The following is a 54773-nucleotide window of genomic DNA, read 5'->3' as shown; positions in this document are numbered from 1 at the left end:
TGAATATATTGCAGAAATCACTCAACGTTTGAATCATCGCCCAAGAAAAAGACTCGGCTTTAAAAGTCCGAGTCAGGTATTATGGCAACAACATGGTGTTGCACTTCAAATGCTAATCTAAGAAATATAAAAAATGTCGAATTTTTAAAGTGATTTATTTATGATCAAGTCAAAATATCAAGAAAATCATCTGGGAAATAACATAAACCTGACCTTTGGGGTTTCAGCATTTATGATGAGGTATCTCGATAAAATAAGTAAGCATTGATTATTTTTATTTGCCTATCAAAAAAGCCCCTAAATTAGAGTAATGCTGATCAGTTAAGGAGTTTAGAAATAAACTCCTTAATTTTTAGTAATTCATGGCGGAGTCTTACCTTTTTAAATCAAACTCTTGCAGCTCATTTGTTACTTTGGTTTCGCCCTGAGAAGCACTGCTTCGTAAGAGCAAAGGCATCTTGCGGAGCAATGCTCCTCACCGCAAAACTCGTCAGCCACTATCAACTAACAAATTTATCGCAGAAACAATCATTTTTTAATGTAGTCCTGCCTCAAACAGTTGCGGATGACTTTCCCACATATCAAATACAGTAATGAATTTAAAAAAGAAAATGCCAGTCAATTTCTTAACTGACTGGCATTACTAAATTAGAGGCTATTTATTTAAAAATTAGAGATAATTGCCTTCACGTTCTGGCTGATACAACACTTTTTCAATTTTCACTTTCATTAAATGACCATCTGGCTGTGGCCATTCAATTTCGTGACCTTCAGCCAATCCTAAAATTGCTGCACCGACGGGCGCAAGTACATTCACCTGCCCTTTCTCGCCCAAAAAATCATGCGGGTAAACCAGGGTAATCGTGGTCGGTTCATTCGCAGGGGCAATAGTAATCGATACCCGTGCATTCATTGTCACCACGTTTGCCGGCATATCCTGCGGAGCTACCACTTGGGCACGTGCCAGCTCATCTTCAAGATGCTGCATGGTTGGCGTCAATTTAGATTGATGCTCAAGCATCGTTTCCAAACGATCAAGATCTTGTTGCGAAATCACAATGATAGGTCTTTGCATATTCAACATCCTCTTTTTTTAAACTTTTCTTTCATTCAGCAACAATAAGTCTATTTACACAGTTGATTTAAAATTTATTTCAAGTATACATGTGTATATAAATAATTACTTTACAAGAATAATACGATGTCTCTTACTGAACTCCATTCAGCAGCTGAACTCGGCTCTCACAATTTTATGCAGCATATTCGCAGCCACTTTGAAATGCCGGAACACCAACATGAATTTTATATTGCTTCCGCACTTAAAACCGTTAATTTTGATGGCACATTTGCCAGTTTTGAACGACTGGATCAACTGTTTACCGCATTTAAAAAACAGATAGGTACACAAGCCACAGATTTTATTGAAGATCCCCTAAAATTAAATACCGTCTACCTGATTTGCAGTTATATCGGGCAATTTATCAGTCAAAAATTGGGTATCAATGAAAAATGGCAAAGCTTTGCAGAGCTGCAAGCCCATTTCATAAAATTCCTTGATCGTCCCAATAACTTTGTACATAGCTATGCGCTCAATTGCAATGATCAAATTATTCTGCCCCTGCATTATGTGGCAAAGCATTTCTGTGAAAATGATTTACCACTGAGCATCAGCCAGGAAATTGAAGCCATTATTCTGAATTATCAAATTACCTTTGCAGATAAATGTCATAAATTTACTGAACAAATGCACGATTTACAAAGCATGTATTTCAAGGGTTATCCGCTGTTTTGTGGTTCTGCTTTTCAGAATCTGGTGCAGATTTCCGATTTGGATCATAGCCTGTCCAGCCTGGATCGCCTAGATGATCTCATGCGTGAAATTCGCCAGAACTATATGGTTTCAATCGATAAATTTTTAGAAGATGACGCCCATTTTTTCTTTATTCTGTTTTTATCCGCTTATGTTGGGCAAGTCATTGCCGAGCAAGCTGGAACTTCGCTACGCTGGTTCGCGCCGGAACAAGTCAGCCAGATGCTCGGGCAACACATCCCGAATGCGTTAACCACCTGCCGGATTGCGCAGATTAATGCTTCCATTTTTTGTGTGACCCAGCATATTTGCCAGTTTCTATTTGAACCTGTCCTTCCCGAATCCAGCAAACAATACGTTTTGAATGCCTTGCAAAGCATTAAAGCCAGCAGCAATCCTATTTATTTGGCTGAAGATACGCAAAAGACCAATAGCAATTTACAGCAATCCCCATTTTATGAGGCTTTATATCATGCCGGTCAGCTGACCCAATTTTTATTGCTGCATATTCATGGGGTGGTTCCACGCACTTCTTCCGAGCAGAGCCTGACACCCACCAGTTATCCACCGGGCAATACCTTTTTTAGCCATATGGAGGGACCGGATGGCCCCTTAAGACAACTGGATATCAATGCTGAACAACACCCCTATAATGTGTTGGGTTATGAGATGTATGCCTGTCTCCCGCATGTGCGAACCGATGCCATTTCCCTGCATGTCCGTAACTATGGCGAACAGCATATGAACATCCATTTGGTCATCCCTTTTTTCCAGGTGTTTGACTATCGTGGTTTTTGCATTTTGCAGCCCTATTTTCTCAGTAGCGATGCCATCACCAGTAAAAATTTACCCGAGATTTATCATGCCATGGGGGCATTTTTTAAAGGCATTCAAGACAGCGAACGAAACCGCCCGGCAGCGTCACAAACCTGGGCGCAATATTACAAGCCGAGCAAGCTCCCTTATCCAAAGGCGATGCAACAAAATATTCCCCAACGGGTGTCATAAAAATATAAAAAAAGCCTCCATTCAGGAGGCTTTTTTTAAGTTAGAAACTTATTTTGCGTAAACAGGGAATTTCGCGCAAACAGCAGCAACTTTTTCTTTAACAGTAGCGATCACAGCTTCATCACCTTTGCTGTCCAGGATGTCAGCGATCCAGCCAGCAAGTTCACGTACTTCTGCTTCGCCGAAACCACGCGTTGTAACTGCTGGAGTACCAATACGGATACCAGAAGTCACGAATGGAGAACGCGGGTCGTTAGGTACAGAGTTTTTGTTCACAGTGATGTGAGCAGCACCTAACCAAGCGTCAGCATCTTTACCTGTAATGTCTTGTTTGATTAAAGACAACAAGAACAGGTGGTTTTTCGTACCGCCAGAAACAACGTCATAACCACGAGCGATTAATACTTCAGCCATGGCTTGAGCATTTTTAACTACTTGTTGTTGGTAAGTTTTGTATTCAGGTGCCATTGCTTCTTTAAAGCAGATTGCTTTAGCAGCTACAGCGTGAACCAATGGACCACCTTGGTTACCCGGGAATACAGCTGACTGTAATTTTTTCTCGATTTCTTCGTTTGCTTTTGCAAGGATTAAACCTGAACGCGGGCCACGAAGTGTTTTGTGAGTTGTCGTTGTTGTTACGTCAGCAATTTGAACTGGGCTTGGGTAAACGCCAGCAGCAACCAGACCTGCTACGTGAGCCATATCGACAAACAGATAAGCGCCAACTTTGTCCGCGATGTCACGGAAACGTTGCCAATCAACAACTTGGCTGTAAGCAGAGAAGCCAGCAACGATCATGCGTGGCTTGTGCTCGATTGCTAAACGCTCAACTTCTTCGTAGTCAATTTCGCCAGTTTCAGGGTTTAGACCGTATTGAACTGCGTTATAAGTCTTACCAGAGAAGCTTACTTTTGCACCGTGAGTCAAGTGACCACCGTGAGCCAGGCTCATACCCAAAACGGTGTCGCCCGGGTTAAGAAGCGCTAAGTAAACTGCAGAGTTTGCTTGAGAACCAGCATGCGGTTGAACGTTAGCGTAATCTGCACCAAAAAGTTCTTTAGCACGGTCAATTGCCAATTGTTCAATAACATCTACATATTCACAACCGCCATAATAGCGTTTGCCTGGGTAGCCTTCTGCATATTTGTTAGTGAGTTTTGATCCTTGCGCTTCCATCACTGCTGGTGAGCAATAGTTTTCAGAAGCAATCAACTCGATGTGCGCTTCTTGGCGAGCATCTTCGTTAGCGATTGCTTGAGCAATTTCCGGGTCAAATTCAGCAATAGAGATATTGGCAAACATTAGCGAGGTCCTATTAAATTAGGGCTTTTAAGCCGTGCTAAGATTGGCGCGTATTGTAGCATGAAGTTTATAAATGTTGAGAATGAACTTTACTCAGTTTGAAATAAAAATGCTCATGATTTAAAAAACATGAGCATAGATAATCAAAACAAGTTACTGAATTGGCATTAAAGATTTTACATCTGCAATAATATTAGGAATATTCGAAGTATAGGCAGTTGAATGATTCCAGGCTAAGTCATATTCCAGAACGATATTAGTCGTTCCAAGTTTCGTTGCATTGGTAATAAGGTCAGCTGTCGCATTTGCTGGAACAGTCGTATCCGATCCACCCTGATAGATTTTCACTGGTGTCGTAACTTTTACAGATAAGGGCTGAGAAGTGCTATTCAAAAAGGTTGAAATTGCAGGTACTTGCATAAAATTACTTTGGGTTAAATAACCAGACAATGAAGTATTGGCGGCAGTTGCCATTTTAGTATTAAAATCTATTCCTAAGGGTTCTGAACAGATTGTCTCAGCTTGAGCGGCTATTGTTGCTGCATTGGTTTCAAAGACTTGAGCATAGGTCGGTGATGCGGATTGACCCTGCATTCCCGCAGTAATCAGCGCGGCATAGGTATTTAAAGATGCCAGGGTAGGGACTTGATCTTTGAGGGGTAAATTCGCTACAAGCTGTTTTCCCGTATTAAAAATTGTTTGTAAATTAGATGCAGGTGCAACGGCAACAGCTCCTTTATAGTCAAGATTTGCACGCGAAGCATATTGAGCGGCGCCTAGTGCTGCATGTCCGCCTTGTGAGTGCCCTACTGCCATCCATTGATTCGATACTTTTACCCCCAAATAATGACGTGCAGCGACAACTGCATCAGTAATTGAATAAGCCTCGCTTTTTAAATTCAGGAAAGGATGAAACTCATTGCCACTTGGCTCGCCCAGGCCTTCATAATCGGGAGCCACCACCACATACCCTGCACTTAAAAGTTGAGTAATCATCCCTTCAATCTCTACCTTCAGTTTACTTCGACTCGGTGCACATTGATCTGCCACACCAGTCGTACCATGCGCCCAAACCACAATTGGCCAGCCTTCTACAGGTGCCGCTGTTTTCGGTGTAATGACCAGTGACGTCGCTTGAACTTCCTGACCATTAACCCCCAGCATTTTATAAGTCATCACCAGGCTTTCACCTGCTACGCTGGTCATATTTGTTTCGGTATAGGCTTCGGTTCTTACCACAGGATCAGCAATGTTATTCAGCGGAATAGAAGGTTCAGGCTGAACAATGACGCCGCCATTATCCTCACCCCCAGTTCCATTGCCCGCTCCATTGTCAACTCCAGTTCCATTACCAGAACCAGATGCGCTCTCATCTCCACTTCCCCCCCCACCGCAGGCGGTAAGCAAAAAGGCACTGCTGATTAACACCGTTAATAATGTTTTTTTCATTTTTGCATTTCCTTATATATTGTTATTTTGATGATTGAGGTAATCATGAATACAAACTATTACCTTTATTTAATATTTGAACAATGTGATTTAACATCAAATAAAAAATATAAAAAAAGACTGAATTGCTATTAATATAAATAAATGATTTTTATAAATTTTATTTTTATGGGTTTACAAATATCAAACACTATTAATTTAACAAAATATGTCTGCTGTTATTTGTCCAATTCCAGGCTTGCATGAGATCAGGCTGTAAATGTTTAAAAAGAAAAATAGTGAACAAAATGGTCCCTTCTTATGCAGCCTCGATGACCGATCAACAAAAAATGACCGCTCAGAAGTTGTTATCTCAGTTGCAGCGTTCAGATTATTGAAGTCATTAAAGATCACTCAAAGGCCATGTTGACCATTTCTGAAATCAACCCTGATCCAGAACAGGGATTACTCAGATATCCCTATAGCACTTACATTTCGCGTGATATTTTCAAAGCAGTGCATTTAACCAGCATTTCGCTACAGAAATCATCATGAATGGGCAAAAGACTGTATTTTCAGTTTGTACCGGTATCTTTGAAAATGCTAAATTTACCCAAACGATCGCAACGGTTATGGACCTGTCATGCAAGCAATTATTCTCGATACCGAAACCCATACTTTAAATGGACAGCCGATTGAGATTGCTTATGCGCCGATCCAAATCCATGACAGCAAACTTTCCTTAGATAAGAGCGAAATTTTCGACCAGCTTTATAGTGTCGATGAACCGATTTCTTATGCCGCCATGGCGGTGCACCATATTCTGGAATCCGAGCTGGTTGGTCAGCCTCACTACACGACTTTCAGCCTTCCACAGGAAACCACGTATATTATTGGCCACAATATTGATTATGATATTCGTGCCATTGAGAAATGCGGTGTAGATACCAGCAAGATCAAAGCCATTTGTACCCTTGCCCTTGCGCGTTTAGTCTGGCCAGATGCCGAAGCTCATAATATTTCTGCCCTTATTTATATGATCAGCAAAGGCAGTGAAAAAGCCCGTGAAATGATTAAAAAAGCGCATCGTGCCGATATGGATATTATTTTAACCGCCAATATTTTGATGCATGAAATCCATCATTTAAACATTCAAAACATTGAAGAGCTTTATCTGGCATCGGAAGACGCACGTATCCCTCGTACGATTAATTTCGGCAAACACAGGGGTACAGCGATAGCAGATTTACCGGCAGATTATATGCAGTGGCTGCTTCGTCAGGATGATCTGGACCCTTATTTGCGCAAGGCTCTCGAGAAAGCCAATATTTTAACGCTGTAATATTATGATTTGTAATATGATTTAAATAATACTGTCATTATTAATACTTACAATCGGCCTTAGTTTACCGTAGGGATAAATTAAGGCATGAATCAATATCATAAAACTGATTTAGGCATTGAAAGTTTAAAACAACGTTCTCTCAATCTGAATGCACGTCAACGCCGGTTGTTACTGCTGATCGGCACCGATGATTTTGACCTGCTTGCTGAACAATTCAAGCGTCGTATCGCGCCACCCGAATTACTTGAACAATTACTGGAAATGGGATTAATCGCCCAGCAAGCGAGCCCATCCATTGAAACTCCACTTACATCAAGTACCCTGAATACCGAAATTGAAGCCAGCCTTGCGCTGCAAAACACTCAACTTAAGGATCACTCTGCCGAAGAGATCTTGGTTCCCGGCGTTTCCCCATCTTCAATCACGGATGAAAAAGCTGAGCCGGCCTCCTATGAAAATGAAATAAAGACAACGCTAGAAGTCATGGACTTTGAACAAGTCAAACAATTCATGGCTCAACTGCTGCAACGGCATTGCGGCTTAATGGCCAAACAGCTGATTAATCGTATTCTGTCTGCCGATGATTTACGCAGTTTAAAACTGTGTCAAATGCAATGGATTACCACCTTACAGGAAAGTCGCATGACACCCCAGGAATTAAATAAATACCTTAACCAGATCAATTTTTCGCTCCAGAAACATCTGAGCTGATCAGGCTTAAGAGCTTTTTTATGTTTCATTATTTATTTAAGGTCTTAACCATTAAGAGGATATTTATTTTTATAATTATAAAACAATAAGATTGGATTTATTCAACCACAGTCAGATTAAACCAGAACCCATGGCCTGATTCTAAATACGACCTAAGCTGAATGGCAAATAATTGCTAAAAGCCCAATATAGTCAATATTTCAGGGGAATTCATGATGACGTCCTTACATTATTTAGAATTTCATCCAGCAGACAATCCTATGCACTTAAAAAAAGTAGGTAACTGGGTACTGACATTTTTAAGTCCGAAAGAGAATCTGAATCATATTCAACTTGCCATTACCAGTGTATTGCCCCGTCAGGTCAGCGAAAACCTGCAACCCCTTCGGGTCATTATTGATCAAACAGACGTTGAAAATCGCTGGTCAATCCAGCAAATCATCTGTTACAACAGTACGCAAGGCAAGGATGAAATATTCAGTTGTGATGATGGCATTGGAATCAAAGTCATAGAAAACATCATACAGGAATTTAATAAATATGATGTCGAGCTCAGTTTAATTTAAGCCTTCATCTTTTATTCCATTCACTAATATTTTCCAATCGTATTGTTACTATTTTATAAAAACTCACCTTTAACGGTCAGTTTTTATCTTTTATCCATAATTTAGAATAAGTTTTATCAGACTTCTTTCATAAATTCCCTTTATTTCTCTCTCTTGGAAAAAAATAAAGAGGGTATGAACAATGATGAAAGAAGTCTATTATATATACATTATTCAATTATACGATAAATACTTGCGGAAATCCGGCTTTCAAAAAGCAGTTCAATACTGGGGCGAATAATTTCCCCATTTACAATGATATGTTCAATCTTTTGAAATAATGATAGTTTATGCAATACTGAATTTTCCGGAATTGCCCGTAATAATGCCTGTACTGCATGAATATTGCTAAATTGGTCTTTAACCTTCACCTCTATTAATTGGCTCATATTATTCTCTGCTCTCTTTATTTAACTAAACTTTTTATAACATATATTTGATTTATCCATAATTTAGAGATGTTAGATTTTTTGGCAATGTAATTTTTTATAACTCAATAAATGATATCTACTTTAAATATTCCAGTTAAGCTTTCTAAACTTCAATAATAAACTCTGTAGACCACCTTCAGTAATCTAAAATAAGTTCTGCAATTGGGGCCATCCGCAAAACATTTTTTTAACATAAAAAATAAGAAAGCCCGCATTGCTGCGGGCTTTTATGTTGGAAGGCTAGTGCTGATTTTTTGCTTCAACCCGAAGGTTGCAAGCTCAACAAGCTGTCATTGATCCGTCCAACCACTTTGTAGCGTCTCTCGACCTACTGTATTTTTAATATAAAACTCGAAAATGAAATAGGCAACCCTGACCAACATTTATACACAACAATCTAAAGAAACTATTATTGTATATTTTATAAATACTTGAATAATGGATGTCGTCTCAATATCAGCGCTTAAATTTCCATAAAACCTTAAAATAAGGCTCATATTTAATAGTTTGTCTCTGCTATTTTTAACCCACCGACAGTAAATATTTTTTATAATTAAAATCAATAATATAAAATTATTTTTACTTCTTTTTAATCCTACTTTCAACATTTTGCTGTTCGGTTGAGAGAGCTTTTATTGCAGATCACATATGGGGCTTTTATCCATTTTAGTTCTTATTTTAAAGAACAGGACAATAAACTATTTCCGATTCTCATCAACTTTTTAATTAAAAATACGGATCAATTGATCCGTATTTGTTTCATGACTCAAGCTTAAATGCCCATACACATATATTTAATGTCCAGATAGTCTTCAATACCGTATTTGGAACCTTCTCGTCCTGTACCCGATTCTTTAACGCCACCAAAAGGCGCAACTTCTGTAGAAATCAAGCCTTCGTTAATGCCCACCATCCCATATTCTAGCGCTTCACCGACTTTCCAGGCACGGCTTAAGCTTTCGGTATAAATATAGGATGCCAAACCAAACTCAGTGTCGTTGGCCATCTGGACGGCTTCTTCATCTGTACTGAATTGAAAAACCGGTGCAAGCGGTGCGAAAGTTTCATTCCTGGCTACAAGCATGTCTGGTGTGACATGTGACAATACAGTCGGTTCAAAGAAGGTTTGACCTAATTCATGACGTTTACCGCCCACCAGGACTTTCGCCCCTTTCCCGACAGCATCGGCAATGTGCTCTTCGATTTTCTCCACGGCTTTTTCATTAATCAACGGACCCTGTTCCGCGCCTTCTTCAAAGGCAGGTGCAACTTTTAATTCTCGTACGGCAGCCGTTAATTTTTCCAGGAACTGATCATAAATATTGGCGTGTACCAAAATACGGTTACTACATACGCAAGTCTGACCGCTGTTACGGAATTTCGATGCCATGGCCCCTTTCACCGCCCTGTCTAAATCGGCATCTTCAAACACGATAAAGGGTGCATTCCCCCCTAGTTCCATACTGATTTTTTTCATGGTAGACGAACACTGTTTCATCAACAGCTTGCCCACTTGAGTGGAACCGGTGAAGGATACTTTTTTCACGACTGGGTGCGTAGTAAGAACCTCACCAATTTCACGCGAACTGCCTGTCACCACATTCAGCACACCTTTAGGAATACCCGCCTGTTCGGCAAGTACCATCAAGGCAAGCGCAGATAAAGGCGTTTCTGAAGCTGGCTTGATCACCACCGTACAGCCTGCTGCAAGTGCTGGCCCCACTTTACGGGCAATCATGGCATTCGGGAAGTTCCATGGCGTAATTGCGGCAACAACACCCACCGGCTGTTTGATTACCACTAAACGGCGACCCTGTTTATCATGTGGAATGACATCACCATAAGTACGTTTTGCTTCTTCGGCAAACCATTCAATAAAACTGGCACCATACAGGATTTCACCACGACTTTCTGTTAAGGGTTTTCCCTGTTCAGTACTTAAAATCACTGCAAGATCTTCCTGATTGGCCACCATCAGATCAAACCATTTACGCAATAATACTGAACGCTCTTTGGCGGTCATATTTTTCCAGGCATTCAGTGCAGCCTCGGCAGCCTGTACAGCTTGCTCCACTTGTGCAGTGGAAACACTTGGCACCTGTGCAATGGTTTCGCCTGTTGCCGGATTGGTTACAGCAAAGCTTTTGCCATCTGCTGCATCCATCCAAAGCCCATCAATAAAAACTTGTTGTTTCAGCAAATCAGGATTTTTAAGTTGCATCTATATTCTCCTTCATAGACGCCTGGCACGGTACGTTGAGCAGGTGCTACGCCATCTTTAATTTAGCCAGCAATATGTCATCGATTTCATCAGCCGAGGGGATCTACCCTCCCGGAAACGAATTCTATGCCCAAAGCTCAATATTGCCTGGCAAGCTTTTCCAGCTGTTGAAAGAATGCTTGCTGTTTAATCTGCAATATGAATTTTTTAGGATAGCGATGACGTCTTGTCCTTCAGGATATCCCGAATGACCCGGATGTCCAAGCGCGACAGTAAAGTCTGTAGAATCAAACAATATAAAACCCATAATCTGCAACTTTTAAAATTTCGTCTAAATTTCTCCCATCTTTTTTTAGATTTGATTGGTCTGATGGCACAGATTTGCTTATCAGATTCATATAAAAATGGACTAAATTATTCTGCAATAAGGTACATACCAATACAGTCTGCTATTTTGTGAAATTATTTTTTGTTTACAGCCAGGTCTTTCTTAATTCAGCCCACAGAAGTTTCAGCATAGGTACCAATTAAGCCGCTATTCCATTGTTATTTATATGATGTACACAATCACAGCACCCAAAGGTGGATTTCTATCGATGCAAAAAATCTTCCTTGCTATCAGCTAATTTAATAAATAGTTTAATTTTTGATTTTTCTTGTTTATCAATATTAGGTTTGCTCTGCTGATCCCTTGGATTTATTACAGATTTTGACATTTTTTACAGTAACGTAGGATTCGTTAGTTGAATTTGATGGTGATTTTACCGTAAGCAAGTATTGGAATAATGAGAAACCGGCAGACAGAATATAGCCGTATAAAACTATTTCTTTATTATCAATATGTTTAGAGCAAATAAAAAGGCTTGAAGAAAGGAAAATGGTGCGCTCAGCGGGACTCGAACCCACGCCACAGGCTTCGGAGACCTGTACTCTATCCAGTTGAGCTATGAGCGCGCGATGCACATCATAACAAAAAAAACCGTAAGGTAAAGCAACTATCTATAAGTCATCAATTTTTGTGCTTATAGTTTAAGCAATGTTCCAAAATTGCAACAGACAATTCCTGCTTATTTACTTGGTTTATTTAGCAAGATCACTCACAATACTCCTACTATTGACCAGGTGAGAATTTCATGACTGATGCATTGACCTTGAGGGACGTATCCAAAACCTATCGTAACGGTTTTCAAGCACTAAAAGGGATCAACCTAACGGTACCTGAAGGTGAGTTTTATGCCCTCCTTGGTCCAAATGGTGCAGGCAAGTCAACCACCATCAGCATCATTAGCTCACTGACAAAAAAAACCTCCGGTACGGTGGAGATTTTTGGCCATAACCTCGATACCCATCCTTCGGCAGCCAAACAATGCCTGGGGGTCGTGCCACAAGAATTTAACTTTGGTCAGTTTGAAAAAACCTTTGATATTTTGGTGACTCAAGCCGGATATTACGGTATTTCTAAAAAAATTGCAGAAAGCCGGGCTGAAGAATATCTAGAAAAATTAGGCTTATGGGAAAAGCGTGGCATACAGGCACGCATGCTTTCTGGCGGGATGAAACGCCGTTTGATGATTGCCCGTGCCATGATGCATCAACCCCGGCTGCTCATTTTAGATGAACCGACTGCCGGTGTGGATATTGAATTACGTCGTTCCATGTGGGACTTCCTCACTGAAATGAATGAAAAAGGCACATCTATCATTTTAACTACGCATTATTTGGAAGAAGCGGAAATGCTGTGTCGTCGCATCGCGATTATTGACCGCGGCGTGATTAAAGAAGATACCAGCATGAAATCTTTCTTGAATCAGCTGAATGAAGAATCGTTTATCTTCGATTTGGTCGAACCGATTCAACCCATCCATCTGGATATTATTGGCGTGCGTTTTAATTTAATCGACCCCGTGACCTTAGAAGTCACCATGGACAAGGCACATACCTTAAATGAACTGTTCCAGCTTCTGGAAGCGCAAGGCATTCAGGTGCGTAGCATGCGTAACAAGTCGAACCGCCTGGAAGAAATCTTTGTGAAAATGGTGGAAAAAAACCTTGAAGGAGCTGCGCAATGAACTTTAATCAACTCAGTGTTGCGCTCTACACTCTGGTACATAAAGAAGTGCGTCGCTTCATGCGCATCTGGCCACAAACCTTATTACCACCAGCCATTACCATGAGTCTGTATTTCGTGATTTTTGGGAATCTGGTCGGTTCGCGGATTGGCACAATGGGCGGCTTTAGCTACATGCAGTTTATTGTGCCCGGCCTGATTATGATGGCAGTCATCACCAACAGTTATGCCAACGTCTCGTCCAGTTTCTTTAGTGCCAAATTTCAAAAAAGCATTGAAGAACTGATTATGAGTCCCGTTCCTTTACACATGATTCTTTGGGGCTATGTAATTGGTGGGGTCTGTCGCGGCGCCCTGGTCGGCATTATTGTCACAGCCATGAGCCTGTTCTTTACCGACTTATATATCACCAACTGGTTCGTGACTATATATACCGTACTGATTACTTCATTTTTATTTTCACTCGGCGGTTTTATCAATGCCGTGTATGCCAAATCATTTGACGATATTTCAATTATCCCGACTTTTGTACTGACTCCACTGACCTATTTAGGTGGTGTATTCTATGCCATTAGTGCTTTAAGTCCGTTTTGGCAAAATCTCTCTTTAATTAACCCGATCGTATATATGGTCAATGCCTTCCGTTTCGGCATTTTAGGTCATAGCGACGTCAATGTGTCCATTTCATTGACTGTTATTACCTTATGTTGTGCCGTACTGTACGGTATAGCGTACTATTTACTTTCTCGTGGTTCAGGAATGCGTGAATAATGAGTGTAGAACATTCTCTATTAGGTAAAGACACCAATTATCCAACAGAATATCAACCTGATATTCTGTTTCCCATTTCACGTGCCACTGCACGCGAAAAATACGCCCATGTTGAAGGTATTCAGCAAGGCAAAGACTGGTGGCATGTTTTTGAAATTTCCTGGCTCAATGTCGCCGGTATTCCTCAAGTTGCGATTGGCCGTATGACCTTGCCGGCATCTTCACCCAACCTGATCGAATCAAAGTCGCTCAAGCTCTACTTTAATAGTATGAACTTTACCCAGTTCGATTCAAAAGAAGCGTTTATTGCAACCGTTGAAAAAGACTTGTCTGCTGCGGCAGGTGCACCGGTCACGCTGACTTTATTCCAGGCAGATGATCTGGACATTTCCCAGCCTGAAGGCATCTGTATTGATGATTTAAGCCCTGAACGCTTAGAGAACCATCCAGATGCAAGTTTATTAAAATTAGATGCAGAAAATAGTGAAGCCGTTGAAGTACAACTTTATTCACATTTATTACGCAGTAACTGCCCAGTCACCGGTCAGCCCGACTGGGGTACAGTTTTTATACGTTATCAGGGTAAAAAACCTTGTTATCGCAGCATTTTAGCTTATATTATTTCCTACCGTCAGCATAATGGTTTCCATGAACAATGTGTGGAACAGATGTTTGCCGATATCTGGCAAAATCTTGAGCCTGAAAAACTGATGGTATATGCAACGTATACCCGTCGTGGTGGATTAGACATCAACCCTTGCCGTGTATCCGATGCGACATGGATGCCTCGCCCCATTCGTTTGGCGCGACAATAAAATGAAGAATATTGAGGTTTTTTGACATGCCATTTTTTGGTTTTATTCCTTCTGCAGAACTATTAACAAGTATTCAAACCGCTCAGGAAAAGAAAAATTCCAGCGAACCGCTTTACCCTTTACGCGACAAGACCGCATTGCTGATTAATGAAGAAATCATTGATGCCATTTTGACCGAGCTTGTGCGTCGCTTCCCAGCCAGCGATAAACGTGATACTGCTGAAAAACTGGCCGGCTATGTCAAATCAACCGTTGCTGTTTTATTGAAACAGTTACTAGGCAAGGCTTCAAATGATGTGGTCAAGCAATCCATTGAGTTTTCGCAAAAAAGCCTGTTTAAAGATGCAGCGGGTAACTTCCGTGTAGGTGAGCCATTAGATGCAAGCCTGGTCACCAACCTGAAGCATAGTTATGCAGAAATTAAGGCGGGAAATGAAGTCAATAAGGCGGCTTTAACCGAATCATATAAGCAATTTGCAGAAGCGACCGTGCGTCATTTCATGAATGACTTTAATAAGACCCTCGATTTGGGCATGATCAAGCGTAAAGCTGCCGATCTGGGTTCTGCTGCAGTGATTAAAGCCGTTCATATTGCTGTAGAGAAAATCATTCCACATCTCAATAAGGATGAGCTGTTGGTGCTGGCTGAATACCATGACACCCTATTTCATGCTTGAGCACGTTTAAAATTCTCTAAAACCTGGCAATAGCCAGGTTTTTTTATTGCAAAATTTTATTCTCAAATGATGAACAAGCATTACTGTCTTTATCATTATCTATCTGAATCAAATTTACAGATTTACTATGTATATCCGTCATTTCAGAAACAGGACATTCATTACTCTTTGCCCTTCCTCCATTTTTTGCGCATATTTTCTCTCTAAGGAATAATTTCTATATAAACTGATGAAAAAATTAAACCCTGCTGAATTGACTTTTTAGGCTATTTTTTACTGTTTAAATTTTGCTCTCTGTCATCTTTTTTATCGTTTGCAGCGACAATCATCAAGAAAAAAGATCCAGTTGATAAACTTGCATAATGGTTATTGAGCAGAGAGAGTTTCGAATTTTTAAGGAATGAATAGAACATCCGATATTCTTAGCAGATTTCGCTTGCAACTTGGCTTTTTTTCTCGATCTAAGGCAAAACACGATAAGAAAACATTTTTAGTTCACGGGTAAATATTAGATGATTTATTTGCAATCAAGACTCCATTCAACCGGACAAAATGTTCCGATGGTTTTTTAGGCAAACACCCCTTGGCAAAGCAAAATTGCTGCTAAATGTCATATTCTAAGCCTCGATAGAACGTATCATTAAAAACGAAGTAAAAGACCGGCTTTGACTTAACTAAAGCAGACGGATCTTGAATTTGCAGCCTTTCTGTCGAGAACGCAAAGTACAGCTCAGAGAACCGGCCTCAAATACACAGATTTATGCAAAAAATCACGTTCTTTGTCTTTTTTTGTATATGGACTTGTTGATACAGCCTTAGTCAATGCTATCTTAACCGCTTGAAAAATTCCGTTATCTTTCATGAGATGGATTTTCGGTCACTCTATTTGCAATGCCGTCTTTTAACGTCGTGATGTCAATTTGCACACACTGATTATGTTTTTGGAACTTTGAGTAATATGTTAAGTATCAACTTTTATAACAGAATTAAACGTCTTCCTTTACTTCTCGGTGCACTTTCCATCACCAGTTTCTGTCAAGCCAACGATTTTTATAACCACCCAAGCTATAACAGCTTTAAGCAAAAAACCATGCAAACTTATGGCTTGAGTGCAGAACAGGTCGATTGGGCCATGAATGGCTCGAAAAACCTGCCTAATATTATCAATATCATGAACCGCCCTGGCGAAAGTAAGCCCTGGTACGAATATAAAACCAATTTTATGGCGGAAAGCACCATTCAGCGTGGCGTACGCTTCAAAACCCAATATGCCGACACCTTAAACCGTGCTGAACAACAGTTTGGGGTACCGCAATCGATCATTTTAGGGATTTTAGGGGTAGAAACCGGTTTTGGTGCCAACAAAGGAAATTTCATCACCCGTGATGCCTTGGCAACCTTAGGCTTCGGCTATGAGCGACGTGCCCAGTATTTCCAGGATGAACTCGCTGCACTGATTGCATGGACTTACAAAGACGGGGTGCCTGCCAGCTCGGTAGTAGGCTCCTATGCTGGAGCGATTGGTTATCCTCAATTCATGCCAAGCAACATTAGCAAATTGGGTGTGGACTATGATGGCAATGGACACATTGACTTAAGAAATTCTGCCGTAGATGCCATTGGCTCTATTGCCAACTATTTAGCCCAACACGGATGGCAACGCAATCAGCCTGTCGGCTTTGCTGCCCGCTATACCGGTAACACTCCCGCCTCTATTATTGCCAAAGATCTGGAACAGCCGACTCCGTATGGCGCGTTAAAAAATCAAGGCATCACACCAATCAATCCGATTGTGCAAATTGATGACCTGGATATGGTAAATATTATTCAACTTCAAGATAGTTATGGGCCTATTTACTATATTACCTATCCCAATTTTCAGGTCATTACAACCTATAACAAGAGTCGTATGTATGCCACCGCGGTATGGCAATTAGGGATTGAAATCGCCAGCCGTTAAGGCTGGTTTTTTACCAAAAAACAATAAAGTCAAGATTTTTTTTTACAAAATTGTTCATCAAATGGACCTTTTTAATATATTGTTACAATATTGGTTATATTTTGATCGAAAAACGATTTATTTCTGTTCTTTTTGTAATTATTTTAATTAAAAAGTAGACAGCTTTAGCTTGGCATGAATATTATCCATCTCGTCAAATGTAGTTGCAAAAGAGAATTAACAGACTTGATAGCTTGCATTTCAATGACTTAATTGAAATAAAAGCAGCGGTCTTTAGGAGTTTAATAATGCATTCATCGATAAAGTATATTTTAGCCTTAACCACCACCTTTGCCCTGAGCCAGTCTCAAGCAGAGCTGGTACAGTCATCCTTCAATACAGACAGTGACAACTCTCGCTTGGCCACGCGTGTATTAAACAAAGATGCTCAAAATTTTAATTCCCACTTTTCAAATTTAAATAGTCTTTCAATCACTGAACGTTCTGGTGATAAAATTCGTCGTCAAACCATTGCCGCCAAAATTGAAATCCCTGCAGATGAGCCTTCAGTGATTGAAAAGCTAAATACTGTTGCATCGAATACAGTACGTAAATTCAGCCAAACTGGCGCAGCTTCTTGGTATGGTCGTCAATTCCATGGCCGTAAAACTGCAAGTGGTGAAACATTCGATATGAATGGCTTGACTGCCGCTCACCGCAGCCTGCCATTGAACTGCTATATTCGTGTAACCAATAAAAACAATGGCAAGAGTGTAGTCGTAAAAGTAAACGACCGCGGTCCTTTCCATGGTAACCGTGTCCTAGACTTATCTTATGGCGCTGCAAAACAACTCGGTATTACTCATGCAGGCACTGCAAAAGTAAACATCGAACGTGTCGATGGTCCAAATTCATAAGACTTTTCCCGACTCCTGATACATTTGACTTAAAAGCCACTTCTTGTGGCTTTTTTAATGTTTGGACAGAAATACCTTCCCTGCCTTCCCACTAGGCTTCAACATCAGCTTTACTTTGTGAACAAGCATTAAGCTATCCCGCTCATATGAGTGAGGAATTGCTGATGCTGAATTTTGACCCGTACTGTTTTCTGGTTTATATTTTATCTCTAGAAGAATAAAACATAGGTTGATGGATGCTCATCCATAAAAGCCGGAGTGAAAAATGAAAACAATGACAGAATGGCTGGATGAATATAGCGAGAGCCATCAGAACCCGACCAATAAAACCATTCATTGGGTCTGTGTACCGACTATCCTGTTTTCCATTATTGGCATTTTGGCCCATTTCAGTGCGCTATTGACCACCTTCGTTTTAGTTTGTACCCTGGTCTTTTATGCACGCCTAGTCTTAGTCCTTGCTGTCGCCATGGCTGCCCTTATTGTCGTGATGGCATGGCTCATTTTTATTTTACCTGCAGGAACAGGATTTTATATCGCGCTTTTTGTTTTGGCCTGGATTGGACAATTTTATGGCCACAAAGTTGAAGGAAAAAAGCCTTCCTTCTTCAAAGACCTCCAATTCCTCCTCATTGGCCCGGCATGGTGTATGAATGCTTATCTAAGCAAACCACTGCCAAAATATAAAACCCGCCTAAAATCGCAAATCAACGCAATTTAAGCCCTATTATCGTTTTAGCCTTCCGAAGCTCTTTTATTGATAGATTCTTCCTTTATATTTCAACCAGCCATCCGCATGTTTTTGTTGCGGATCATGATGAGTCCAGTGAATTACTCCGCCTTTTTCGCTATATTCATATTCGCCATTGAAATGAATGATGTCTCCTTTTTGCAAGTTTTCAATTCTTGGTGCCAAATCAATATTATGAGCCACCAACATAGTTAACCCATTCTGCAGTTGCAGAATAAACTTTTGATGGCGTGAGCCGTTGTTATCATCCGCTAGAACTGCTTTGACTGTTCCGCTGGACTGAACCTGTATATTGCTTTTTTGTGTTTGAAATGCCTGCTGAATTTTTACATCATCATTTTGAATTTGAAAATTTGCTGCCTTCGAATCTACAGATACTTGCTGAGATTCTGATTTCGATAAAATTTCAGTGTGTGCTTTTGAATTGCTGAGCGCTTGATTTGAAGGATTTTGCTGTTCTTGTAAATCAATACCGAAATAGGCAGCAATTAAAATAACAATAACTGCACCAATCCCCTTCTGAGCTTTACTCGCCATCTTTATTGTTCTCTCAAAATTTTAAACTCTTCATAAAAAAAGCCCCAAACGGGGCTTTTTTTTGCAAATAATCAGAGATTATTTTGCAGCAGCTTGAGCAGCAGCAACTTCTTCAGCGAAAGAAAGTTCAGCTTTTTTCTCAATACCTTCACCCACTTCGAAGCGAACGAATTGAGCAACTGTAGTACCAGTTGATTTAAGAACGTCAGCAACTTTCTTGTCGTTGTCGATTACGTACATTTGACGCTCAAGAACAACTTCGTTCAAGTATTTTTCAACTGAACCAGTCACCATTTTTTCAACGATGTTTGCTGGTTTACCAGATTCTAATGCTTTCGCTTCAGCAATTTCTTTTTCTTTAGCGATAAGATCAGCAGATACGCCTTCAGCAGTTACAGCAACCGGGTTGAACGCAGCAACGTGCATTGCAATACCTTTACCAGTTTCAGCAGAACCTGTGTAAGCCACTACAACACCAATTTTTAAACCGTGTTTGTAAACTGCAAGGTTTTCACCTTCAACAATTTTCGCACGACGAACCTGGATGTTTTCACCGATTTTTTGAACAAGAGCAATACGCGCTTCTTCAACAGTTGCACCATCTTCAAGTTTAAGTTCAGCAATTTTAGCAGCATCAGTTTCGTTTGCAGCAAGCGCAGCAGCAGCAACTTTAGCAGAGAAACCAGCAAAGTTTTCGTCTTTAGCAACGAAGTCAGTTTGGCAGTTTACTTCTAAAAGAATAGCTTTGTTGCCTTCTTGAACGATAGTGATTGCACCGTCAGCAGCAATGTTACCAGCTTTTTTAGCTGCTTTTGCTTGACCAGATTTACGAAGGTTATCAATCGCTAATTCGATGTCACCGTTCGCTTCTGTTAATGCTTTTTTACATTCCATCATTGCTAAACCAGTACGGTCACGCAATTCTTTTACCATGCTCGCAGTAACTGCAGTCATGTTATTCTCCTAAATACGGTAGAAAATGAATCTGTTCAACAAAAACGGCCCAAAGTGTTCTCTGGGCCGTTTTGCTTTCTCGACGCTTAATTTGCCACGACTAGATGTCGCAAAAATGACAATTCTGCGTCAAAACGCATTAAGCCTCTGGAGCTTCTTTAGCAGCTTCTTCGCCTTTAGCTTGAGCATTTGCTTGTGATTGAGCGTACTCTTTACCAGCAATGATAGCATCAGCCATAGCAGAAGCGTAAAGTGTAACCGCACGGATCGCATCGTCGTTACCAGGAATAACGTAGTCTACGTTGTCTGGGTTAGAGTTTGTATCAACGATACCGATTACAGGAATACCAAGGTTCTTAGCTTCTTTAATCGCGATTGATTCGTGGTCAACGTCAATTACGAATAATGCGTCAGGTAAACCACCCATGTTTTTAACGCCGCCTAAAGCACGTTCAAGTTTTTCCATTTCACGAGTACGCTCTAAAGCTTCACGTTTAGTCAGCTTAGCGAAAGTACCGTCAGTAGATTGAGTTTGAAGATCTTTTAAACGGTTGATAGATTGGCGAAGTGTTTTCCAGTTCGTCAACATACCACCTAACCAGCGGTGGTCTACATATGGTTGACCAGCGCGTTGAGCTTGTTCACGAATGATGTTAGAAGCAGCACGTTTAGTACCAACAAACAATACTTTGTTCTTTTTGCTTGCAAGATTGTTAACAAAGTTCAAAGCATCATTTAACGCAGGAACAGTGTGCTCAAGGTTGATGATGTGAATTTTGTTACGCGCACCAAAGATGTATTCGCGCATCTTTGGGTTCCAGAAACGAGTTTGGTGACCGAAGTGAGCGCCTGCTTGAAGAAGGTCGCGCATGCTTACGTTGTAATCTGCCATTTTCTTTACCTTAAAGTTTGGGTTAGGCCTCCATATATCCGCATTCTCCACCCAAGGGATTGCTGTCATTTTATCAGTGGTTGCGACAGAGGACGTTTTTTAGCGATACAAGGCATGAATAGCGAGATTTAGCATTCTAAATAAGCTATTCATAACGCGGTAGCGTCAAAAAATATCCCTGTCCCGAAGGGTTGTGACTAAAATCCCTTCATACTTCGTTATGAAACTCGATAAGGAAATACCCTTCCCATCGTTCCATGCCTCGCATGAAGAAATTTTAGTTGACAACGCAACTCACATATAAAGTGACAACAATCCCTAGAAGCACCCAGAGAAATGTGTCGATATATGTGCGGATTTTATTGCCCCATCGCACAAAGCCCGTGAAATTTATTCACGAAAAAGCATTTGATAAAATGGGCGGCTATTTATACCATAGTCACACACAAATTTCCAAAAGTTTTTAAAGATCATGAACAGTACTTACGAAGCTCCCCGTCGTTTAATCAAAACACCTGAAGAAATTGAAAAAATGCGTGTGGCGGGTCGACTGGCAGCAGAAGTTTTGGATATGATCAAACCGCATATCAAACCGGGGGTATCAACCCTGGAACTGGACACCATCTGTCACGATTATATTGTCAATAAACAAGAGGCGATTCCAGCATGCTTAGGTTACGGTGCAGCGCCTGGCCGCCCGGCTTTCCAGCATACCATCTGCACCTCTGTGAACCACGTGGTGTGTCATGGCATTCCGTCTGCCAGCAAAATCCTGAAAAAAGGCGACATTCTCAATATTGACGTGACTGTCATTAAAGACGGCTATCATGGCGATACCAACATGATGTATATCGTCGGCGGTGAAACTTCAATTCTTGCAGATCGTTTATGCAAAGTGGCGCAAGAAGCCATGTACCGCGGTATTGAAACTGTAAAACCGGGTTCTACCATTGGTGATATTGGCAATGCCATTCAAAAATATGTTGAATCAGAACGCTTTGGCGTTGTACGTGAATATTGTGGCCATGGTATTGGCACTGTATTCCACGACGAACCGCAAGTTTTGCATTATGGCCAAGCGAATACCGGCATGGTGCTTGAAGAAGGCATGACCTTTACCATTGAACCAATGGTGAACGGTGGCGACTGGAAAACCAAAATTTTAGGTGACAAATGGACAGTAGTGACCAAAGACCATAGTTTGTCCGCACAATATGAACACACCCTTTTAGTGACTAAAACCGGTGTTGAAGTGCTGACTGCTCGTCCTGAAGAAGACCTGTCCCGCTTTAATCAATAAGTTCATTTCAAATTGACTTAAATGGCTGCATCTGTTGTAGCCATTTTTATTTACAGTGATCTTTATTTAAACGTTTTGCTGAAAATCTATCCCAAGTTCAATTGATTTTCGCTTTATTTCCCACATACTAAAGCCCTATCCAATGTACCGCAGAGATTTTTATGTCCGATTTTAGCAATGTTACAGTCACCCAGAATGATGATGATACCGTTTCCTTACTGATTGACCATAAACCTATTTCTGAACGTTACGGCATGAAATTTAGTGCCAGCATTGTGGATGAACTCAAAGCTTTAGCTGACGGTCAAAATATGAAACTGTTTGATCAGTTTGTATTTTCACATACCGATTTAAACTTTGAGCATAGCTATCGTTATGTGACTTGCATTCTTAAAGAAGAAGCGGGTTATAAAGTGACGCGTAATTTTGTCTATACCATTACTGCGCAAGGTCAGCAGCCGATTGAACATGTCATTACCAAACAGGGGCAACCGATGACCACTGCGGATGTACATGAGTTCATTAATACCCATTTGCAAAAATCCTTAAATGACTATACCGACCTGAATTATGCATATTGATGTTTTGTTTTGATGATCACCTGATCACGCCAGGCACTACAATTAAATCGAAGCTCATCTAATTGTAGTGTTCTTTTTCACTTCCTCATTCACATTAAACCCACCCTTTTTAATCTTATTTTTTTAATTATTTTCATCTCTATTCTTCAAACCAAACCATTTAATTATTTGTTCTTATTGCTCAGCTGATTTAACCGGGTTAAATACTTTTTTCCAATATTGGCACATTCAAGCTCCCCTTTTTAGCGCAATTTAAGATAAGATAGTGTGCTTTTTATTTTTTAATCCCTATAAGAAGGAATACTGCCGTGGACGTACGTCTCTCTGATCGTGTAAATGCCATCAAACCGTCCCCTACACTTGCTGTTACCAACAAGGCTGCTGAACTTAAAGCCGCTGGTAAAAACGTAATTGGCTTGGGTGCAGGTGAACCAGATTTTGACACCCCACAACACATCAAAGATGCAGCAATTGCCGCTATTAACAACGGTTTCACTAAATACACCGCTGTTGACGGTACTCCAGGTCTTAAAAAAGCAATTATTGCGAAATTAAAACGCGATAATAATCTTGATTACGCTGCAAACCAGATTCTGGTTTCTTGCGGTGGTAAACAGTCATTCTTTAACTTGGCGCTTGCTTTGTTAAACAAAGGTGATGAAGTGATCATCCCTGCACCATACTGGGTAAGCTATCCAGATATGGTGATCATCGCTGAAGGCGTGCCTGTAATCGTGAAATGTGGTGAAGAACAACGTTTCAAAATTACACCTGAACAGTTAGAAGCTGCGATCACTGACAAAACCCGTTTAGTGGTACTGAACAGCCCATCTAACCCGACTGGCATGATCTACACTAAAGAAGAATTACTTGCTTTAGCTGAAGTTCTGCGTAAATACCCAGAAGTTCTTGTTGCGTCTGATGACATGTACGAACCAATCCGTTGGGATGATGAATTCTACAACATCGCAACTGTTGCTCCAGACCTTTACGACCGCGTAATCGTATTGAACGGCGTGTCTAAAGCCTATGCAATGACTGGCTGGCGTATCGGCTATGCAGCGGGTCCTGCTAAACTGATTGGCGCGATGAAAAAAATCCAGTCTCAATCGACTTCTAACCCGACTTCTATTTCACAAGTTGCTGCTGAAGCTGCATTGAACGGTCCTCAAGACGTTCTTGAACCAATGATTGAAGCATTCAAACGTCGTCATGACCTGGTTGTAAAAGGCTTAAATGACATCAACGGTATTACTTGCTTACCTGCTGACGGTGCATTCTATGCCTATGCCAATATCAAGCCGTTAATTCGTGCCAAAGGTTTAAAATCTTGCACAGAATTCTCTGCATGGTTACTAGAAGAAACTGGTGTTGCGGTTGTTCCTGGTGATGCATTCGGCCTAGGCGGTTACATGCGTATTTCTTATGCAACTGCTGACGAAGTACTGGTAGATGCGCTTGCTCGTATCAAGAAAGCGGCTGATTCAATCGAAGGCGTTGACGCTGCGATTGCTTCAATTGCTGCTGAAAAATAATCTGCTTTTTCTAAAGTAAGATTTAAAAAACCCGCGAATTTCGCGGGTTTTTTCTGTTTCAGGATTTATCTTTTTAGCTGTAATATCCCGATAATTTTTCTTTTTTAAACACACTTTGATTATTTCAACGCACTTTCGGCATGCTTCTGATCAGGAGCAGCCCAAATCACCAAGGCAATTCCCGTTAAAACAATGACAGCAGAAATAATCATCCGCCAGCTTAAAGTCTCACCAATAAACAATGCGCCACCTATAATCGCTAAACACGGCACAGACAGCTGCACACTGCTGGCTGTCAAACGGTCAATCTGTTTCACAATGGCATACCAAAGCACGTATGCTCCGCTTGAGGCTAAACCGCCTGACAGCACAGCTAAAAGTATCCCTTGAGGCAATGCAAAACTTTTCGTGTAAAACACAACATAAGCCAGCAAAACAAAAGGAATGGCCATCACAAAATTGGCCAATGTACTGGCCAAGGGGTTTTGCATATTTTTGCCCGCGATGCTGTACATCGCCCAACCTATTCCTGAAAGCACCATTATCGCGGCATACCCCAAATTTGGAGCAGCGGCACCCGGAAGCAAAAGAATAAAAATCCCGATAATTGCCATACACAATCCGGCACCACGGCGCAGATTAATTTTTTCACCATGACATAAACCATAGCCGACCATGCTGAGCTGGACTGTGCCAAATAACAGCAATGCCCCGACTCCCGCATCTATATGCAAATAAGCCAGTGAAAATGCCACAATATATAAGGCAAGAAAAAAACCGTTTTGAAGACTCCATTCTATTTTGGCTTTTTGTGCAGAAAACAGGTAAAGCATCCATAAAACGATAGCGCCACTCGCAACCCGAATCAGGCTAAAACTCATGGGGTCAATTTGCTGTTCGGCCAATGCCAAACGGCATAAAACCGAATTGGCAGCAAAGGCCAGCATGGCAATCGAGATTTTGAGCAGCATGGTTGAGCATCCTTATTCAACAGCCTACTTTAGGTATATCGGAACTATTTCATTAAATCTACATCGTTTTTCTGATGCTATGTATCAAAAATACCAATGTGTAAATTCTGCACATAAAACTGTGGGGATTATTTTTCTCCTTTATTTTTAGCAAAGCGTGTTCCAGCGTCGGCTACCAACCTTTGGATATCATTGGCAAAACAATAAAACTCAGGTTGATGATTACTGTGAATTTCCCTCTCCCGCTTTAAATCCTCCAGCTGTTTACTTAAGGTAAAGACCCGAAGGTCGCAATAGGGTTAATCCCGACGGCACCACAACAAAAAGGGGTTGAACGACACAAGCATTGACCTTACATTTTTTTGATCCATTTTTTGTTTTTCTAAAAAACAGCACGCTTATACTGGGACGTGCTATCACCCCCATTTACTTATCATTTCAACTGCTGTCGCTGAACTAAATACTCTCGAATATTTCTTGACGATTTTTATGTACATCGTTAATTTAAACAACAAGTTCCTTTTTAGAACTTATCAATAAGGAAATAAATAGAATGAATCCCAAAGAAATGACTGGACTGCAACTTTTACAAGCCATGTGTGATGGCAGAATTCCAGCACCCTCAATGAGTGAAACCATCCCTATGCAGCCTTATGAGGTTTCAGAAGGCACGATCTGTTTTAAAGTCAAAGCCAATCACCACCATTTAAATCCCTTGGGTGGTGTGCATGGCGGTTTTGCAGCAACCGTACTGGATTCCGTCACGGGCTGTGCTGTCCACAGTATGCTCGAAGCAGGTGCAGGCTATGGCACCATCGATTTAAATATAAAAATGTGCCGTCCCATTTCTCAAGATCAACAACTGCTGGCTATAGGCAAGGTGATTAATATCAGCAAGAATCTGGGTATTTCTGAAGGTGAAATTGTCGATGAAAATGGCAAACTTTATGCCCATGCCACTGCGACGTGTATGATTATCCGTTAATACCTAATATCCACCTCATTCAGAGCTTAGATCATTTCCTAAGCTCTTGGAGCTAGCACAGATTAAACGGCTGATTTAAACGATTTTTTGAGTGCTGATAAAGACACGTCCGGACGCGAAGTTCCCTTATAGATACATAAATACTTAAATACGCTATCAAGCGAGATAGAGAGTTTCTTCTGTTCCGACACTGACCACACTTTAGAATTGTTGCGTCCAGATAAAGCGCTGCCATTCAGCTGATACAAATACAGGTCATGATCACGCTGCAACGGTTGCTTGCGGCCATTGGAATAACTATCCAGAAGCAATTGACAGGGTGAGTTAATCAACCATTTATTGCTAAACCAAAGCTGCAACAAGTCACCCAGATATAAGACTTCAGTACCGACTGGCCAGACCTGAATATAGGCATCCTCAACAGCGGTCTGATAGCGCTGCGGGTCTTGAATAATAGAAAGGTAATTGTCTTGATAAAAAGATAAATTTGAAAAAATTTCGGCAATCGTCAGCGTATGCATTCGCTTTCTCCTGTTTAGCCATTTTAGTGCTGGCAAGTTGGTTTAAATCCACACTGTTTGAACTTGCATTCAAACGCTCTGTTATGAATTTAATCTAACAAGCCAGTTTTGGCTGTGCAAGTTTTTTTAGGATTTTTGATTTAGTTGTTTAAATAAAAAGCATACGGCATAAAAATTAAGGCATCATGACACTTTTAGCTTGACCCCCTGCAAAATCTGCTTATAATCGCATGCAGATTCTCCAATAGCTCAGTCGGTAGAGCGACGGACTGTTAATCCGCAGGTCCCTGGTTCGAGCCCAGGTTGGAGAGCCAGATTTTAAAAACCCACTCAACAGAGTGGGTTTTTTTATGGCCTAAATAATCTATAGCTGTTTAAATCACTCAATACACGATACTGCTCTTTTTTAGATTCAATCTGCCCATTCCTGTATTCTATCAAGTTAGGTTATTCATTGCCTTCAAAGTATTGAAATATAAAATTTATAGCGAAATCAGCATAAGCCCTAAAAGCAAAAAGCGCATCGAAATGCGCTTTCTACTCATCAATCCAGCTCAACATGGATCAATATCACAATTGTTTTATTGCTGAGGTAAAGGAATATACTGTGAATTATTATTCTGTGCTTTACGTTCAGTCACCACCACATTCAGGGTTAATGGTTGCTCATCTCGAACCACTTCAACTTTAATGGTGCTATTCGGCGCTTGTAAAGCCACATAATTAATCAAGTGGGAAGCTGAAGTAATCTGCTCTCCATTGACCTGGATAATTTTATCACCCTTTTTAATTCCCGCTTTAGCTGCTGGACCGTGAGGAAGCACATCTGCTACAACAACACCAGTCTGCTTAGGTTCAAGAATATTGTCCTGTTGCACTGGCATGAGGCTAATCCCCAACCAGCCACGAACCACGCGACCATCTTTCAGAATTGAATTGAGAATTTGCTGGCATACTTTCGCAGGAATGGCAAAGCCAATTCCCAATGAACCACCCGATTGAGAGAAAATAGCCGTATTCACGCCAATCAGATTACCCGCCACGTCAATCAGTGCCCCACCCGAGTTCCCGGGATTAATCGCTGCATCTGTTTGAATGAAGTCTTCATAGGTATTAATGCCCAAATCTGAACGGTTGGTGGCAGAAATAATCCCTTGAGTAACCGTTTGCCCTACACCGAACGGGTTACCAATGGCAAGTACGACATCGCCAACTTCATTGCCGCTGAGTTTAAAAGGCAAAACTGGAAGCTTGTCGAGTTCAATCTTAATCACCGCCAGATCGGAATCCGGGTCTGTGCCAATCACTTTAGCGACTGCACGGCGTCCATCATTCAAGCCCACCACAATCTGTTCAGCCTGAGCAATGACATGGTTGTTCGTCAAGATATAGCCATCTGAACGCACAATCACCCCTGAACCCAGACTGTTTTCATTTTGCTCCTGATCGAACTGTTCAGGGACCTGATCGCCAAAAAACTCGCGAAAAGCCGGATCATTCAACAAAGGATGTTCTGCTTTATTCACCTTCTGGGTAGTGAAAATATTCACCACCGCAGGAGCCGCCACCTTCACGGCATTACTGTAAGATTCGACGGCACCCGCCCTGTTGGTATTGACTAAAGGCTCGACTTTTTCTCTGGGCATTTTTATACCGTCAGAGGCAACAGGGGCTTGTGGCTTCTGAGAATGTTGCCAGACAAGAAAACCGAGAGTGACTAAAACAAGTAAAACCCAAGGTAACCATGAAAAGGTGCGACGCACGGTAATTTCCTCTAACAATATTTTAATTCGTTGATGACTAAGTAATTTATCTGCCATTGTAAAATGAAATACAGCAGGAAACTTAAAAATAATTCAGAGTTTTGTGCTGCTTTAGTTACAATTCAAAATATGTTTTGATGATATTCAATATTAAGGCTTTTGAGAAATTTATGGCAAAGCTCCATGAAATTATTCAGTGGTGTGATCAAACCCTGAAATCACACGAATTTAAAGACTATGCACCAAATGGCTTGCAAATAGAAGGCAAACCGGAGATTAGTAGAATTTTGTGCGCTGTTACGGCATCTCAGGATGCAATTGAGGCTGCCATTGCACAAGGTGCCGATTTACTGCTGGTTCATCATGGCTATTTCTGGAAAGGCGAACCCTACCCGATTACTGGTATGCGCGGTAAACGTATTAAAAGCCTGATTCAGCATGATATCTCACTGGTCGGCTACCATTTGCCTTTAGATAGTCACCCTACTTTAGGCAATAATGCCGCCATTGCCGACATTTTAGCTTTAGAAAATATTGAGGCTTTAGATCCGGCTGAACGCAACCCAATTGGCAATATCGGTTATTTAAAAACCGCCATGTCTGCTGAAGACTTTAAACAGTATGTGTCTGAACGTTTAAATTTTAGCGCCATCCATCTGCCTGCCGAAAAAACCAGCATTCAGAAAGTAGCTTATTGTACCGGTGGCGCTCAGGATTTTATTGGTAAAGCTGCCGCTCAAAATTGCGATGCCTACATTTCCGGCGAGGTCAGTGAACGTACTTTTTATGAAGCCAAAGAACTGAATGTACACTACTATGCCTGCGGACATCATGCCACCGAACGATATGGGGTACAACGTCTGGCAAAAGCTATTTCAGAACAGTTCGATATTGAGTATAGTTACTTCGAATTAAACAATCCGATTTAATTCAACATGAGCGGTTTAACATTTTCTTTATACGTATAAATTGAGGCTTTATTCTGTATTGTTATTTATAAGCAATGCGCAATTTTCCTCAAGAATCTATTACAATAAAGCCACTTAATGTTAAAACCCAGCAAAACGCAAGGAATTGAAGACATGACAACGATTACTTTACCGGCACTTCCATACGGTTATGAAGATCTTGCTCCGCACATCAGCAAAGAAACTTTAGAATACCATCACGACAAACACCACAACACTTACGTTGTGAACTTGAATAACCTGATCAAAGGCACAGACCTTGAAGGTAAAACTTTAGAAGAAATCATTAAAGCATCTGCTGGTGATGCTGCTAAAGTTGGCGTATTCAACAACGCGGCTCAAGTTTGGAACCATACATTCTACTGGAACTGTATGGCTAAAAACGGTGGTGGTAAAGCGACTGGTGCTTTAGCGGCTAAAATTGATGAAGCTTTCGGTTCTTATGAAAAATTTGCTGAAGAATTTGCTGCTGCTGCAACTACTCAATTCGGTTCAGGCTGGGCTTGGTTGGTTGCTGATGAAGTAAATGGTAGCCTTTCTATTCTTAAAACTTCAAATGCTGACACTCCACTTGCGCACGGTAAAGTTGCAGTGTTGACGATTGACGTTTGGGAACACGCTTACTACATCGACTACCGCAATGCACGTCCTGCTTATATCAAAACTTTCCTTGAAAGCTTGGTAAACTGGGATTATGCAAATGCTAAATATGCTGGCCAAGAAGCTGGCGTTGAAAAATAAGATTTGAAATAAATTTTATTTTTTGCATAAAAAACCATCCTTTAAGGGTGGTTTTTTTATTTTCAGAAGCCAAATGCATATTAATAAAGCAAATGATTCATTTCTTTACATTATCTTGTTGACGACCAGAGTTTTCATCCCTAAAATGCGCTTCAGATTCTCCAATAGCTCAGTCGGTAGAGCGACGGACTGTTAATCCGCAGGTCCCTGGTTCGAGCCCAGGTTGGAGAGCCATCTATTCTTCCATAGCTCAGTCGGTAGAGCGACGGACTGTTAATCCGCAGGTCCCTGGTTCGAGCCCAGGTGGAAGAGCCAAGATTCTAAAAAGCCCACTCATCATGAAGTGGGCTTTTTTATATCCCGCATTTCTATTCACCGCTCATCTCAACACCATTTTTTAAATACCTGCCTTAAACAGCCCGCTTGTAAATTGTAGACCATTCACCTATCTATTGTTCGCCGGTTAAAATTTCGTTATGTTAATCTGAATAAAAATATTCTAATAAACTGCCATGAATGCAACCTGGTTAAAATCTCTCATTTTCTGGATTATTTTGATTGTTGTCATGTTCGCGGTGTTTCAATGCAGTCAAAATTCTGAAAATAAAAAACAGGCTTCCGCGCTCATGTATGAACGCCTGTTTCATTGCACCCGTAATTTATCGCAAAAGAACCCGGAGGTTTTAAAACATATTCAGCAACAGCTTAAGCCCGAGCTCACCCAAGCCGAGCTGATGGAATTGATCAATGAATGCCGTAAAGCACAGCCCTTACAAAGTAAAGAAAATTATATAGAGCAGATAAAAGCACTTAAATAATCCGTAAAAAGCTTATTTTTAAGACATTCAATTCATTTTCATGGCTTTTTTAACCCTCAGCCCTTGACCCTTTAAGCTGAGATACATAGAATGCGTACCAGATTCTCCAATAGCTCAGTCGGTAGAGCGACGGACTGTTAATCCGCAGGTCCCTGGTTCGAGCCCAGGTTGGAGAGCCAGATTCTAAAAACCCACTCAACAGAGTGGGTTTTTTCTTATATCAAGATTTTATTGTGTTCAATTCAAGCCAAGCCACTTTTTTCCTTATTGGTTGCATTGCCACGCTCGCTTTGCTGACCATTATTTTTCAGCAACTGTTCAAACCACGGCAGAAGTTTTTTCCAAAGCGTGTGATCACGACTTTTGAAAGCAAAATGTTTATCCGGCTGAAAGAAGCTTTTCCGCAACATCATATTTTGGCGCAGGTTGCTTTTAGCGCCTTAATCACCAATGACAACTTTAAGATACGCAACAAGTTTAACCGTAAAGTCACCGACTTCGTTTTACTCAATCAAAAGCTCGAAGTGGTCGCAATTATTGAACTGGACGATCCCAGCCATCTAGGCAAGGAACAGGAAGATGCCGAGCGTGATGCCATGCTGAACGAAGCAGGCTATCAGGTCTATCGCTATATGGATATTCCAAGTGTCCATAACTTAAAAAAAGACATTTTAAATTAATTCCATTTCGGCATAAAAAAGCCACCGCATGCTACGGTGGCCTGATTCAATATAAATCGTTCAATTATTTGCTGGCTTGCTGTTCAGACGGCTCTACGGTAGCGTTAGAAGCAGCCTGCTCAGCTGCTTCACGGGCTTTGATCCGCTCCAGCATTTCAGCCTGCTGCTGCTTGTATTTTTGCTGGTTTTTCTCGTCGCTACTGACTGCCAAATAAGCCATAGAGACCAGAAAAATCGGGATAAGCAAACCCAGACTCATCAGAATAATCATCTTCTTGGGATTTGGTTTCACGCCTGACTGCGACATAATCAATACCTGTCAATCTATATACACTAAATTTTCCTGCCCACTATAACAAAACCCTGTGCTGTCTCAACAGATCATTCGCCTACTTTGTAAACTTGCATCAAAAAGCCGGTCGAAACCGGCTTTTTTTCGTCAAAACCCATCAAAGTCAGACAGCAAGCTGAATGCTCTCTAATACTTCTCGCAAGGTTTTTAGATAATTAAAGCCTGCTTCAGGCTTGTCCTGCATCCGCCAAGCCACATAACCATCCGGACGTACCAGTACAGCACCCGCTTCATGGATTTCAGATTTCCGGTTCCAGGTTCCGTAAACATCACGGTATTCACGGGAACCAATCTGAATTATGTCCAGATAAGGCAGATTCAGGGCATGTACCGCGTTTTTCCAGCCTGTACCGGACAGCCCGGTCAGCAAGGTAAAACGGCCCTGTCCCACGATATCCAGCGTTGATTGCTTCTGTCCTTTGGCATCAATCAGCCAGGTATGCGGCACTTTTGCTCCCGGACGTGTCGTTGCCTGCAAGTAAAGCTGCGGATCCTGCATAAAGGTTTCCGCTGTCGCCTCGGCAATCACAGCATTTGAATCATAACGCTGATTCAGCTCTACCCCTTGGGCATTAAATTCAAAATGCTTGATCTCGAGCGCCTGGAATAATTTTTGACGAATCTCGGCACCCGCGTCATCTTCAGCGAAAATTCGCTGCAACATCGCCGCCTGTGTCGTGACCCCCTCATCAAAACCAAAGACATCTTTGAGATGCTTATAGTCAAAACGGGACTGATTGGCACGGGCCACTATCTGTTTGCCCACAGGTACACGCTCATAAGTATAAGAATCCAGCAAGCTTTCCTTGCTCCAACCTTTCACCGCATAGGCCAGTTTCCAGCCGAGGTTAAAGGCATCCTGCATGCAGGTATTCGAGCCTAAACCGCTGGATGGTGGATGACGGTGTACGGCATCGCCGCCGCAGAACACATGACCTTTGGAATACTCTGTCGCCCAGGGCTGATTCACATACCAATACGACAGTTTTTGGATGTCTACTTCTGCAACTTCAGCTCCGACAAAAGCATTCAGGCGGGCACGAACCTGTTCCTCGGTCACTTGTGGCTCACCTTTGGAAATGTCAAATCCCCAGCCCATGATCCACTCATTCCATGGGGTAATGGCGCGCAACAGACCCATGCCCAGGTCACCAAAACTGGCTTCGGGATTAACAATCCATTGCAGGATGGCCGGGCGATGCTGCACGTATTGGCTTAAATCTGCCTTGAAGGTCACATACACGGTACCGGCACGTGCCATGACACCTTCCAGCGGCAGATTTAACTGCTCGACAATTTTAGAACGTGCGCCATCCATACCCACCAGATATTTGGCACGCAAGCTAAACTCGCTATTGGTAATCCGGTTTAAAAAAGTTGCCGTCACACCGTGTTCATCCTGCGTATGAGATAGATATTCGGTATTAAAGTTATAAATCGCACCGCGTTCAGCAGCATTTTTTGCTAACAATGCTTCCATTTTCGGCTGGATCAGATCTACCAATGGGCAGGGACTACCCTTGATATAATCGCCATGCCGTTCATCACCGGTACCCCAGGCGCTCAGACGGGCAATTTCTTCCCCAACCAGGCTGGTGGTAATCAGGCTTTCCCCCATCTGCTCCCAAGGCGTGGCAATCTGCTTGACCTGTTCTTCTACGCCCAGATCGCGCAACACTTCCATGGCACGCTGATTGGTAATATGTGCACGTGGACTGTTGGCCAGCCAGCTAAACTGGGTAAAAAGCTGGACTTTAATGCCATAACTAGCCAATGCCAGTCCCAAGGTTGATCCCGCAGGACCTGTTCCCACCACCAGCACATCCGTATCAAATTGCTCAGACATCACCTGCTCCTTTCCAATGCCACCCTTTAGCTGTCTGACCTCAGTGTATGCAACATCCTGATTTGACAGAACACCCATAGGCTTAAACTATGGTTGCATAGTTTTTAGGTCTGCCACATTTCATAATCTGACGTGCAGCATCAACCCAGAATCAGGCTGTGCAATCGGGTTTATAGGTGTGGTGAATTATGGAATTACGTCATTTAAGATATTTTGTCAGCGTAGTTCAGCAAGGCAGTTTCACCAAGGCGGCCGAAAAAATGTTTACCGCACAGCCTTCATTAAGCCAGCAGATTAAAGACCTGGAAGAAGAAGTTGGGGTATTATTGTTTGACCGCTCTGCTAAAAAAATCCGTCTAACTGATGAAGGTGAAGCCTTTTTACCTTATGCACAGAATGCGCTGGAAAATGCCCAGCTCGCTATCTCTGCTGCACGTCAGGTCGCCTACAATAAAAACAACCAGATTTATATTGGCTTTTTAAATGTGGCAGAACTGAAGGTCATGCCCTTAATTCTAGACAAACTCAAGCAGCAAATTCCAGATCTGCACATTCATGTACAAAGCCTGACCTGCATTGAACAGATTCAGCGCCTAAAGAATGCAGAGCTCGACCTGACCTTTACCCGTTACGCCGTGCAGCATGATGATTATGAAAACCTGTGCTTACTGACTGAAAAAATTTATGTCGTGGCGGCAGAGAAACTCCATCCTTCCAAACATCAGATTAACCGTGAATACCTGAGCAAACAGAACATCATCATGTGTGAACAAAGTGCATCACCGGTGTTCTATGAAAAGATCAATCAACAATTGCAGCTCAAGCACCTGCCGCATCATCAGATGCTCTGGGTGACCAATGTCCTGCAACATATCAACATGATCAATATGGGCCTGGGCTTTAGTTTCGTTCCGGAATACCTGCTGAAATTTTTAGGCGATCATGTCCAGATGGTGGCGACCGAATTCGAGCTTCCGACCCTGCAGTTGTATGCCAGTTTCAGGAAAAATTCCAAAAATGCCGCCCTCCAGTTCATTACCCGGGAACTAAAGATGCAAATTCAGTTGGGCTGATGTTGCAACTGATCTTTACCCATACTAAAAAGTATCCGTATAGACTAATACCAGTCAGTTAAGAAATTGACTGGTATTTTCTTTTTTAAATTCATGACTGTAGTTGATATGTGGAAAAGTCATCCGCAACTGTTTGAGGCATGAGGTGCATTGCACCGCAAGATTAAAAAAATGATTGTTTCTGCGACAAATTTGCTAGTTGATAGTGGCTGACGAATTTTGCGGTGAGGAGCATTGCTCCGCAAGATGCCTTTGGTCTTACGAAGCAGTGCTCCTCAGGGCGAAACCAAAGTAACAAATGAGCTGCAAGACTTTGATTTGAAACGGTAAGACTCCGTCGTGAACTACTAAAAAGCTAAAGAGTTTATTTCGAAACTCCTTAACTGATCAGCATTATCTGCATGGACACTTTTTATGACGATTTTTACTTCAAATAATCGCTAAAACAAGGCAAGGAAAATTCCAGCAAAAATCATGACACCTACCCAGCGGTTATGACGGAATGCCCAGAAACAGCGCTGCGGATCGCGATCACGGGTCTTGCTCCATTGATAGATAAAATCAGCTGCCACACAGAGCAATGCGATTAAACCAAATGGCATCAACAGATTTTCCAGATACAGGGCACTGCCAATCAATACAAGGCTGATGACTTGCAATAAAGAAATAATCTCAATGTCATATTTACCGAATAAAATCGCCGTCGACTTCACCCCGATCTTTAAATCATATTCACGGTCGGTAATGGCATATTGGGTATCATAAGCCACGGTCCAGGCCAGATTGCCAAAGTACAAAAGCCAGCAGGTTAAATCCGGTGTCTGCCCCACCGCCGTATAGGCCATTGGAATGGACCAGGAAAATGCCGCCCCCAAAAACACTTGCGGCAAATGGGTATAGCGTTTCATAAAGGGATAGATAAACGCCAGGAACAACGCCCCAAATGACCAGTAAAAGGTTTCTATTGGCAAGAAAAACAGCATGCAGGCACTGGCAGCCACCAGGGCCAAAAATACATATATCGCTTCTTGAGCACTGATTATTCCGGTCGCCAGTGGACGGGTTTTGGTCCGTTCCACATGGGCATCGACTTTACGGTCAGCAAAATCATTAATGGCACAACCTGCCGCCCGCATAAAAATGGTGCCCAAAATCATGGGAATCAGAATGCTGATGGATGGCATACCCTGATTGGCAATCCATAGTGCCCACATGGTGGGCCAAAACACCAGTTCTGTACCAATCGGCTTATCAAAACGGCAAAGATAATAATAAGCTTCCAGGCGTTCACGCCAGGTAATTTGATGCGCAGTTGCCATGACAATCCTTAACCAGGTTACTGTTTAATTTTTTGTTGAATAAATTGCTCAAATGCAGGTAAAAAAGTTTCCTGCACAATGAATTTACAACCATGCCAAGTATAACAACTTTGCCGCGTCCAGCCATCTTCCAGCAGAATGACACGGCGCTCGCAATCTGGATTGGTACGCTGAAATAAAAACCATCCGATCGGTTTTTTACCGATATGCTTAAAAAGTCGCGCCCGACGCTGCAAGCTTAATATGGGAAAAATACTTTTCGCCTTGACCCAGGGCTGGGCTTCACAGCCATATAAATAGCTTTCACGTACCCAGGAGGTATGCTGATGCGGCATGTTCATCCAGCGGCTATCCACCCGGCTTAAACGTTGATAATGCTCTTCAATGGGCTGGACCTTGAATACCCCACCTGCCAAATCGGTTAATTGTTGTGTCAGTGAACCTGAAGCATATAACCAGGGCTTTAATGCAGGTAAAACAATTGAATTTTGATTTGCGTATGCACGCGGTTCACGCATAACCATAAAGCTCTTAAAAATATGAAAATTTATACACAGTTTAAATGATCTTCAGAAGACTTGAGTTTACTTGTTATCATTTAATTTGAAATGAAATTTTGGTTTAACAGTTGTCTGTTTTGGCAATGACTTCAAATTTTCCCTGCGGAGTCTTAATTAAAATCATGCCTTCGGCACTTAAATAAAAGCTTTCAGGATAAGCATAATCCAGAGCCAATTCAGGATTTTTAAGACCGACAAACTCAGCCTGCTTATAACCCTCCACAGTACGGCCTACTTCCAGATATTCCACAGTCGAGAAATTCATTTTAAATCCCTTGTCATGATCAAACGGATCGATCCAAGGATAAAAGCTGGTTTGTTTTTTACGTGGCTTTGCCATAAATGGAGGACTCTTGTAAATCTTAACCCCCATCATACAAAAAACCCGCGACAAGCGCGGGTTTTTCTTGAACCTAAATTCGAATATGAATTACAGGCTGTAGTACATGTCGAATTCAACTGGGTGAGTAGTCGTGTTCAGACGACGTACTTCTTCAGTTTTAAGTTCGATATAGGCATCAAGCATTTCTTTAGTGAACACGCCACCTTTAAGCAGGTAATCGTGATCCGCTGCAAGAGCTTCAAGCGCCATATCCAGGCTGTGAGCCACTGTAGGGATTTTAGCTTCTTCTTCAGGGGGAAGATCGTACAGGTTCTTGTCAGCAGCTTCACCTGGGTGAATCTTGTTTTGAATACCGTCAAGACCAGCCATCAACAATGCAGCGAAACCTAAGTACGGGTTCATCATTGGATCTGGGAAACGTGCTTCAATACGCTTGCCTTTAGGGCTAGATACGTAAGGAATACGGATAGAAGCTGAACGGTTGCGTGCTGAGTAAGCAAGCATGATCGGTGCTTCGAAATGTGGTACTAAACGTTTGTACGAGTTAGTAGACGGGTTAGTGATCGCGTTCAATGAACGAGCGTGCTTGATCACACCGCCGATGAAGTACAATGCCATTTCTGACAAGCCTGCATATTCATCACCAGCAAACAGGTTCTTGCCGTCTTTAGAGATAGACATGTGAACGTGCATACCAGAACCGTTATCACCTACCATTGGTTTAGGCATAAAGGTTGCAGTTTTAGCGTATTGATGCGCGACGTTCCAAACTGCATATTTGAACTGTTGTACTTCGTCAGCTTTACGAACCATCGTGTTGAAGCTTACGCCAATTTCAAGCTGGCAAGAAGCAACTTCGTGGTGGTGTACTTCTACACGGCCTGGGCCCATGATGTCTTCAATACGTGCACACATATCAGCACGCATATCTTGATGAGAGTCAACTGGTGGAACCGGGAAGTAACCGCCTTTAACGCGTGGACGGTGACCAGAGTTACCTGATTCATAGCTGTTACCAGTAGACCAGGCAGCTTCTTCAGCGATCAATGTGTGGCGCGCGCCAGACATGTCGATGTCCCATTTCACTTCGTCAAACACGAAGAATTCTGGTTCTGGACCGAAGAATGCAGTATCACCGATACCTGTTGATTTTAAATATTCTTCTGCACGGCGAGCGATAGAGCGCGGGTCACGTTCATAACCTTGACCAGTAGATGGCTCGATTACGTCACAAGTTACCACAACTGTAGCTTCAGCGAAGAACGGGTCAAGGAAACATGTTTCAGCGTCTGGACGCAAGATCATGTCAGAAGCTTCAATGCCTTTCCAACCAGCAATTGAAGAACCGTCAAACATTTTACCGTCTTCAAAAGTATCTTCGTCGATTGTATCTGCAGGGTAAGTTACGTGCTGCTCTTTACCCTTAGTATCAGTAAAGCGAAAATCGACCCATTTTGCGCCACTTTCTTGGATGAGTTGAAGGACCTTGTTCGCCATGCTCATTTTGCTCCGATGATTTTTTGTTGCACCTGCTAAGTGCGTGTTAGTAGTTGGTGTCTATAAAGCAATTCTCGTACCAACTTTAAAAAAGCAAAGCTAAAATACTGAATTCTTTATCAGAATAGAAGATTTGAGCCTTTTGCTTTGTTGCTATTATACTGTGTGTAAATCTAAATGCACCATATTCAAACACTCATAATCACATTTACTTGAAAAGTGGCTTTTAATGTATCAAATTGGTGCACACTTATTTTCTATAGCTTGAAAAGCTGCTGTTTTGACTGAATATCCATCAGTCCCGCTTAAAATAAATTCTTAATAATTTGTTTTCTGTCATGTTAATGATTTCATTATGGAATATTTTTAATATTGTCGCGTTGAAGCCGAAAATTATTTAAACTTAAAATCAAACATATCTCATTATTATTCATATGTTTTTCATTTTTCAACTTTTAAACTGCCCATATTTCAGACTATCGACAGCATGAAATACTCTGCGCCATTTTGGTGACAATCCATAAATCTGATTTTAAGTGATTTATGGTTTTTTATGAAGCCAAACTTCAATGAGGTAAAATTTAAGCAGTTTAAACTTACCTTTAGATAGCTTATTACCAAAACACATTAAGACTTAATATTAAGTTTTGAAATTGATCTTTGATCTGTAGCCTATTTTCACAGTAGCATTCCATGATTAACCTTGTCTTGAATGAATTTTCTCCACCATAAAATGCAAATAAATCAGCTTATTCTCATATAGTGATTTCTATAAAATCATTATCCTGGAAATAGTTCAGCCGAAAATGTTTATTTTTTGCTATGATTATTCACACTCCATTTTTTAGCCATTTTGCTGCCTTTGGTTCAGGTTGGACCATGCAGTGAAAATCCGAATCATGCGAGTATTCTTGGACTATTCGAGCACATATACGTGCGCAAATTTCAATAGGTTAGCTCATGCTTTTAATGATCGACAACTATGACTCTTTTACCTACAACATCGTGCAGTATTTTGGCGAGTTAAATCAGGAAGTAAAAGTAGTCCGTAATGATGCCGTGACATTGGAAGATATCGAGCGATGGCAACCGAAGTATCTCGTCATTGGTCCCGGCCCGTGTTCACCAAGCGAAGCAGGCATTTCCATTCCTGCAATCCAGCACTTTGCCGGCAAAATTCCTTTATTGGGCGTGTGTTTGGGACATCAAAGTATTGGTCAAGCTTTTGGTGGAGATGTGATTCGTGCCAAAAAAGTCATGCATGGCCGCTTATCGGACATGTATCACAGTAACAAAGGGATTTTCAGCAATCTGCCTTCTCCATTTTCGGCAACGCGCTATCATTCTCTGGTAATTGATCAGGCAACCTTGCCGGAATGTCTGGAAGTCACCTGCTGGACCAATGAAGAAGATGGCTCTATGGAAGAAATCATGGGTGTGAAACATAAGACATTGCCGGTTGAAGGCGTGCAGTTCCATCCGGAATCCATTCTGAGTGAACACGGTCACCAAATCTTCAAAAACTTTTTAGAAATTTACGCATAACGAGTGCTACAAAGACTATGAATATTCAACAAGCTTTAAATAACATCACTAAAAATATCGAACTCACTCAACCGCAAATGGAAGAAGTGATGCGTACCATCATGCAAGGTGAAGCAACCGATGCACAGATTGGTGCCTTGATGATGGGACTGCGCTTAAAAGGCGAAAGTATTGACGAAATTACTGCCGCTGCTCGTGTCATGCGTGAGTTTGCAATTAAAATTGATGTCAGTGACTTACCTCACCTGGTCGATATTGTAGGTACGGGGGGCGACGGACAAAACCTGTTTAACGTGTCTACTGCATCAAGTTTTGTCATTGCAGCCGCAGGTGCAACCATTGCCAAACATGGCGGCCGCGGTGTGTCATCCAAATCAGGTTCTTCTGACCTGCTTGAACAGGCAGGCATCAACCTTGACCTGAACATGCAGCAAACTGAACGCTGTATCCGTGAAATGGGGGTCGGTTTCCTGTTTGCACCCAATCATCACAAAGCCATGAAATACGCTGCTGGTCCACGTAAAGAACTCGGCTTCCGCAGTATTTTCAACCTGCTTGGTCCGCTGACCAATCCGGCCGGGGTGAAACGTTTTGTGATTGGCGTATTCTCGACTGAACTTTGCCGTCCAATGGCTGAGGTACTCAAACAGCTAGGGGCAGAACATGTAATGGTGGTGCATTCTAAAGATGGTCTGGATGAAATCAGTCTGGCCTCTTCCACTTATGTGGCTGAACTGAAAGACAGTGAAATTACCGAATGGGAAATTCAACCCGAAGCCGTCGATATTGAATCACAAACCTTGACCGGCCTTTCTGTAGATAGCGCAGCTGAAAGCCTGACTTTGATTAAAGATGCCTTAGGCAAGAAAAAATCGGCTCTGGGTGAAAAAGCGGCCAATATGGTGGCACTGAATGCCGGTGCAGGCATCTACGTTTCAGGTTTGACCAATAGCTATAAACAGGGTGTCGCATTGGCACATGACATTATTTATGGCGGGCAAGCTTTAGAAAAGATGGGCATTTTGTCTGAATATACAAAAACGTTAAAAGAATACGAAGCTTAAGACAGTAGGACAAAGATCATGGTAGATATCGCAAATACAATTTTAGGCAAAATTGTGGATCGCAAACAGCAAGAATTTGCTGCTCGTCTTAAGCAACACAGCTATAAAGATGTGGAAGAACTGGCTCAGGCGGCAACACCTGTGCGTGGTTTTGCACAATCTTTACAAAGTAAACGCCCGGGTGTGATCGCTGAAATCAAGAAAGCCTCTCCATCGAAAGGCGTGATTCGTGAAAATTTCAATCCTGCCGAGATAGCCCAGCAGTATGAACAGGCAGGCGCTGCTTGCCTGTCTGTACTGACAGATGTGGACTTTTTCCAGGGTGCGGACGAAAATATCCGGATTGCCCGTTCGCACTGTGCCCTGCCGGCATTACGCAAGGATTTCCTGATTGACCCGTATGGCGTGATTGAAGCCCGTGCCCTGCATGCAGACTGTATTCTTTTAATTGTGGCGTGCCTGTCTGACCAGCAACTGGAAGAAATGTCTAAAACTGCATTCGAGCACAATCTGGATGTACTGGTTGAAGTGCATGATGAAGATGAGCTGGAACGTGCTTTACGACTTTCAGAACGTTGTTTGCTGGGCGTGAATAACCGCAATTTAAAAACTTTTGATGTCGACTTGAACACATCATTGCGTTTAAAGAAATTGCTTGAGCCTTCACGCTTATTGGTGACTGAAAGCGGCATTGCCACACCAGATGATGTCCACATGATGCAAGAACATGATATTCATGCCTTCCTTGTGGGTGAAAGTTTTATGAAACAGCCTCGTCCAGATCAAGCCTTTACTGCATTGTTTGGTCAGCCTGTAACGATTGAATGAATATTAGAGATTATGAGTAAACATGATTCTTCGCTTTCGAAAGATCAGTACAATTTACTGAAATCTTTTAAAAAGCAAATCACTCATCCGCATTCCTCGAATATTGCGAAGCAGCCTGCGCCTGTGCAAAAGGCTGCTGAACAGGAGCAGGAAGATGACTTCGCACTTTTTCAAAAGCAAATGCAAGGTGTCAAGAAAATGGACACCGGCAACATTGCCAAACTTGAAAAAGCCTCAAAGAAAAAACCGGATGCACAAACCTTAGCAAAACGTGCAGCTGCGACCGGCCCTATGCAAACCGATGCGACCGAATTGTCCGATACCCAAGCCATGCTTAATCCCGTGGCCAGCCAGGCCACATTAAGCTACCGCATTGCAACGTTGCAGCACAAAGTCTTTGAAGATTTAAAAGCAGGCAACCTGCGCTGGTTTGAGGCGGTTGACTTGCATGGCTGTACTGTAGAAGAAGCACGTGTTGCGGTACTGCAAATTATTCAGATGGCCAAAGATGAAAATCAGAACGTGATTAAGATTGTGCACGGCAAAGGTCCGGAAGCGATTTTAAAAACCTATGTCAACGGCTGGCTGCGTCAGCACCGTGATGTTTTGGCCTTTGTCAGTGCGCCTGAAAAGCAAGGCGGCACAGGTGCGGTTCTGGTTCTGCTCAAACGAAGCGAAAAGAACCCAAAATTCAAACAGTAATCGGAATTTTTCACTAAAACAGGGCATTGTAGCGGTTTTCTGCTACAATGCCGTCCTTGTTCAATATCAGTGTAAGTGAACACGTCTTATGTCTATGCAGCAATCCTACGCCAACATTTTAACTGCCGTTGGTGAAGATCTTAATCGTCCGGGTCTTAAAGATACGCCAATGCGTGCTGCTAAAGCTTTTTCGTATTTAACGTCTGGATATAGCAAAACTCTGGAAGAAGTGACCAATAGTGCGGTCTTCCCCTCTGACAACCGTGAAATGGTCCTGGTCAAAAATATCGAATTCTACTCACTCTGCGAACATCATTTACTGCCGTTCTATGGCCGTGTACATATTGCGTATTTACCTGAAGGCCAGGTATTGGGTTTATCCAAATTTGCCCGTATTACTGAAATGTTTGCGCGCCGCTTGCAAATTCAGGAAAACCTGACCCAGCAAATTGCGGAAGCAGTGGCTGAAGTGACCAAAGCTCGCGGTGTTGCGGTAATGATTGATTCTGCGCATATGTGCATGATGATGCGCGGTGTAGGCAAACAGGAATCCACCACCCGTACCGTGTCTTTTGTGGGCGATTTTAAAACCAATAAAGAGGAACGTCGTGAATTTTTAGCGGCTTTACCTGAAAGCTATTAATTTCATGCTAAAAAAAGCCTCAAGATCTGTTGAGGCTTTTTTTATGTGAGCTTAGAGTCTATAAGACTTTAACGTACCTGATTGAAGTATATACATTTAAGGATCGCTCATGTCGCAACTTTGGTTAGCCGGACAAGGTTTAACGCAGGCTGAAAAATCAATTGATTACCCCCGCCCTGACCGTTTGGTGCAAGGTAATCCTCAACGTGAAACGTATAGCCTGTATGAACATCCAAATATGGACTGTGGTATCTGGCACTGTGAAGTGGGCTGCTGGAACATTCAGTTTGCCGACAACAAACAGGAATTCTTTCAAGTGATTGAAGGGGTGGTTCGTATCCACGACCAAGCGGCTGGAACTTATATTGAAGTGAGCGCCGGAAATGCCGGAATTATTCCGCCAAGCTTTGCGGGAAGCTTCGAAGTGGTTGAAGCCGTGAAAAAATACTACGTGATTGTCGAAGCCTGATTTTCACAGAATAGACATCCGCCTGAAATTTCCAAAAAACTCCCCAAGCTTAAAGGAGTTTTTTATTCATCGATTTGATTTTTCCAGATTAAGCCTTAGCTGCCTGCTTGGTGACCTGAATGCAGTTTCGGCCATTGTTTTTTGCCGCATAAAGCGCTGCATCTGCCGCATCCAAGAAACGCTGATAGTCAGGATGACCATCATACAGTGCACAGCCAATACTGACGGTAAAATTAAAACTGATGCCCATACTGGTACGAATGGTGGTTTCCTGAATCCGGCTACGGACCTTTTCTGCAATCTCTTGTGCCCGAACCAGATCACTATCCACCAGCAGCAATAAAAACTCTTCTCCACCCACGCGGAAGGCATAATCACTGCCCTTAATGGAATCGAGCAGCACTTCACCAATAAACTTTAAAGCCGAATCACCGGCTGCATGGCCGAATTTGTCATTAATCCGTTTAAAGTAATCGGCATCTATGGCCAGCAAAGACAAAGGCGTATTATTTTTACGGGAAAAATTAATCTCCCGCGAAACAATGGTATGCAAATAGCGCCGATTGAGCAGTTGAGTGAGGGAATCACTGCCCGAGTCGATATAGTCAGCCACCTGAAACAGCTGATCGACCAGATGCTGAATCTCCCTGTTGTTTTCACGAATATGCTGGATGAGCTGAATGGCCTGCTCTCTTGCAGCTGCATTCAAAACTTGCTGGCTCAGCAGATCACTCTGGTGAATACGGTCAATAATGACCGAAACCTGCTCAGACCCGGTAAAGGCATAAGCGGCTTTATGGATAAACCATAAACCAAATTCAGATTTGGACAGCAAGGGATGCGTAAATTTCGGCTCATTCGAAAATACCTTAAACATCAGCTCATTTTCCCAGTCCAATAACGAACTGCGCTGCTTGTCCTTTTGCGAGGCTACATCCTGCATGGCTGAAAATAAACGATAGGTATGTTTTATATCATTATTTTTTTCTAGATTGACTTCATAGGAGCGGCACATAATTTCCGAAGCAAAACCCAGTATCTGTACAATATACGCTGCAATCAGCAGACTGTTTTCTTGTACCTGCTCGGCCTGAAGCAAAAAGACTTTCTTTTCAATTTCACCGATGCCCCGCATAATCAGCCAGGATGGAATACCGATACGCGCATGCACTTTGCCGACCATCAGCTGCTTTTCGACAATCTCGATAAAGTTCTGCTGTAGCGGCACATTAAAACAATCGATTAACCATTGATTCAACGTGGTTTTTAAACGGTTTTGCACCATATCATCGGATAAGAAATAGGAGGCTTCCTTTTCCTGCATGATATTTTTATAAAACTCATAGACCAGTGTTTGGGAATGCGCTTGGATAAATTGAAAGGTGTCATTTAAATCAGTTGTTGAAAAGCTCTGACAAACCGACTTCCATTGTGCAGCAAGCGTGGCAATGCTTTCAGTATTCATACTATTGATTCCAGCACCTTGAGAATATGAGGGAGATTTTTAGGTGAATAATATAACAAATTTTTACAAAGTAACGTTGTGAACTATTCGATGTTTTTCATAAATAGTGAGAAAAAATAAATTTCTTATAAGCTACTAAAAAAACCGTACATATCCCAGACTGGTTTTCATCCAGTCCTTATGGTCTTGTTGCTGGTATTGCCAACTGAAACGAATCGCATTTTGATGATTCAGGACATATTGCAGGTGGCTATCCAGTTTAAGCTGCCATTGCTGTGAATCTTGCCAATAAGGTAATTCAACTTGTATTAAGCTATTGATTTTATCTGACCAGATATTCTGGCAGCCTATGGTAGGTCCCATCCCGATACGCCAGCCCTGCTCTAACGCCTTGCCAACCTGTATATGGTTTTGCAGCTGCATATAGCACACATGCTCACGTTCCGGGTCTGCATAGCTATAGCCTATCTGAACCTTTAAATGGGCAAGGCCATGCTGCTCATGCTCACTGAATCGGCCATTTTGATCCAGCGATTCCTGCTTCCAGCCCAGGTTAAAACCCCAGCTGAGTGGCGTTTTAAATGGAGTTATCGGGTTATAGGAATTCACATTCAGAAAATCAAAGTGCTCCAGTTTCAACTTATCATCACGATACTGGATTGAGTCCTGCCAAAAAAGCAACTGTGTTCCGGTCCTAAAGCCCCCTTGTGGATCAATCAGGTCATGATAAGCCTGACGATGTCCCAGCTCGACAAACTTCTCACCCTGTACCTCACCCAGATTGACCGAAAAATGACGGGCATCATGCGCTTGAGTGGGGTCTACTTTAAGGCGTTGCGGTTGCTGGCGCTGTTTTTCCAGATCTATTTCACTGCGCATACTCAATAGCTGGCGCAAGCGTGGCTGGGCAAAACCTGGTTCAACTTTGGCTCCAATCAATTGCAGATATAAATCGTCATAGGCCATTTCTAAAATCTTGGCTTTATCGAAGTCGTTATAAGATTCTATGTGCTTAGACATCTCTACTGTTTCGGTAAAAGCGACTTGATGCGCCACTTTAGCCAGCTTTTTACCATGCTGTCTGGCTTGCGCTAAGAGCTGGGTTTCCAAAGCGGGCCGGTAAACTGTCTCTTTCACCAAACCTTGCTGCTCTATGGCCTTAATGGTTTCCACCGGAATGGCTGCAACTTTAAACTGTTGTTTTAAATTCAGCTGTGGACGAACCAGCTCAATGAGCCCCAATAAGCGATAAGCACAGTTATCACCCACAAAGTAATAAGGGAAACTGACATGTTTCATTTCCCAAATGTGCTGCACTAAAAATCGGGTTTCATCAGGGGTCAAACTGAGTTCATATTCCCACAAATCACGGCTTTCCAGATCGCCATATTCTTTTACCTTGCGGTAATAAGGCATTAAGGAATATTCACCCGGATACTGCCCGGTCAGGCCATTCCAGGCAAAAGCCCAGCCTTCACCATTGGTGACTGTTGCCGCATAATTCACCGCATAAGACACTAAATTGAGCTGTTTTTGATCTTTAGGGTCCAGACGCAACAAGGTATGCCCAAACATGGAACTGGGATTGCCCATAAAGTCGGTGGCATAGATGAGGGTTGCTTTATAGGGCTTGATCTGTCCAATCCAGTCGTCCAGTTCCGGACAAGTGACTTCTGGTAATTGTTGTGCTGAAAGATTGAGTTGCTGCATTAACCACTGACTGCGTGCTGGAAAACGGCAACGTACTGATTGATTCGGCGCTGCGGGTTGAAACAAGGCCTGGATATTGGCATGTAATTCCTGCTTTAAATCTGCCTTCCCGCCGTTTGATAAAAAATAACCTGCATAGCTGACTTCACTTTGTCCTTGTTTATCGGCATACATCAGTCTTTGCCAGGTGATGTTCTGGTCTAATTGTTGTTGGTCTGCACGTTCTATGTAGGGCTGAGCGATGTAAGCTTGAGCAGTTTGAGCAGTCGTTGCAGAATAGGCAATGGTGGAAGAGCTTAAAGCAAAAACGAACGCAAGTGATTTCATGCAAATTGGGTACTTATCTTTTATTCAAGAAGAAAGGTAAAATAAGAAAAAACCCCGTCAGACTGACAGGGTTTTGGGACATTCAATTATACGTAGGCTTTCAGCACTTCATCTTTAGCCATCACTGCTTGCAAAGAAGCAAGTACCTGAAGTGAATCGTGATTTTCTGCAGAATAAATTTGAGCGAAATTCTGTTTAGAAACCGCAAAGAAACGGGCTTTGTCTTGCGCTTTAATGTTTAAAAGTTCAGCCAGTACATTTAGGCTTTCCCCCTCACCCACAGCCATGTCACGTGCCAAAGATTCAGCATTTTCATTGGTAAAAGTCACCGCTTGAGCCGTCACCGTACCTGTACCGCTACACCCCAGCGTACCAAAAGTAATACCGAATAATTGGTTGGCAAAAAGGCCATTGGTCGTTGCAGCAAGAATTTTAGGCACCTTACCGGATTGACCTGCCCAGACTTGAGAACCGATACCACAACCTGCATCTCGATCTGCAAATGCCGCGGTAGAACCAAGTGCAACCACTGCAGCTAAAGCTAATTTTTTCAACATGGTTATTCTCCAAATTTATTATTCAAGCGTTCTAATTCTTCACAGTTGTGTAAATTTTATTACACCTCTGTAAGATAGCTGCAACTTTCTGATAACGCAAAGCAATTTCTACTAAAGTTATTTTTAAACATACAAGTCATTGAAATTATTTATTTTTTAAAGTCCAGACCCCATCTTTGCTGCGATTACCCAGTATTTTTAGCACCAAAACCAGACTCAAAAGCAGCAGTAAATACCACGACCCCATCTTGCCCCAACCGACCATATGCCAAGTTTCGACCTGACTGGGATAGAGCCAGATTTTATTAAAGGTACTGATATTTTCCGCAATCCAGATAATAAACGCCAATACAATCAGTACGACTAACATCGGTAGCTGAATCTGATGTTGCTGTAACTGGAAGCGAATTTTGGTTTTCCAGAAAATGATCACACTCCAGGCGAAAAGCAACAGGCGAATATCGGGAACAAAAAACTTGCTCATGAAGTTGATATAGGACAGCACCGCCAAAGCCAGCATGTTGTTAAAACCCGGCAATTTCTCAAATGACACCTGATACAGCCTGAGTGAGCGTGCAAAAAAACTGCCGACTGCCGAATACATAAAGCCTGCAAATAAAGGAACCGTCAGTATTTTAAACACTGCCGGCTGCGGATATTGCCAGGATGCTATTTGCGGATGGGTCAGAAAAATTTCCATGCCCATGGCCAGAATATGGAACAAGGCAATAACCTTGGCTTCGGCCCAGGATTCCAGTTTTAAATACAGCAAACAGGCCTGAATGATTAAGGCATAGAACAATAAGTAATCATACCGGAAAAAGCCGTAAAACTCCTGGCTCCCCATAGATGCACTAAGTGCAAAAGCAATCAGCAGCAATATCCCAAATAAGGCAGCCGAAGCTGCCTTAAATGAGAACTCAAAACATGATTTAAAAAAACTGATCAAGGTTGAATCCTGAAAACTGAGTGAACTCACATCTATTTATAAATATTTGGCGCTATATTCATGCACCGTATCAATAAACACTTTAGGATTCGCAGGATCAACCCACTGGGTAATACCATGGCCCAGGTTGGCCACATAACCGGTTTTCTCGCCATGCGCATAAGCATCATCCAGCATGGCTTTGGTGGCTTTTTCAATCGATGCTGGCGTGCCATATAAGGTGGCCGGATCGAGGTTACCCTGTAATGCAGCACGACCATTCACGGTTTGGCGGGCGACATTCAAAGGCGTGGTCCAGTCCAGTCCAAACGCGTCTGCACCAGTGGCCACCATAGGCTCAAGCCACTGGCCGCCGCCTTTGGTGAATAAAATAACCGGAACTTTACGCCCGTCTTTTTCACGTTTTAAACCGGCAACAATTTTTTGCATGTAATTCAGTGAAAATTCGATATATTCACGATGTGCCAGCGCACCACCCCAGCTGTCAAAAATCTGTACCGCCTGCGCCCCGGCATCAATTTGCGCATTTAAATAATCAATCACGGCAATCGCCAAGCGGTCCAGCAAAGCGTGCAACACTTCCGGCTGGGCATACATCATCTGTTTGGTGTAACGGAAATCCTTGCTTGAACCGCCTTCCACCATATATGTAGCCAGTGTCCACGGACTCCCTGAAAAACCAATCAACGGCACTTGTCCACCCAATGCCGAACGAATGGTGCTTACAGCATTCATCACATAATCAAGGTCGGATTTGGCATTGAAATTGGGCAAACTGGCAACATCTTGCTCTGTGCGGATGCTTTTATGGAACTTTGGACCTTCCCCGGCTTCAAAATAAAGTCCCAGCCCCAAAGCATCGGGTACGGTTAAAATGTCTGAAAATAGAATGGCAGCGTCCAAATCATAACGACGCAAAGGTTGTAAGGTCACTTCACAGGCAAAATCGTTGTTTTTGCACAGGGAAAGAAAATCGCCTGCTTTGGCACGTGTTTCACGATATTCAGGCAAATAACGTCCTGCTTGACGCATCATCCAAACTGGTGTGGTATCTACCGGCTCACGCAATAAGGCCCGCAGAAAACGATCGTTTTTTAGCGTCGTCATTTACTTTCCCATCTCATTTTTAATCTTCGAACCATCATAACAAAAAGGTCGAAAATTTAGTAACTTCTCTTGCAGCTAAAAATCGATCACGTTAAATGTAAAATAATTTTTACACAAAACAAATACTGCATCTCCTCATTTTTTCTGCAATACTTGCGTAGTTTTGTCACATAGTTAATGAATAATTCTTAAGGTTGAATTACATGTACGTTCGCACATTACTCGCCATGAGTTTAAGTTGCATTTTTGCAGGTACAGCATTTGCCGCATCTACTGCTGAACAACCATTAAATCCTAAAAAGATGACCAATATTGCAGTTCAAGATCCGATTGATCCACTTGCAACCGATGCAGCATCTGGTGCGGCCAGCACTGCGAATACGCAGATTACACCACAAGAACAAAATGACCTGAACAAGGCTTCAGAAACCCTGCAAGATCTTCAAAATACGGAAGATGAGAATGCTGCGATTGGCGCTGCACCGACAACAAAAACACTGAGCACTCCAACCGGTACCACTTCTGCTGCTGCGAAAGCGTCCTGGACCTTGGAAGGTTTAAATAACGCTGAATGGTATGACAATATTGGCAAGGGTCAATTTCCTGTTTATGCACGTGCACATGTGATGCTGAACAATGCCCATGCTTCTCCGGGTGCGATTGATGGTGCAAGCGGTAAAAATACCCTTAAAGCGATTGCTTCCTTCCAGCAAATCAATGGCATTAAACCAACCGGTATTTTAACTCAGGAAACCTGGAATGCTTTGATTGCTCGCCAAGGTTCCAAACCTGCATTTATTGAATATACGATTACCGATGCAGACCTGAAAGGTCCTTATGCACAAACCATTCCGCACGATTATGCCTTGCAAGCCAAAATGAAAGGTCTGTATTACACACGCGTAACGGAAATGCTCGGTGAAAAATTCCATATGGATGAAGACTTTTTGAAAAAGTTGAATCCTAAAGCCACCTTCAAAAAAGCCGGTGAAAAAATCATTGTGGCCAATATCCGCAATGAAGTTCCGGAAGATATTCATCTGATCGTTGCGCATAAAGGTGCAAAACAACTGTACTTGTTTAATAGCCGCAACCAGATGATTGGATCATTCCCTGCCACGATTGGTAGTTCAGATACCCCATCTCCTACAGGTACCTATAAAATTACCGGTGTAGCGCCAAATCCATGGTACAGCTATTCACCAAGTAACTTTATTCAAGGTAAAAATACTAAACCACTTTCTTTACCGCCTGGTCCGAATGGCCCTGTAGGCAACATCTGGATTGGTTTAAGCAAAAAATCCTTTGGTATTCACGGTACGCCAAACCCCTCTGCCATTTCCAAAACTGCATCGCATGGTTGTATCCGCTTGACCAACTGGGATGCCAATGACTTGGGCAAGAAAGTCAAATCAGGTGTAACGGTTAAATTCCTGGAATAATTCCTGTACGCTGCATCAAGAAAAGCCTGCATCCGTTGCAGGCTTTTTTTATAACCTGCTGCCTGAACAATAAAGACATCTTCAACAATCATCGTTTCAAAAATAGAATGATTTGTTGTCATTTTATAATTTCTATGTCATTTTCAAACCATTAAAATAAGCCCATGTTTAAAAATAATGATAGGAGCATCATGATGAATGCTTTTTTACATCCAAGTGACAACCGTGGTCATGTCAAAATGGGCTGGCTTGAATCTAAACACAGTTTCTCGTTTGGCAGCTGGTACAATCCAAAACTCATGGGTGTGAGTGCCCTGCGCGTGATTAATGATGACCTGATTGCAGCGCATAACGGTTTTGGTACCCATCCTCATGACAATATGGAAATTTTGACCTGTGTGCTTAAGGGAACGATTTCTCATAAAGACAGCATGGGAAATGAAGGTGGAATTTCTGCCGGTGAATGGCAGCTGATGAGCGCCGGAACAGGTATTCAGCACAGTGAAATTAACCAGGGTGATGAGCCTGTTCATTTATTGCAGATCTGGATTATTCCAAATGAACGCAATGCAGAGCCAAGCTATCAACAAATCAAATGTGACCCGCGTGAACAGCCGAATCAATGGCATTTGATTGTTGGCCCTAACGAAAATGCACCGATGCATATTCGTCAGCAAGCCGAAGTAAAAACTGCGGTGATTCAACAAGGTCAAAGTTTGCCTATTGAGGCGACTCAACATATCAATTATGTGCATGTGATTTCAGGTGCAATCAAAATTGCAGAACATACTGTAGAAGCTGGTGGCGCCATTGCCTTTTTAGAGGCAAGCCAGATTGAAGCCTTGCAAGATGCACAAGTGATCTGGTTCGATTTACCTGAAGTGAAGCATTAAAACGCGATTTATCCGCTTATCAAACTTAGCCTGAGATGATCATTGTAAAATGGTCATCTCACCCTCTTTAAAATACTTAAATATCAATAATTTTAATAATTTAGCCATTCAAAATTTAGGGTAATTTCTATATATCCCGATAATAAAAATATATAAATCACACCAATCCTCATCACATTTTTACCTAAATCGAGGCTTTTTTAGGTGAATATCAATTTGTCTTATTTTTAATTTTACGCATGCATGGAAACACCCTGAACATAAGACATAAATTCATTATGAGAAGAGAAAATCCATATGAACCAGATTTTAGATATTCAAACAAGCCAGCAACAAGCTTTGCTTTTTTTATTAGATTTTTTAAAACAGCGAGACTACCAGTTTACCGCCATTACCCCACTTTCCCATCAACGTATTCTGAGCCGAAAAAGACAAGAAAAAAATACTGCAATTACGCTTCGGGACATATTCGGCTGGAATTTGGCATTTGCCGAAACTGATCTCGAGCCGGCGCTTTTCGAAATTCTGAAAGACAATCAGCTTATCCATTTTCAGGATCATCAATGGCGGAGTGATGTACGTGTCGCTTCACTCGATCGTGAATTATTCATTCATTCCAGTTTCCCGACCGTTCAGCAGGATTCGGTATTTTTTGGTCCCGACACTTACCGCTTTGAGTATCATCTCAAACAATATTTGGCAGCTCGTCCCCATTCATTTAAACGTGCTGTGGAATTGTGCTGTGGTACTTCGGCCGCTGCCATTAGCATGGCCAAACATTATCCAGACTTTAGTGAAATAATCGTCTCGGATCTTAATCCGAAAGCGTTGTTGTATAGTCAAATCAATGCCGGCTTTGCAGGTTTAGACAATATTTATCCAGTTTACAGCAATTTATATGACCATCTGGAAGGACAGTTTGACCTTATTTTTGCCAATCCGCCTTATTTAATGGATGCAGATCAGCGCCAATATCGGCATGGTGGAAATCAACTGGATGGTAATGAACTCGCCTTCAATATTGTAAAAGAAGGCATTCAGCGACTAAATCCGCAGGGATGTTTATTTTTATATACTGGTGTGGCTATCCGTCCAGACGGTAATCCTTTTTTAGAACAGCTTGAAAAATTGATGCTGTCGCAACCGAATATGCATTGGTGTTATGAGGAAATTGATCCCGATGTTTTTGGTGAAGAGTTGGAGCAACCGGCGTATCAGCATATAGAACGAATTGCTTTGGTTTTGGTGAAAGTGGAATTGATGGGTTAAAAGTGACTACTATTAGTAGCAGCTTTTCTAACTATTTTGTCTTATGATGAGTGGGAAGCTCTTGCTGTACCACATCAACAACAATTAGTTGACGATACTAGAAATTAGTCACCAATATCAGGAATGAAAACCTGCTTTAAAGAGATTAATGCTCTATATTGCGGTTTAAAATCTTCATAATAACGATAAATTAACTCTACAATTTCTTTACCATCAATAAGCCTTAATCGTGATTTATTTGTAGCCTTACTTTTTGCTTGATTGCTATAACTCCCAAGATTAACAAATAAAGCATATTCTCCATCTTCAAGAGTACCTAAAAGTTGATTAATTTCAGGTAATCCATTAGATGTTAAAGTTTTTTTACATTGAACCTTGATAATAGGCGGTTCAAACCCGAGTGTATCCTTGTGAGCAATAACATCAACACCACCATCGCCCGACCTCTGAGTAACCCTAGCAACATACCCCATGCATTCAAGCAAATGAGCGACAAACTTCTTCAAACTGATAGCCGTTTAAATTTTGATGTAATCTACGAATAATAAAATCTTCAGTTGAATACTTTGCTGATTCATTAATTACTTTGGTTACTGTTTCATCATCTGGTATTTCTTCTTGTTCTAATTCCTGTTCTTGTAACTCAACAATTGCATCTTGGTGGTGTTTCAAAAAGTATGCTGAAAAAAACAATATGGCTTTTGATAAAATAGAGGTATGAAAATAACGCTACAAATCAAATGTCCTACCTGTCTAAGTAACAATATA

At 41.9% G+C, this 54773-nt stretch carries 53 protein-coding genes, 5 tRNA genes and 1 pseudogene; 34 read left to right on the top strand and 25 right to left on the bottom strand.

The window, feature by feature from the left end; all coding sequences use genetic code 11:
* A pseudogene (locus tag ACPUEY_RS08900) lies at positions 1–121 on the top strand (IS30 family transposase); the annotation flags it as partial.
* Between the two features lie 549 nt (positions 122–670).
* Here ACPUEY_RS08900 and rnk read toward each other — a convergent pair.
* Complete coding sequence (gene rnk / locus ACPUEY_RS08895) at positions 671–1075, bottom strand: nucleoside diphosphate kinase regulator (RefSeq protein WP_425121846.1); 405 nt, start codon at positions 1073–1075, stop codon at positions 671–673.
* Positions 1076–1201: 126 nt separating this feature from the next.
* On the opposite strand from rnk, the gene ACPUEY_RS08890 reads away from it, so the two are divergent.
* On the top strand, positions 1202–2818 hold the full coding sequence (locus tag ACPUEY_RS08890) for a hypothetical protein (RefSeq protein WP_425121845.1): 1617 nt from the start codon (positions 1202–1204) through the stop codon (positions 2816–2818).
* A 48-nt stretch (positions 2819–2866) separates the two neighbouring features.
* Here the strand turns inward: ACPUEY_RS08890 and glyA are convergent, their stop codons facing one another.
* Together glyA and ACPUEY_RS08880 are read right to left on the bottom strand one after the other, a co-directional pair.
* Positions 2867–4120 (bottom strand): serine hydroxymethyltransferase, encoded by a 1254-nt coding sequence (gene glyA / locus ACPUEY_RS08885; RefSeq protein WP_131273219.1) that lies wholly within the window; start codon positions 4118–4120, stop codon positions 2867–2869.
* A gap of 153 nt (positions 4121–4273) precedes the next feature.
* Positions 4274–5569, bottom strand: a complete 1296-nt coding sequence (locus ACPUEY_RS08880; protein WP_261182311.1) for an alpha/beta hydrolase — start codon at positions 5567–5569, stop codon at positions 4274–4276.
* A gap of 622 nt (positions 5570–6191) precedes the next feature.
* Between ACPUEY_RS08880 and ACPUEY_RS08875 the strand changes: the two genes are divergently transcribed.
* The 3 genes from ACPUEY_RS08875 to ACPUEY_RS08865 all read left to right on the top strand — a co-directional run bounded on the left by ACPUEY_RS08875 (position 6192) and on the right by ACPUEY_RS08865 (position 8170).
* Positions 6192–6890 (top strand): putative quorum-sensing-regulated virulence factor, encoded by a 699-nt coding sequence (locus tag ACPUEY_RS08875; RefSeq protein WP_261182310.1) that lies wholly within the window; start codon positions 6192–6194, stop codon positions 6888–6890.
* A gap of 87 nt (positions 6891–6977) precedes the next feature.
* Entirely contained in the window at positions 6978–7604 is a 627-nt protein-coding gene (locus ACPUEY_RS08870; RefSeq protein WP_425121844.1) for a hypothetical protein, read from the top strand.
* Between the two features lie 215 nt (positions 7605–7819).
* A complete protein-coding gene (locus ACPUEY_RS08865; RefSeq protein WP_131273223.1) occupies positions 7820–8170 on the top strand; it encodes a hypothetical protein in 351 nt (116 codons plus the stop codon).
* Between the two features lie 209 nt (positions 8171–8379).
* On the opposite strand, the gene ACPUEY_RS08860 is transcribed toward ACPUEY_RS08865, so the two are convergent.
* The 3 genes from ACPUEY_RS08860 to ACPUEY_RS08850 all read right to left on the bottom strand — a co-directional run bounded on the left by ACPUEY_RS08860 (position 8380) and on the right by ACPUEY_RS08850 (position 11815).
* On the bottom strand, positions 8380–8598 hold the full coding sequence (locus ACPUEY_RS08860; protein ID WP_092819254.1) for a hypothetical protein: 219 nt from the start codon (positions 8596–8598) through the stop codon (positions 8380–8382).
* Positions 8599–9412: 814 nt separating this feature from the next.
* A complete protein-coding gene (locus tag ACPUEY_RS08855; protein ID WP_425121843.1) occupies positions 9413–10861 on the bottom strand; it encodes an NAD-dependent succinate-semialdehyde dehydrogenase in 1449 nt (482 codons plus the stop codon).
* Positions 10862–11739: 878 nt separating this feature from the next.
* Positions 11740–11815 (bottom strand) — tRNA-Arg (locus ACPUEY_RS08850).
* 179 nt (positions 11816–11994) lie between these two features.
* Between ACPUEY_RS08850 and ACPUEY_RS08845 the strand changes: the two genes are divergently transcribed.
* From ACPUEY_RS08845 to ACPUEY_RS08815, 7 genes are all read left to right on the top strand, one after another.
* Positions 11995–12930, top strand: a complete 936-nt coding sequence (locus ACPUEY_RS08845) for an ABC transporter ATP-binding protein (RefSeq protein ID WP_425121841.1) — start codon at positions 11995–11997, stop codon at positions 12928–12930.
* On the top strand, positions 12927–13700 hold the full coding sequence (locus ACPUEY_RS08840; protein WP_086195004.1) for an ABC transporter permease: 774 nt from the start codon (positions 12927–12929) through the stop codon (positions 13698–13700). Before ACPUEY_RS08845 ends, ACPUEY_RS08840 begins: the two co-directional genes overlap by 4 nt.
* Positions 13700–14515, top strand: coding sequence for an NADPH-dependent 7-cyano-7-deazaguanine reductase QueF (queF, locus tag ACPUEY_RS08835; protein ID WP_425121840.1), 816 nt, complete (start codon positions 13700–13702; stop codon positions 14513–14515). Before ACPUEY_RS08840 ends, queF begins: the two co-directional genes overlap by 1 nt.
* Before the next feature lie 26 nt (positions 14516–14541).
* Complete coding sequence (locus ACPUEY_RS08830; protein WP_092819868.1) at positions 14542–15192, top strand: hypothetical protein; 651 nt, start codon at positions 14542–14544, stop codon at positions 15190–15192.
* Between the two features lie 958 nt (positions 15193–16150).
* On the top strand, positions 16151–17152 hold the full coding sequence (gene mltB, locus ACPUEY_RS08825; RefSeq protein WP_425121839.1) for a lytic murein transglycosylase B: 1002 nt from the start codon (positions 16151–16153) through the stop codon (positions 17150–17152).
* Positions 17153–17439: 287 nt separating this feature from the next.
* Complete coding sequence (locus tag ACPUEY_RS08820; RefSeq protein WP_092819870.1) at positions 17440–18048, top strand: septal ring lytic transglycosylase RlpA family protein; 609 nt, start codon at positions 17440–17442, stop codon at positions 18046–18048.
* Positions 18049–18313: 265 nt separating this feature from the next.
* On the top strand, positions 18314–18769 hold the full coding sequence (locus tag ACPUEY_RS08815; RefSeq protein ID WP_425121838.1) for a DUF962 domain-containing protein: 456 nt from the start codon (positions 18314–18316) through the stop codon (positions 18767–18769).
* 33 nt (positions 18770–18802) lie between these two features.
* On the opposite strand, the gene ACPUEY_RS08810 is transcribed toward ACPUEY_RS08815, so the two are convergent.
* From ACPUEY_RS08810 to rpsB, 3 genes are all read right to left on the bottom strand, one after another.
* A complete protein-coding gene (locus tag ACPUEY_RS08810; RefSeq protein ID WP_425121837.1) occupies positions 18803–19336 on the bottom strand; it encodes a DUF3465 domain-containing protein in 534 nt (177 codons plus the stop codon).
* 78 nt (positions 19337–19414) lie between these two features.
* A complete protein-coding gene (gene tsf / locus ACPUEY_RS08805; RefSeq protein ID WP_092819873.1) occupies positions 19415–20290 on the bottom strand; it encodes a translation elongation factor Ts in 876 nt (291 codons plus the stop codon).
* A gap of 139 nt (positions 20291–20429) precedes the next feature.
* Positions 20430–21182, bottom strand: a complete 753-nt coding sequence (gene rpsB / locus ACPUEY_RS08800) for a 30S ribosomal protein S2 (protein ID WP_092819874.1) — start codon at positions 21180–21182, stop codon at positions 20430–20432.
* Between the two features lie 472 nt (positions 21183–21654).
* On the opposite strand from rpsB, the gene map reads away from it, so the two are divergent.
* The 3 genes from map (at position 21655) to ACPUEY_RS08785 (ending at position 24598) form a co-directional block, all read left to right on the top strand.
* Positions 21655–22482 (top strand): type I methionyl aminopeptidase, encoded by an 828-nt coding sequence (map, locus tag ACPUEY_RS08795; RefSeq protein WP_425121836.1) that lies wholly within the window; start codon positions 21655–21657, stop codon positions 22480–22482.
* Between the two features lie 161 nt (positions 22483–22643).
* Positions 22644–23063 (top strand): hypothetical protein, encoded by a 420-nt coding sequence (locus ACPUEY_RS08790; RefSeq protein ID WP_425121835.1) that lies wholly within the window; start codon positions 22644–22646, stop codon positions 23061–23063.
* A 308-nt stretch (positions 23064–23371) separates the two neighbouring features.
* Positions 23372–24598, top strand: coding sequence for a pyridoxal phosphate-dependent aminotransferase (locus tag ACPUEY_RS08785; RefSeq protein WP_092819877.1), 1227 nt, complete (start codon positions 23372–23374; stop codon positions 24596–24598).
* A gap of 119 nt (positions 24599–24717) precedes the next feature.
* Here the strand turns inward: ACPUEY_RS08785 and ACPUEY_RS08780 are convergent, their stop codons facing one another.
* A complete protein-coding gene (locus ACPUEY_RS08780) occupies positions 24718–25569 on the bottom strand; it encodes a DMT family transporter (RefSeq protein WP_425121834.1) in 852 nt (283 codons plus the stop codon).
* Positions 25570–26122: 553 nt separating this feature from the next.
* Here ACPUEY_RS08780 and ACPUEY_RS08775 point away from each other — a divergent pair.
* Complete coding sequence (locus ACPUEY_RS08775; protein ID WP_425121833.1) at positions 26123–26554, top strand: PaaI family thioesterase; 432 nt, start codon at positions 26123–26125, stop codon at positions 26552–26554.
* Positions 26555–26616: 62 nt separating this feature from the next.
* Here ACPUEY_RS08775 and ACPUEY_RS08770 read toward each other — a convergent pair whose 3' ends face one another.
* On the bottom strand, positions 26617–27075 hold the full coding sequence (locus ACPUEY_RS08770) for a hypothetical protein (protein WP_425121832.1): 459 nt from the start codon (positions 27073–27075) through the stop codon (positions 26617–26619).
* A gap of 238 nt (positions 27076–27313) precedes the next feature.
* Between ACPUEY_RS08770 and ACPUEY_RS08765 the strand changes: the two genes are divergently transcribed.
* Positions 27314–27389, top strand: a tRNA-Asn gene (locus tag ACPUEY_RS08765).
* A gap of 267 nt (positions 27390–27656) precedes the next feature.
* Here ACPUEY_RS08765 and ACPUEY_RS08760 read toward each other — a convergent pair.
* Complete coding sequence (locus ACPUEY_RS08760) at positions 27657–28838, bottom strand: S1C family serine protease (protein ID WP_092819881.1); 1182 nt, start codon at positions 28836–28838, stop codon at positions 27657–27659.
* A gap of 170 nt (positions 28839–29008) precedes the next feature.
* Between ACPUEY_RS08760 and ACPUEY_RS08755 the strand changes: the two genes are divergently transcribed.
* From ACPUEY_RS08755 to ACPUEY_RS08725, 7 genes are all read left to right on the top strand, one after another.
* Positions 29009–29767, top strand: coding sequence for a Nif3-like dinuclear metal center hexameric protein (locus tag ACPUEY_RS08755; RefSeq protein ID WP_425121831.1), 759 nt, complete (start codon positions 29009–29011; stop codon positions 29765–29767).
* Between the two features lie 153 nt (positions 29768–29920).
* Entirely contained in the window at positions 29921–30547 is a 627-nt protein-coding gene (locus tag ACPUEY_RS08750; RefSeq protein WP_092819991.1) for a superoxide dismutase, read from the top strand.
* 158 nt (positions 30548–30705) lie between these two features.
* Positions 30706–30781, top strand: a tRNA-Asn gene (locus tag ACPUEY_RS08745).
* A gap of 5 nt (positions 30782–30786) precedes the next feature.
* Positions 30787–30862, top strand: a tRNA-Asn gene (locus ACPUEY_RS08740).
* A gap of 197 nt (positions 30863–31059) precedes the next feature.
* Positions 31060–31365: a hypothetical protein gene (locus tag ACPUEY_RS08735; protein ID WP_425121830.1), complete on the top strand. Its 306-nt coding sequence runs from the start codon at positions 31060–31062 to the stop codon at positions 31363–31365.
* Between the two features lie 103 nt (positions 31366–31468).
* Positions 31469–31544 (top strand) — tRNA-Asn (locus ACPUEY_RS08730).
* A gap of 54 nt (positions 31545–31598) precedes the next feature.
* A complete protein-coding gene (locus ACPUEY_RS08725; protein WP_425121829.1) occupies positions 31599–32045 on the top strand; it encodes a DUF2726 domain-containing protein in 447 nt (148 codons plus the stop codon).
* 64 nt (positions 32046–32109) lie between these two features.
* On the opposite strand, the gene ACPUEY_RS08720 is transcribed toward ACPUEY_RS08725, so the two are convergent.
* Positions 32110–32352, bottom strand: coding sequence for a hypothetical protein (locus tag ACPUEY_RS08720; protein WP_425121828.1), 243 nt, complete (start codon positions 32350–32352; stop codon positions 32110–32112).
* Between the two features lie 148 nt (positions 32353–32500).
* Positions 32501–34243, bottom strand: a complete 1743-nt coding sequence (locus ACPUEY_RS08715; RefSeq protein ID WP_425121827.1) for an FAD-dependent monooxygenase — start codon at positions 34241–34243, stop codon at positions 32501–32503.
* 188 nt (positions 34244–34431) lie between these two features.
* Here ACPUEY_RS08715 and ACPUEY_RS08710 point away from each other — a divergent pair, with 188 nt between their 5' ends.
* Entirely contained in the window at positions 34432–35316 is an 885-nt protein-coding gene (locus ACPUEY_RS08710; RefSeq protein ID WP_425121826.1) for a LysR family transcriptional regulator, read from the top strand.
* A 440-nt stretch (positions 35317–35756) separates the two neighbouring features.
* Here the strand turns inward: ACPUEY_RS08710 and ubiA are convergent, their stop codons facing one another.
* The 4 genes from ubiA to glnA all read right to left on the bottom strand — a co-directional run bounded on the left by ubiA (position 35757) and on the right by glnA (position 39041).
* The gene (ubiA, locus tag ACPUEY_RS08705) at positions 35757–36635 is read right to left on the bottom strand and encodes a 4-hydroxybenzoate octaprenyltransferase (protein WP_425121825.1); all 879 of its coding nucleotides are present in this window, start codon (positions 36633–36635) and stop codon (positions 35757–35759) included.
* Positions 36636–36652: 17 nt separating this feature from the next.
* Entirely contained in the window at positions 36653–37153 is a 501-nt protein-coding gene (locus ACPUEY_RS08700) for a chorismate--pyruvate lyase family protein (RefSeq protein WP_131273322.1), read from the bottom strand.
* Between the two features lie 103 nt (positions 37154–37256).
* Positions 37257–37535: a hypothetical protein gene (locus ACPUEY_RS08695; RefSeq protein WP_425121824.1), complete on the bottom strand. Its 279-nt coding sequence runs from the start codon at positions 37533–37535 to the stop codon at positions 37257–37259.
* 90 nt (positions 37536–37625) lie between these two features.
* On the bottom strand, positions 37626–39041 hold the full coding sequence (glnA, locus tag ACPUEY_RS08690; protein WP_425121823.1) for a type I glutamate--ammonia ligase: 1416 nt from the start codon (positions 39039–39041) through the stop codon (positions 37626–37628).
* Positions 39042–39995: 954 nt separating this feature from the next.
* Between glnA and ACPUEY_RS08685 the strand changes: the two genes are divergently transcribed.
* The 6 genes from ACPUEY_RS08685 to ACPUEY_RS08660 all read left to right on the top strand — a co-directional run bounded on the left by ACPUEY_RS08685 (position 39996) and on the right by ACPUEY_RS08660 (position 44286).
* Positions 39996–40580: an anthranilate synthase component II gene (locus ACPUEY_RS08685; RefSeq protein WP_131273239.1), complete on the top strand. Its 585-nt coding sequence runs from the start codon at positions 39996–39998 to the stop codon at positions 40578–40580.
* A 17-nt stretch (positions 40581–40597) separates the two neighbouring features.
* The gene (trpD, locus tag ACPUEY_RS08680) at positions 40598–41644 is read left to right on the top strand and encodes an anthranilate phosphoribosyltransferase (protein WP_425121822.1); all 1047 of its coding nucleotides are present in this window, start codon (positions 40598–40600) and stop codon (positions 41642–41644) included.
* Between the two features lie 18 nt (positions 41645–41662).
* The gene (gene trpC / locus ACPUEY_RS08675; protein WP_425121821.1) at positions 41663–42472 is read left to right on the top strand and encodes an indole-3-glycerol phosphate synthase TrpC; all 810 of its coding nucleotides are present in this window, start codon (positions 41663–41665) and stop codon (positions 42470–42472) included.
* 12 nt (positions 42473–42484) lie between these two features.
* Positions 42485–43174, top strand: coding sequence for a Smr/MutS family protein (locus tag ACPUEY_RS08670; protein WP_425121819.1), 690 nt, complete (start codon positions 42485–42487; stop codon positions 43172–43174).
* A gap of 94 nt (positions 43175–43268) precedes the next feature.
* Entirely contained in the window at positions 43269–43817 is a 549-nt protein-coding gene (folE, locus tag ACPUEY_RS08665; protein WP_425121848.1) for a GTP cyclohydrolase I FolE, read from the top strand.
* A gap of 109 nt (positions 43818–43926) precedes the next feature.
* The gene (locus ACPUEY_RS08660; RefSeq protein ID WP_425121818.1) at positions 43927–44286 is read left to right on the top strand and encodes a cupin domain-containing protein; all 360 of its coding nucleotides are present in this window, start codon (positions 43927–43929) and stop codon (positions 44284–44286) included.
* An 88-nt stretch (positions 44287–44374) separates the two neighbouring features.
* Here ACPUEY_RS08660 and ACPUEY_RS08655 read toward each other — a convergent pair whose 3' ends face one another.
* The 5 genes from ACPUEY_RS08655 to hemE form a co-directional block, all read right to left on the bottom strand.
* Positions 44375–45751 carry a diguanylate cyclase gene (locus ACPUEY_RS08655; protein WP_425121817.1) on the bottom strand — a complete coding sequence of 459 codons (1377 nt, stop codon included), beginning with the start codon at positions 45749–45751 and terminating at the stop codon, positions 44375–44377.
* 135 nt (positions 45752–45886) lie between these two features.
* Positions 45887–47788 (bottom strand): DUF4105 domain-containing protein, encoded by a 1902-nt coding sequence (locus ACPUEY_RS08650; protein ID WP_425121816.1) that lies wholly within the window; start codon positions 47786–47788, stop codon positions 45887–45889.
* Positions 47789–47874: 86 nt separating this feature from the next.
* The gene (locus ACPUEY_RS08645) at positions 47875–48345 is read right to left on the bottom strand and encodes a DUF3015 family protein (RefSeq protein WP_092819898.1); all 471 of its coding nucleotides are present in this window, start codon (positions 48343–48345) and stop codon (positions 47875–47877) included.
* Positions 48346–48490: 145 nt separating this feature from the next.
* Positions 48491–49291 (bottom strand): DUF817 family protein, encoded by an 801-nt coding sequence (locus ACPUEY_RS08640; protein ID WP_425121847.1) that lies wholly within the window; start codon positions 49289–49291, stop codon positions 48491–48493.
* A 39-nt stretch (positions 49292–49330) separates the two neighbouring features.
* Positions 49331–50401, bottom strand: coding sequence for a uroporphyrinogen decarboxylase (gene hemE / locus ACPUEY_RS08635; RefSeq protein ID WP_425121815.1), 1071 nt, complete (start codon positions 50399–50401; stop codon positions 49331–49333).
* Between the two features lie 203 nt (positions 50402–50604).
* On the opposite strand from hemE, the gene ACPUEY_RS08630 reads away from it, so the two are divergent.
* The 3 genes from ACPUEY_RS08630 (at position 50605) to ACPUEY_RS08620 (ending at position 54005) form a co-directional block, all read left to right on the top strand.
* Complete coding sequence (locus ACPUEY_RS08630; RefSeq protein ID WP_425121814.1) at positions 50605–51843, top strand: L,D-transpeptidase family protein; 1239 nt, start codon at positions 50605–50607, stop codon at positions 51841–51843.
* 194 nt (positions 51844–52037) lie between these two features.
* A complete protein-coding gene (locus ACPUEY_RS08625; protein ID WP_425121813.1) occupies positions 52038–52736 on the top strand; it encodes a pirin family protein in 699 nt (232 codons plus the stop codon).
* A 297-nt stretch (positions 52737–53033) separates the two neighbouring features.
* Complete coding sequence (locus tag ACPUEY_RS08620) at positions 53034–54005, top strand: methyltransferase (protein ID WP_425121812.1); 972 nt, start codon at positions 53034–53036, stop codon at positions 54003–54005.
* A gap of 104 nt (positions 54006–54109) precedes the next feature.
* Here ACPUEY_RS08620 and ACPUEY_RS08615 read toward each other — a convergent pair whose 3' ends face one another.
* Positions 54110–54511 (bottom strand): restriction endonuclease, encoded by a 402-nt coding sequence (locus ACPUEY_RS08615; RefSeq protein ID WP_425121811.1) that lies wholly within the window; start codon positions 54509–54511, stop codon positions 54110–54112.
* Positions 54483–54677, bottom strand: a complete 195-nt coding sequence (locus ACPUEY_RS08610; RefSeq protein WP_425121810.1) for a hypothetical protein — start codon at positions 54675–54677, stop codon at positions 54483–54485. Before ACPUEY_RS08610 ends, ACPUEY_RS08615 begins: the two co-directional genes overlap by 29 nt.
* Positions 54678–54773: the final 96 nt, after the last annotated feature.

The organism is Acinetobacter sp. G11 (genome assembly GCF_049808495.1).
GTDB classification, from domain to species: Bacteria; Pseudomonadota; Gammaproteobacteria; order Pseudomonadales; family Moraxellaceae; genus Acinetobacter; species Acinetobacter kookii.
Note: the sequence above shows the minus strand (reverse complement) of the source record. Positions and strands in the feature narration are given on the sequence as shown.

What these genes read in the sequence shown, in the direction of transcription:
- ACPUEY_RS08855 (WP_425121843.1), bottom strand. Translation starts at nt 10,861, where the DNA reads ATGCAACTTAAAAATCCTGATTTGCTGAAACAACAAGTTTTTATTGAT.
- mltB (WP_425121839.1), top strand. Translation starts at nt 16,151, where the DNA reads ATGTTAAGTATCAACTTTTATAACAGAATTAAACGTCTTCCTTTACTT.
- ACPUEY_RS08710 (WP_425121826.1), top strand. Translation starts at nt 34,432, where the DNA reads ATGGAATTACGTCATTTAAGATATTTTGTCAGCGTAGTTCAGCAAGGC.
- ACPUEY_RS08695 (WP_425121824.1), bottom strand. Translation starts at nt 37,535, where the DNA reads ATGGCAAAGCCACGTAAAAAACAAACCAGCTTTTATCCTTGGATCGAT.
- queF (WP_425121840.1), top strand. Translation starts at nt 13,700, where the DNA reads ATGAGTGTAGAACATTCTCTATTAGGTAAAGACACCAATTATCCAACA.
- glyA (WP_131273219.1), bottom strand. Translation starts at nt 4,120, where the DNA reads ATGTTTGCCAATATCTCTATTGCTGAATTTGACCCGGAAATTGCTCAA.
- ACPUEY_RS08830 (WP_092819868.1), top strand. Translation starts at nt 14,542, where the DNA reads ATGCCATTTTTTGGTTTTATTCCTTCTGCAGAACTATTAACAAGTATT.
- ACPUEY_RS08815 (WP_425121838.1), top strand. Translation starts at nt 18,314, where the DNA reads ATGAAAACAATGACAGAATGGCTGGATGAATATAGCGAGAGCCATCAG.
- hemE (WP_425121815.1), bottom strand. Translation starts at nt 50,401, where the DNA reads ATGACGACGCTAAAAAACGATCGTTTTCTGCGGGCCTTATTGCGTGAG.
- ACPUEY_RS08685 (WP_131273239.1), top strand. Translation starts at nt 39,996, where the DNA reads ATGCTTTTAATGATCGACAACTATGACTCTTTTACCTACAACATCGTG.
- ACPUEY_RS08840 (WP_086195004.1), top strand. Translation starts at nt 12,927, where the DNA reads ATGAACTTTAATCAACTCAGTGTTGCGCTCTACACTCTGGTACATAAA.
- trpC (WP_425121821.1), top strand. Translation starts at nt 41,663, where the DNA reads ATGGTAGATATCGCAAATACAATTTTAGGCAAAATTGTGGATCGCAAA.
- folE (WP_425121848.1), top strand. Translation starts at nt 43,269, where the DNA reads ATGCAGCAATCCTACGCCAACATTTTAACTGCCGTTGGTGAAGATCTT.
- ACPUEY_RS08790 (WP_425121835.1), top strand. Translation starts at nt 22,644, where the DNA reads ATGTCCGATTTTAGCAATGTTACAGTCACCCAGAATGATGATGATACC.
- ACPUEY_RS08880 (WP_261182311.1), bottom strand. Translation starts at nt 5,569, where the DNA reads ATGAAAAAAACATTATTAACGGTGTTAATCAGCAGTGCCTTTTTGCTT.
- ACPUEY_RS08715 (WP_425121827.1), bottom strand. Translation starts at nt 34,243, where the DNA reads ATGTCTGAGCAATTTGATACGGATGTGCTGGTGGTGGGAACAGGTCCT.
- ACPUEY_RS08860 (WP_092819254.1), bottom strand. Translation starts at nt 8,598, where the DNA reads ATGAGCCAATTAATAGAGGTGAAGGTTAAAGACCAATTTAGCAATATT.
- ACPUEY_RS08755 (WP_425121831.1), top strand. Translation starts at nt 29,009, where the DNA reads ATGGCAAAGCTCCATGAAATTATTCAGTGGTGTGATCAAACCCTGAAA.
- ACPUEY_RS08670 (WP_425121819.1), top strand. Translation starts at nt 42,485, where the DNA reads ATGAGTAAACATGATTCTTCGCTTTCGAAAGATCAGTACAATTTACTG.
- ACPUEY_RS08845 (WP_425121841.1), top strand. Translation starts at nt 11,995, where the DNA reads ATGACTGATGCATTGACCTTGAGGGACGTATCCAAAACCTATCGTAAC.
- ACPUEY_RS08630 (WP_425121814.1), top strand. Translation starts at nt 50,605, where the DNA reads ATGTACGTTCGCACATTACTCGCCATGAGTTTAAGTTGCATTTTTGCA.
- rnk (WP_425121846.1), bottom strand. Translation starts at nt 1,075, where the DNA reads ATGCAAAGACCTATCATTGTGATTTCGCAACAAGATCTTGATCGTTTG.
- ACPUEY_RS08645 (WP_092819898.1), bottom strand. Translation starts at nt 48,345, where the DNA reads ATGTTGAAAAAATTAGCTTTAGCTGCAGTGGTTGCACTTGGTTCTACC.
- ACPUEY_RS08620 (WP_425121812.1), top strand. Translation starts at nt 53,034, where the DNA reads ATGAACCAGATTTTAGATATTCAAACAAGCCAGCAACAAGCTTTGCTT.
- ACPUEY_RS08890 (WP_425121845.1), top strand. Translation starts at nt 1,202, where the DNA reads ATGTCTCTTACTGAACTCCATTCAGCAGCTGAACTCGGCTCTCACAAT.
- ACPUEY_RS08770 (WP_425121832.1), bottom strand. Translation starts at nt 27,075, where the DNA reads ATGCATACGCTGACGATTGCCGAAATTTTTTCAAATTTATCTTTTTAT.
- glnA (WP_425121823.1), bottom strand. Translation starts at nt 39,041, where the DNA reads ATGAGCATGGCGAACAAGGTCCTTCAACTCATCCAAGAAAGTGGCGCA.
- ACPUEY_RS08720 (WP_425121828.1), bottom strand. Translation starts at nt 32,352, where the DNA reads ATGTCGCAGTCAGGCGTGAAACCAAATCCCAAGAAGATGATTATTCTG.
- ACPUEY_RS08865 (WP_131273223.1), top strand. Translation starts at nt 7,820, where the DNA reads ATGACGTCCTTACATTATTTAGAATTTCATCCAGCAGACAATCCTATG.
- ACPUEY_RS08735 (WP_425121830.1), top strand. Translation starts at nt 31,060, where the DNA reads ATGAATGCAACCTGGTTAAAATCTCTCATTTTCTGGATTATTTTGATT.
- ACPUEY_RS08625 (WP_425121813.1), top strand. Translation starts at nt 52,038, where the DNA reads ATGAATGCTTTTTTACATCCAAGTGACAACCGTGGTCATGTCAAAATG.
- ACPUEY_RS08655 (WP_425121817.1), bottom strand. Translation starts at nt 45,751, where the DNA reads ATGAATACTGAAAGCATTGCCACGCTTGCTGCACAATGGAAGTCGGTT.
- ACPUEY_RS08650 (WP_425121816.1), bottom strand. Translation starts at nt 47,788, where the DNA reads ATGAAATCACTTGCGTTCGTTTTTGCTTTAAGCTCTTCCACCATTGCC.
- ACPUEY_RS08700 (WP_131273322.1), bottom strand. Translation starts at nt 37,153, where the DNA reads ATGCGTGAACCGCGTGCATACGCAAATCAAAATTCAATTGTTTTACCT.
- ACPUEY_RS08780 (WP_425121834.1), bottom strand. Translation starts at nt 25,569, where the DNA reads ATGCTGCTCAAAATCTCGATTGCCATGCTGGCCTTTGCTGCCAATTCG.
- ACPUEY_RS08875 (WP_261182310.1), top strand. Translation starts at nt 6,192, where the DNA reads ATGCAAGCAATTATTCTCGATACCGAAACCCATACTTTAAATGGACAG.
- map (WP_425121836.1), top strand. Translation starts at nt 21,655, where the DNA reads ATGAACAGTACTTACGAAGCTCCCCGTCGTTTAATCAAAACACCTGAA.
- tsf (WP_092819873.1), bottom strand. Translation starts at nt 20,290, where the DNA reads ATGACTGCAGTTACTGCGAGCATGGTAAAAGAATTGCGTGACCGTACT.
- ACPUEY_RS08775 (WP_425121833.1), top strand. Translation starts at nt 26,123, where the DNA reads ATGAATCCCAAAGAAATGACTGGACTGCAACTTTTACAAGCCATGTGT.
- ACPUEY_RS08810 (WP_425121837.1), bottom strand. Translation starts at nt 19,336, where the DNA reads ATGGCGAGTAAAGCTCAGAAGGGGATTGGTGCAGTTATTGTTATTTTA.
- ACPUEY_RS08870 (WP_425121844.1), top strand. Translation starts at nt 6,978, where the DNA reads ATGAATCAATATCATAAAACTGATTTAGGCATTGAAAGTTTAAAACAA.
- ACPUEY_RS08750 (WP_092819991.1), top strand. Translation starts at nt 29,921, where the DNA reads ATGACAACGATTACTTTACCGGCACTTCCATACGGTTATGAAGATCTT.
- ubiA (WP_425121825.1), bottom strand. Translation starts at nt 36,635, where the DNA reads ATGGCAACTGCGCATCAAATTACCTGGCGTGAACGCCTGGAAGCTTAT.
- ACPUEY_RS08660 (WP_425121818.1), top strand. Translation starts at nt 43,927, where the DNA reads ATGTCGCAACTTTGGTTAGCCGGACAAGGTTTAACGCAGGCTGAAAAA.
- ACPUEY_RS08820 (WP_092819870.1), top strand. Translation starts at nt 17,440, where the DNA reads ATGCATTCATCGATAAAGTATATTTTAGCCTTAACCACCACCTTTGCC.
- trpD (WP_425121822.1), top strand. Translation starts at nt 40,598, where the DNA reads ATGAATATTCAACAAGCTTTAAATAACATCACTAAAAATATCGAACTC.
- rpsB (WP_092819874.1), bottom strand. Translation starts at nt 21,182, where the DNA reads ATGGCAGATTACAACGTAAGCATGCGCGACCTTCTTCAAGCAGGCGCT.